The organism is Arthrobacter sp. UYCu723, assembly GCF_054059215.1.
The window spans coordinates 3056865-3113386 of record NZ_JBSSBW010000001.1 but is presented as its reverse complement, the minus strand read 5'-3'; the positions used below and the strand labels follow the sequence as shown (position 1 = coordinate 3113386).

Below are 56522 nucleotides of genomic sequence, written 5' to 3'. Positions count from 1 at the left end.
CACGTCCAGAGCTTCCAGGCGTCCAGGGCAGCCCCCTCCCCCGCAGCTCCCCCGGGCATGCGGGACCTCAAGCCCTCCCCGCCTGAGCGGACGGTCTACGACGCCAAGTTCGCCGAACAGCTGCCCGGCAGCGTGGTGCGCAAGGAGGGGGAACCACCCACCGGCGATCCGGCTGCCGATGAGGCCTATGACGGGCTGGGCCATACCCACCGGCTCTACGCCGAGGCGTTCGGCCGCAATTCCATTGACGGCAAGGGCCTCCACCTTGATGCCACGGTCCACTACGGCAACCTGTACGACAACGCATTCTGGGACGGCAGGCAGATGGTTTTCGGCGACGGTGACGGCCAGGTCTTCCAGCGGTTCACGAAGTCGCTGAGCGTGATCGGCCACGAACTCGCCCACGGCGTGACCCAGTATTCGGCCGGGCTGGCTTACCGGAACCAGGCGGGCGCCCTGAACGAATCGATGTCCGATGTCTTCGGAGCACTCGTTGAGCAGTATGTGAAGAAGCAGTCGACGGCTGAGGCCAGCTGGCTGATCGGTGAGGGTCTGTTCACGGACCAGGTCCAGGGCGCGGCCTTGCGTTCCATGAAGGCTCCGGGTACGGCGTACGACGACGACGTGCTCGGCAAGGACCCGCAGCCGGACTCGATGGACGGCTACGTTCAGGCGAGGGCCGACAACGGCGGCGTGCACATCAATTCGGGCATCCCCAACCGCGCGTTCTGCCTGACGGCCACGGAGCTGGGCGGCAACGCCTGGGACGCGCCCGCCCAGATCTGGTACGAGACGCTGACGGGAGGGACGCTGGCCGCGAATGCAACGTTTGGCGCCTTCGCGAGGGCCACCGCGGCGTCCGCCAGGGAACTCTTTGGAGCAGAATCCGCAGAGCATGACGCCGTGCTGTCTGCGTGGGAAACTGTGAAGGTAAAGCTCTCCGGAATCAGACGATGAAGCCAGTCTCAAGAAGATCCGAGTCGCATGAAAATCACCGTCCAGCGCAGCGGCGGCATTGCCGGAATGAAGCGGACCTGGTCGGTGCTGGCCACGCCCCCGGATGACAAGGACTTCTGGCAGCCGCTCGTTGAGGCCTGCCCCTGGGACGAAGCCCCGAAGACCGCCGGGGCAGCCGCCGGCGCTCAGCCGGACCGTTTCCTGTACAGCATCCGTGCGGGCCAGCGACAGGCCACTTTGCCGGAGCAGGCCGTCACGGGTCCGTGGCGGGAACTCGTGGACCACGCCCGGGCGGCGGCGGAGTCAATACCCGACGAGTCAATACCCGAAGATCCGGGCGGCAGGACGCCGCCGGGCGGCCTCCCGCCGTCGGAGGGCTTGTCGGGACCGCTCCGCTAGACGGCTTGCCTAGACCGCTGCAGCCAGTTGGCCCCGGAAAGTTCGCCGGTACGACTGCGGACTCGTGTCAAGCACCTTGGTGAAATGGTGGCGAAGCAGCACCGAGTGGCCGAACCCGGCTTCCCGTGCGACCTCGTCGATGTTGAGTTCCGTGGTCTCGAGCAGTTCCTGGGCGCGCAGAACCCGCTGCGAGTTGAGCCAGGCAGCAGGGGTCGCACCGGTCTCGGAACGGAAGCGCCGGGCAAACGTGCGGGGCGACATATGGACCCGGGCTGCCAGTTCATTGACGGAATGCTCCTCCTCCAGGTGGCGCACCATCCACTGCAGCAGTTCCTCCATCGGTTCGGAGCCGCAGGCAGGAATCGGCCGGTCGATGAACTGGGCCTGACCGCCGTCGCGGTGCGGCGGAACCACCATGTCGCGGGCGATACCCGCCGCCACGTTAGCCCCGAATTCAACCCGGATCAGATGCAGGCAGGCGTCGATGCCCGCTGCCGTGCCGGCGCTCGTGATGATCCGGCCGTCCTCGACGTAGAGGACGTTTTCGTCCACCAGCGCGGCGGGATACCGGCTGGCGAGTTCCTGGGAATAGTGCCAGTGCGTCGTGCAGCGCCGGCCGTCCAGCAGGCCTGCCCGGGCCAGGGCAAAAGCACCGGAGCAGATGGACATGACCCACGCACCGCGGGCGTGCGCCGCCCGCAGTGCGTCCAGGACGGATTCGGGTAGGTCCTCGTCCCGGCCGTAGGGACTCATGATGACGAGGTCGGCATCCGCCGCGGCCTCCAGCCCGAGCCCGACGTGCATCGACAGCCCGGACTTCATCGGGACATCGCCCGGGTCCGGGGTGCAGACCCGGAAGTCGAAGGCAGGAACACCGTTTCCGCGCGCTGAACGGTCTATGCCGAAGACCTCGAACGCGGTCCCGAACTCGAAGACCGAGAAGTTGGGGACCACTATCATTGCCACTGATTTGATCATGCTTCCATTGTGGCAGAAATTATACCTTTTTGGGCATTTCTGCCACTTCTTTTGCTCCCCCGACCGGAGAACCATGGAGGAATGGAACTCATCGGAATTGCCCTCATCATCCTGATCATCGTCGGCCTTGCCGCCACCGCCTCGGTCCTGCGCAACGACGGCCGGAGCCACACCCCGCCCGTCCGCTCGGAGGACGCCTGGTCCGCCCTGGACCTCCCCAGCACCAGCTACACGCTGCGGATCTTCTGAGGCCCGCGTCCCGGAGTCGGATCCGGCCAAATCCCGTAGTCGCCAACAGTTGCCCGGCCCCCAGGGACCGGGCAACGTCACGTTCCCGGCAGTGGCCGAAGGGGCAGTGGGCAGCAGGCCCCCCGCGCAGGAGCCGTCCCGGGCAGCAAGCCCAGTAGACTGTCTCCAGCCATGACACTGCATATTTCCTACCCCGCCGAGCTGCCGGTTTCCGAGCGCCGCGATGACCTGATGGCCGCCATCGCGGCCAACCAGGTGACCATCATTGCCGGCGAGACCGGTTCCGGTAAGACCACGCAGATTCCCAAGATGTGCCTGGAGCTGGGCCTCGGCGAGGACGGCCTGATCGGCCACACCCAGCCGCGGCGGCTTGCCGCCCGGACCGTGGCCAAGCGCATCGCAGAGGAACTCGGCGTCGAGATCGGCCAGGAAGTCGGCTTCCAGGTCCGCTTTACCGGCGAGGTCAGCCGCAACACCAAGGTCAAGCTGATGACGGACGGCATCCTGCTGGCCGAGATCCGGCGCGACAAGCTGCTGCGCAAGTACAACGCCATCATCATCGATGAAGCCCACGAGCGCAGCCTCAACATCGACTTCATCCTGGGCTACCTCAAGCGGATCCTGCCGCAGCGTCCGGACCTGAAGATCATCATCACCTCCGCCACTATCGATCCGCAGCGGTTCGCCAGGCACTTCGGCAGCGAGGAAGAACCGTCGCCGATCCTCGAGGTCACCGGACGCACCTACCCCGTCGAGATCCGCTACCGCCCGCTCTCCCAGCCGCCTGGCGGCTCCGCGGCCGGCGATGAGGGAATCCCCGCTTCCGACGACGAGCTCGAGGAGGACCGCGACCCGCTGGACGCGGTGTGCGACGCCGTCGACGAACTCGCGCTGGAAGCCCCCGGCGACATCCTCATCTTCTTCTCCGGCGAACGGGAGATCCGCGACGCCGCCGAGGCGCTCAACGCACGGATCCAGACGAACCGCCGGCTGGCCGGTGCGGAGATACTGCCCCTTTTTGCGCGGCTGAGCCTGCAGGAACAGCACAAGGTCTTCCATCCCGGGAGCAAGCGTCGGATCGTGCTGGCCACCAACGTCGCCGAAACCTCGCTGACCGTCCCGGGCATCAAATACGTCATCGACACCGGCACCGCCCGCATCTCGCGCTACTCGCACCGCACCAAGGTCCAGCGCCTGCCGATCGAGCGGGTCTCCCAGGCCTCGGCCAACCAGCGGTCCGGCCGCTGCGGCCGCGTGTCCGACGGCATCGCCATCCGGCTCTACTCGCAGGACGACTTCGAGTCCCGGCCGCCGTTCACAGACCCCGAGATCCTGCGCACCAACCTCGCCGCCGTCATCCTGCAGATGACCGCCATGGGCGTGGCCCGCGGACCCAAGGATGTGGAAAACTTCCCGTTTGTGGAACCGCCGGATTCGCGGGCCATCAACGACGGCGTCACCCTGCTCCGTGAACTCGGCGCCCTGAGCGCGGCGCGCCCACAGGAGCAGACCGGCGACGGCGACGGCCGCCCCGACGGCGGCAGACCGGGCCGCCGCCCGTCCGGCGCTGCTGCCGGAAGCAACGGCGGGCTGACCGCCGTCGGGCAGCAGCTTGCCCAGCTGCCGGTGGACCCGAGGCTGGGCCGGATGATCGTGGAATCCGGCAAGCGCGGCTGCGTCCGCGAGGTCATGATCCTGGCGGCGGCGCTGACGATCCAGGACCCGAGGGAACGACCGTCAGATAAGCAGCAGCTCGCCGCGGAAAAGCACGCGCGCTTCCGGGACGAGAACTCGGACTTCACCGGCTTCCTGAACCTCTGGAACTACATTCAGGAGAAGCAGCAGGAGCTCTCCTCCACCGCGTTCCGCCGGCTGTGCCGCAACGAGTTCATCAACTACCTCCGCGTCCGGGAATGGCAGGACCTGTTCGCCCAGCTGCGCCAGCTCGCCCGGCCGCTCGGCATCAGCCTGGACAACAAGCGGCTGGCGGACCCGGTGGGCAACCACGAGAGCATCCACATCAGCATGCTCTCGGGCCTCCTGAGCCACATCGGCATCCTCGACGAACGCAAGCGCGAGTACACCGGCGCCCGGGGCAGCCGCTTCGCGATCTTCCCCGGTTCGGCGCTGTTCAAGAAGAACCCGACCTTCGTCATGGCGGCCGAACTCGTGGAGACGAGCAGGCTGTGGGCCCGGGTGGTGGCGAAGTTTGATCCTCTGTGGGTAGAGCAGGTGGCGCCGGACCTGGTCAAGCGCAGCTACAGCGAACCGCACTGGTCCAAGAAGATGGGCTCGGTGATGGCCCACGAGAAGGTCACGCTGTATGGCGTGCCGATCATCCCGAGCCGGCGCATCAACTATGGAAAGGTGGATCCGGAGCTCAGCCGTGAGCTCTTCATCCGGCACGCCCTCGTCGAAGGCGACTGGCAGACCCACCACAAGTTCTTCCACCGCAACCGGGCCCTCCTCCACGAGGTGGAGGAGCTCGAGTCACGCATGCGGCGCCGGGACATCCTGGTAGACGACGAAACCCTGTTCGAGTTCTACGACGCCCGGATCGGCAAGGAGGTCGTCTCCGAACGGCACTTCGACAAGTGGTGGAAGGAAGCGCGGCAGCAGGATCCCGCACTGCTCGATTTCGACCAAGCGCTGCTGATCAGCGAGGACGCCGATGCGCTCGACGATTCCGCCTACCCGAAGACCTTGCTGCACAAGGGCTTCGAGCTTCCACTGAGTTATGAGTTCCACCCTGTGGCCCCCGGCTCGCCGCCTCATCCGTCCGACGGCGTCACCGCCGAGATCCCCGTGCTCTTCCTCAACCAGCTCGACGACGCCGCCTTCCGCTGGCTCATTCCAGGCCAGCGGGTGGAACTGGTCACGGCCCTGATCAAGTCATTGCCCAAGCAGGTACGCAAGAACTTCGTTCCGGCACCCGACGTCGCACGCCAGGCCGTGGCGGCTCTGGAAGCCGACTTCGATCCGGCCACGGACGAGCTGGAGGCCTCGCTGGAACTGGTCCTGCGCCGGATCCGCGGGCAGGTCATCCCGCCGAATTCCTGGAACTGGGACGCCGTGCCGCCGCACCTGCGGGTCAGCTTCCGCGTCGTCGACTCGCAGGGCAAGGTGCTGGACGAGGCCAAGGACCTCCCCGCGCTGCAGGAACGCCTGGCCCCGGCAACCCGCCGGGCGATCGCCGAATCCCTGGGCGCCACGCCGCGCACGACGGCGCCGAAATCAGGTGGCAGGGCCGGCGGGCAGGGTGCCGGTCAGGGTGCCGGTCAGGGTGCCGGGATGGGCACCGCACCTGCCGCGGGCGCGGCCTCGACTTCCGCGGCCTCGACCGGTTTCACTCAGCAGTCCGGCTTCACTGAGGAGTCCGGCCTTACCGAGTGGTCCGTCGGGACGGTGCAGCGCCAGGTCCAGGGCACCGTGAAGGGGCATACCGTCACCGGCTATCCGGCGCTGGTGGACGAAGGCCGTTCCGTGGCCGTGCGGCTCTTCCAGACCAGTTCCGAACAGGAACAGGCCATGCGCGGCGGCGTCATCCGCCTGCTCGCACTCAAGGTGCCGCCGCCGGACCGCTACGTCCTGGAGCATCTGAACAACACCGAGAAGCTGACCTTCAGCCAGAACCCGCACGGTTCCGTCTCGGCCCTGATCGCGGACTGCGCGCTTGCCGCCGTCGACAAGCTCACCCCCGCCGAGCTGCCCTGGGACGAGGCCTCGTTCAAAGCCCTGTACGAAAAGGTCCGCGCCGAGCTGATCGACACCGTCTTCACTGTCACCGCCGTCGTCGAACGCATCCTGGCGAGCACCCGGCGGATTGAAAAGCAGCTCAAGGGCACCACGAGCCTGGCCCTGATCAGCGCCCTCAATGACATCAAGAGCCAACTGGAGCAGCTGGTGTACCCCGGCTTTGTGGCACGCACGGGCTACGCCCGGCTGAGCCAGTTGCCGCGGTACCTCGCTGCGATCGAGAAGCGCCTCGAGAAGCTCCCCACTAATGTCCCGCGGGATGCGCAGCACATGACGGCGATCCAGGCTTTAGAGGACGACTACGACGACGCCGTGTCGGCGCTGCTCCCCGGCCGCCGGGCCGGGGCCGAGTTAACCCAGGTCCGCTGGATGATCGAGGAGCTCAGGGTGAGCCTGTTCGCCGTCGAACTCGGAACGGCGTATTCGGTCTCGGAAAAGCGGATCCGGGCGGTGCTGAACAAGGTGCTGGCGCCGGCCTGACGCCGGCCTGATTAGGGCCTGGCTCAGGCGGCCGGAACGTGCTCCGCGTAGCCCGCCTTCCGCAGGCCTTCGCGGAGTTTCTCCGCGTTGGCGTCCAGTTTCACGGGCTCGGGGTGCTGGTCCGCCGAGCCGAAGTCGAAGTCAGCCATCGAGTTGGACGGCCAGACGTGCACGTGCAGGTGGTTGATTTCGTAGCCTGCCACAATCAGCCCGGCCCGGGCCGCATCAAAGATGTCGACCTGGACGGCGCCGATCTTGCGGGCCACCTCCATGACCCGCCCGAGCAGTTCCGGGGAAGCGTCCGTCCAGCGGTCCACTTCCTCGGTGGGTACTACGAGCGTGTGGCCGTCGGCGAGCGGGCCCGCTGTCAGGAAGGCCACCACATTGTCCTCGCGCCAGACGAAGCGGCCGGGGATCTCGCCGTTGATGATTCTGGTGAAGAGAGTGCTCATACATCCGCCCTTTCCGAAGGTGACCCCAGGGTGCTGGCGTCCAAAACCAAACGGTACTTCACGTCGCCGGCCACCATGCGGTCATAGGCCTCGTTGAGCTGGTCCGCCCGGACCACTTCAACCTCGGACACCACGCCGTGTTCGGCGCAGAAGTCCAGCATCTCTTGGGTCTCGGCGATGCCGCCGATCAGCGAGCCGGCGTAGGCGATCCGGCGCGCGATCAGGGCCCCGGGGTTGACCGGCGGCATGTCCTCCGAGGGGAGTCCGAGCTGGAACAGGGCCCCGTCCAGGCGCAGGGTGCGGAAGTACGGGTTGAGGTCGTGGGGCGCGGCGACGGTGTCGATGATGACGTCGATGCTCCGGTTCGCGGCTTTCATCGCGGCCTCGTCGCGGGAGAGGATGACGTCGTCGGCACCGAGCTCGCGGGCCGCGGCGAATTTGGTCTCGGAGGCGGTGAACACCTTCACTTCGGCGCCCATCGCCTTGGCGAGCTTCACGGCCATGTGTCCCAGGCCGCCCAGGCCGACGACGCCGACGACGTCGCCCTCCTCGACCTCGAAGTGGCGCAGCGGCGAGAAGGTGGTGATGCCCGCGCAGAGCAGCGGCGCCGCGGCGGCGGGGTCGAGGCTTTCCGGGACCCGCAACACGTAGCGGCGGTCCACCACGATGGAGCTGGCGTAACCGCCCTGCGTGACGGTGTCCCCGTTGCGGTGGTCCTTCGCGCCGTAGGTCCCGACCATGCCGTTCTCGCAATATTGCTCCAGGCCGTCCAGGCAGCTGCCGCATTCGCGGCAGGAATCGACCATGCAGCCGACGCCCACGCGCTCACCGGGGGTGAAGTCGTCGACGGCGGAGCCCACCCGGGCGACCCGGCCCACGATTTCGTGGCCAGGCACGAGCGGGTAGTTCTGGGCACCCCATTCTCCACGGGTGGCATGGACGTCAGAGTGGCACAATCCGCAGAAATCGATGGCAATCTCGACGTCGTCTTCCTTCGGCGCGCGCCGGGCAACGGTCAAGGGGACGAGTCCGCTGTCGCTGGCGGTGGCGCCGTAAGCGGCTGCCCGGCGGGGCGCGTCAATGGCCTCGGACGGCGTGTCGAGAGTCGGGAGCGGCTGGGCAAAGGGCGGCGGTACGGGGCGTCCGGGAGTCATGTCTCGACGCTACCCCCGCGCGCCGGAACATGGCCAATCCCGAGCGCCCTTGGCGGACCGCGTTACCCACTCTTGGGCCGCTCCGTGGCCGATCCGATCCTTCCGGAATCCATACTCCGCCGCGACCACTCGTGTCAGGTGCTTCGGCGGTCCACATCGAAGGGCGTGAGGCCTGTTAATGTCACAGGTCACTGGAAGACTAATCCCATGGACGGCAATCGGGAGCCCGAAGTGGCTCGCAGCGCGGCAGCAGGAGGTGGAACTGTCACCGACGTGCTCCGTTCCCTGGGAGCCGTCCGCCTCTGCCACGCCGACGACGACGGCGGGGCCGGGCTGATCGACCAGCTCCGGCAGCTGGAGGATCTGAAGTCCGCCGCGGCCGCGCTGCAGGCCCGGATCACGGTCGCCTTCGCTGCCGCCCAGCGCCGCACCCGGCGCGCGCAGGGCGTTCCGGCGGCGGAGCTCGGCGCCGGGGTCGCGGCGCAGATCGCCCTGGCCCGGCGCGAATCCCCCGCCCGCGGCGGACGGCTCCTGGGCCTGGCGAAAGCCCTCGTCACCGAAATGCCGCACACCCTCACCGCCCTGCACACCGGCCAGCTCAACGAATGGCGCGCCACCCTCCTCGTGAAGGAAACCGCCTGCCTGTCCGCCGCGGACCGCTGCGCCGTCGACGGCCAGCTCGCCGCCGACACCGGCGCCTTCGCCGGCGCCGGCGACCGGGAGATCATCGCCGCCGCCCGGACCGCCGCCCACCGGCTGGACCCCCGCTCCGTCACCCAACGCGCCAGCCACGCCGCCACTGAACGGCACGTCAGCCTCCGCCCCGCACCGGACACCATGTGTTACCTCACCGCCCTGCTCCCCGTCGCCGAGGGCGTCGCCGCGTACGCGGCGCTGAGCCGCCACGCCGATTCGTTGCGCGCCGCCGGGGATCCGAGGGGCCGGGGCCAGCTCATGGCCGACGGCCTCGTCGAACGCCTCACCGGCACCCCCGGCGGGATCACCGGGATCGAGATCCAGCTCATCATGACCGACCGCACCCTCCTCCAGTCCGACTCCGAACCCGCCCGCCTCCCCGGCTACGGCATCGTCCCCGCCGGCTGGGCCCGGAACCTGATCAACGACACACGTGCCCAAAACGCTGCCGCCGGGGACGGCGGCACGCGGGACAGCGCAGGCGGAGGCCCGGCCGGTGACGGCGCAGGCGGAGGTCCGGCCGGTGACGGCACGAGGTCCGGCCGTCGCCGCGGGGACGGCACAGGCGGCGACAAAGAAATGGACATCTGGCTCCGCCGGCTCTACACCGCACCGGCAACCGGCAGCCTCATCGCGATGGACTCCCGCGCCCGGCTCTTCCCCGCCGGACTCCGCCGCTACATCCAGGCCCGCGACGACACCTGCCGCACCCCCTACTGCGACGCCCCGATACGCCACCTGGACCACATCATCCCCTGGCATCAAGGCGGCCCCACCACCAACATCAACGGCGCCGGAACCTGCGAAGCCTGCAACCACACCAAGGAAAAGCCCGGCTGGAAAGCCCAGCCACGACCCGGGCCCGCCGGCACGAACGAACTCAGACACAGACACGGCCTCGAACTCACCACCCCCACCGGCCACAGCTACCACTCCACCGCACCACCTCTGCCGGGCACGGCCATGACCCGGGACCCGGGCGGACCTCCGGACACGGCGGACCCCGCCGATGGACGCCACAGGAGGGAACTCAGACACCGCGCGAAAGCACAAAAACGGCCGCGCCCCGTGAGGCAGCCAGCCGCATAGCCGTTATCGCATAGCCGTTATGCCGAGTCCGCGGCAGTGCCGTCGGCATAGGGCGCCGGACCGGTCACGACGTCGTTCGAGGGATTGTTGGACCATTCGGAGAAGGAGCCCGGGTACAGGGCGGCCGGGAAACCGGCAATTTCCAGCGCCGCGATTTCGTGGGCCGCCGTCACCCCCGAACCGCAGTAGACCGCGGTGGAGACGTCCCGTGTCACACCGAGGCTGGTAAAGCGTTCGCGCAACCATTCGGCCGGCAGGAACCGGCCGTCCGCGCCGAGGTTGCCGGTGGTGGGCGCGCTCACGGCTCCCGGGATGTGGCCTGCGCGCGGGTCCACGGGTTCGATTTCCCCGCGGTACCGTTCCCCCGCCCGGGCGTCGAGCAGCAAGCCCTGCTGGCCCCAACTGGCCGCCCGCCCCGCGTCGATCGCGGGCATGGCACCGGCGGCCAGGACGACGTCGCCGGGCTCCGCTTGCCATTCGCCGCGTTCGACGTCGAATCCGGCGGCACGCCAGGCGGCCAGTCCGCCGTCGAGCAGGTAAACGTCCGCGAAACCCGCGTTCCGGAGCATCCACCAGAGCCTGGCGGCAGCCATGTTTCCGCTGTCGTCGTAGGCAACGACGACATCTCCACTGCGGACGCCCCAGGAGCGGACGGATGCCTGGAATTGCTCCAGGGAAGGGAGCGGGTGGCGGCCGCGGCTTGGATCCGCGGGGCCGGCCAGTTCGGTGGCGAGGTCCACGAAGACGGCGCCGGGGAGGTGCTCCGCCAGGTAATGTTCCCGGCCGTGCGGGTCACCGAGCGCCCAGCGCACATCCAGCAATACAGTGCGTCGGCCGGCATCCAGCCGGCCCTTCAGCGAATCTACATCCATGAGGGTCTGCATCCGCCAACTCTATCCGTGCGCGTCATCGTTGGCGCGCGGCCGCCGCGGGTAGGCTGGTGCGGTGATGAGAGAGCGCGCAAACGACCGGGCCTGGGCCGATGAAGCCATCCGCAGAATCAATGCCGAGAACAACCGCTCCGCCGACACCCACCTCTATTCCGTCCCGCTCCCGGAACATTGGGGAGTGCAGCTGTATCTCAAGGACGAGTCCACGCACCGTACCGGCAGCCTCAAGCACCGGCTGGCGCGCTCCCTGTTCCTTTTCGGCCTGGTCAACGGCTGGATCGCGGAAGGAACCACGATCGTGGAAGCGTCCAGCGGCAGTACGGCCGTCTCGGAAGCGTATTTTGCCCAGCTGCTGGGGCTGCCGTTCATCGCCGTGATGACCCGGACCACCAGCCGGGAAAAGATTGCCCTGATCGAGCAGTTCGGCGGGTCCTGCCTGCTGGTGGATCACGCGTCGGAGGTCTACGAGGCGGCCGCCGAACTGGCCAGGAGCAGCAACGGCCACTACATGGACCAGTTCACCTACGCCGAGCGGGCCACGGACTGGCGGGGGAACAACAACATCGCCGAGTCGATCTTCGGCCAACTCGCCTTGGAAGAGCACCCGATCCCGCGCTGGATTGTCGTGGGCGCCGGGACCGGAGGAACGAGCGCCACGATCGGCCGGTACCTCCGCTATCACCGCCACGATGCGGAGCTGGCGGTCGTGGACCCGGAGAACTCGGCGTTCTATCCCGCGTGGCTGGCCGGCGGCGATGTCGGCGCCGGTGCAGCCGGCGTCGCCGGGCTCCCGTCGCGGATCGAGGGCATCGGCCGGCCCCGGATGGAACCAAGCTTTGTCCCCACAGTGATCGACCACATGATCCAGGTCCCGGACGCAGCGTCGGTGGCGGCGATGCGTCACCTTCGGCATTTCGCCGGGTTGCACGCGGGCCCGTCCACCGGCACGAACCTCTGGGGCGTGTGGCAGCTCATCGCCGGGATGATCGCCCAAGGACGGCGCGGCAGCGTTGTGTCCTTGATGTGCGACGGCGGTGACCGCTATGCCGGCAACTATTACAACCCGGACTGGCTGCAGGCCCAGGGACTGGACCCCGAACCGTACGAGGCCGCCGTCCGCGAGTTCTTCGCGAGCGGGGTCTGGCCGGCCTAGACTTCCCCAAGGGGCCTCCGTGCGGGTTAGACCTCCACCGTGTCCCCGCTGGAGAGGTGGCGATATTCGGTGCCGTACTTGGCGCCGATCCGCGTCACGTGCCCCTCAACGAGGCCCAGCCCGTTCGGGTTGAGCAGGGCGTCGTGGATCGGGAACGCCTTGGGTGCCCGGACGCCGATCACGAAGTCCACCACCTCGCCCACCTTGTTCCACGGCGCGTGGATCGGCACGAGCAGGGTGCGGACGTCCACGCCGTCCGGTATCGCGAAGGAGTCCCCCGGGTGGTAGACGTTGGAATCCACCAGATAGCCCACATTCGCCACCACCGGAATCTGGGGATGGATCAGGGCGTGCTGGCCGCCGAAACTCCGGATGGCGAAGCCTGCGGCGTCAAACTCCTCGCCGGGGGCCACGGCATGGATCCGATCCGCAGCGCTGTCCGCCTTGCCGCGCAACTGCCCCGCGACCCCCGCCGGCGCGAAGAGCTGCAGCGAGTCGCTGCCCACCAGGGCGGCAACGACGGCGTCGACGTCGACGTGGTCCGCGTGCTCGTGCGTGATCAGCACGGCGTCCGCACCGGCCAGCGCCTGCTCCGTCTCCGAGAACGTCCCCGGGTCGAGCACCAGCACCTTGCCGTCCTTCTCGAGGCGGACACATGCGTGCGTGAATTTCGTCAGCTTCATCGGGCCAGCCTAGGGATCGGTCGTCGCGGTGTCCACGCCCCCGGCTGGTAATCTTGGACATTGCCAGCACTCCAAACGAAACCGACAGTGAAACGAGTTCCACAATGTCCCAGGGCGCCACAGCCGACGGCAACCGGACACCGGCCCCCGCTCCCGCCGCGGGTAAGGAACAGCGTGTCACCAAGCAGCGCCTCGCGGTCAGCGCCGCCCTGGACGAACTGGCAGACTTTGTCAGCACCCAGGAGCTGTACCGCATCCTGCAGGAGCGGGGCACCTCGGTTTCCCTTGCCACGTCGTACCGGATCCTGCAGTCCCTTGCCGATGACGGTCTGGTAGACGTCCTTCGGAGCGCCGATGGCGAGGCGGTCTACCGGCGCTGCGCTGTCACCGGCCACCACCACCACCTGCTCTGCCGCAATTGCGGGAAGGCCGTCGAGGTCGAGGCACCCGCGGTGGAAGCCTGGGCCGCGCGGATCGCCAAAGAGCACGGCTTCACCGCTGTGGAACACACCGTGGAGATCTTCGGGCTATGCCCGGAGTGCACGGCCCGGCAGTCCGGGATATAGCCAAGGTCTTACCGGCGGCGCGGCAACTCAGTCCCTGCTGAACCGGATGTGGCCAGCACCGACGCGGTCAACGGCGGGCCAGGTCCGGCGGGACAGGTCCGTCGGGACAGAACACCGCAGCGAAACGTGCGCACCGCTCACCATGCCTTGACATGGCGCCCTAGAGTGGTGCCATCACGCAGTGGTTTCCCGTACCGGGATTGGAGATTTCATGACAGCAATAGCCCGCCTGGCCGCAGTTTCCGTCGATTGTGCAGACCCCGCCGTGCTGGCGGACTTCTACCGACGGCTGCTCGATGCGGAAGTGTTCTTCGAGTCTGACGATTTCGTTGCACTCAAAGGTGCGGGAGTGATGCTGACATTGCAGCGCGTGCAGAACTACCGTCCGCCTGAATGGCCCGGGGACGTTTCACCCAAGCAGCTCCATCTTGAGTTTGCTGTTGACGATCTTGACGCTGCTGAACAGCAGGTTATTTCGCTCGGCGCCCGTCGCGCTGGCGTCCAGCCCTCGCCGGACCGCTGGAGGGTCCTGCTTGATCCGGCTGGGCACCCTTTCTGCCTGATGCACCCGATTCCCGGCGCCTGACCCCGTTCGGCGCCTGACCCCGTTCGGCGCCTGACCCCGTTCACTGTCTCAGGCCGCCGGGACCGGTGCGCCCCGCAGCACCCGCCCGTTCATTCCACGCTTGGCCCGGATGCCGCCGATGGCACGGCAGACCACGTAGATCAGGAACGACAGCGTGGTGACATAGGGGCTGATGGGGAGCCGGCCGCCGAGGGCCAGCATGATGCCGCCCACCGTCGCCGTCACGGCGAACACCACGCTGAGGAGCACCACCAGCCGGGGCGATGACGTCACCCGCAAGGCCGCAGCCGCAGGCGTGATCAGCAGCGCCAGGACCAGCAGCGCGCCGACAATCTGGATGGATAGCGCCACGCTGAAGCCCAACAGCAGCATGAATCCGAGGGCGAGGGCCCGGACCGGCACGCCCCGGGCCGCGGCGACGTCGGGATCGACACTTGCAAAGGTCAGCGGCCGCCAGATGGCGATCAGGGCCAGCATCACGACGACGGCGGCGACGGCCAGCACCTGCAGCTGGACGGTCCCGACAGACACGATCTGCCCGGTGAGCAGGCCGAACTTGTTGGCGGCGCGGCCTTCATACAGCGAAAGGAACAGGATGCCCAGGCCCAGGCCGAAGGGCATGAGCACGCCGATGGTCGAATTCTTGTCCCGGGCGCGGACCCCCATCAGGCCCAGCAGCAGGGCCGCCACCACCGACCCCAGCAAGGAACCGAGCACGACGTCCATGCCGATCAGCAGGGCGAAGGCCGCACCGGCAAAGGAGAGCTCGGAGATGCCGTGTACCGCGAACGCCAGGTCCCGCTTCATCACGAAGGTCCCGACCAGGCCGCCCAACAGTCCCAGGACAGCCCCGGCCCAGATCGAATTCTGGACCAGCGCGAGTAGTTCGCCGTAGTTCTCGAAATTGAAGATGGAATTGAGTATGTTCTCGAGGTCCATTAGCCGACCTCCCCTGCAACCGCGTGCGCATCCTCGTGGTGGTGCGTGGTGGCATCCGGAACGCCCACCACGACCATCCGGCCGTTGGCGTGGATGACTTCGACATGGCTGCCGTAAAGATCGGACAGGACCTCGGTGGTCATCACTTCCTCCGGCCTGCCCACGCGGAAGCGTCCGCCGGCCAGGTAAAGCACCGTGTCGACGTAGTCCACGATGGGGTTGATCTCATGCGTTACGAACACCACGGCGCTTTTCTGCTCGCGGCACTGGTTGTTGATCAGGCCGCTGACCGCCTGCTGGTGCTGCAGGTCGAGGGACAGCAAGGGCTCATCGCAGAGCAGTACTTTCGGGTCCGTGGCGAGGGCCTGGGCCACCCGCAGCCGCTGCTGCTCGCCGCCGGAGAGCTGCCCCACCGGCGCCTTGGCATAGTCTTCGGCACCCACGAGCTCGAGCAGCCGGTCGATCTTCCGGTCCGCCCGGGCAGCACCGAGGCGCACTCCCCAGCGGTGGCCGTCGACGCCGAGGCCGACGAGGTCGCGGGCACGCAACGGGGTGTCCGCATCAAACGATTTCTGCTGCGGGATGTAGCCGATCCGCCGGCTGCCGCGTTCGACGGGGCGGCCGTCGAGTATGGCCGTTCCGGAGCTGAGCTCCTGCAGTCCGAGGAGCACCTTGAGGAAGGTCGTTTTGCCGCTCCCATTGGGGCCGAGGACGGCGAAGAATTCACCGTGGTTGATGTCCAGGTCCAGGTTCTCCCAGAGGGTCCGTTGGCCGAACGTGAGGGACGCACCGCGGAGGCTCACTACGGGTGTCAACTTGGATTTCCTCGATTTCTGCGTGACTCGTTCTGCTCACGCTGTCCCGATAATCTTAGGCCCCGGCTTCCGGGCCCGGTCATTCCGACGGCGATGGTGGCCCGGGCTGTCCTCAGGACAGCGGCTTGCCGATGGCGTCCACGTTGTCCGCCATCCACTGCAGGTACGTCTTGCCGTCCGGCAGCGTCTCACTGAAGTTCAGCACCGGAACGCCCGACGCCGCAGCGGCATCCTTCAGCGCCACCGTTTGCGGGCCCTCGGTCTGCAGGTTGTAGGCCAGCAGCCTGACGCCGCCGGAGCGGACAAGGTCGACGGCGGACTTCAGCACGGCGGGCGGAACGTCCGAACCGGATTCAATGGCCGACATGTACTCGGCGGGGGTCTTGTTTTCCAGTCCGGCCGCCTCCAGCAGATACAACGGCACGGGCTCAGTGACGGCAACCGCCCCCGGGCCCGACGCCGCCTTGATCGTGGCCAGCTTGGCTTCAAGGCCGGCGAGCGAGTCCTTGAAGGCGGCCGCGTTGGTACGGAAGGTCCCGGCAGAGGACGGTTCCAGCTCGCCGAGCTTGGCGGCGACGGCGTCGGCGAGCCGTGCCATGGCCGGCAGGCTGTACCAGACGTGCTCGTTGAAGCCGGCGTGGTCGTGGCCGTCCGCGCTGGCGGTGCCTCCGCTGCCGGCGTCGGCGCTCTCCAGCCCGGAAAGCTCGACGGCGTTCAGCACGTTGGCCTGGTCCAGCCCGGTATCGTCCGCCAGCTTATGGATGAAATCGTCGTAGCCGCCGCCGTTCTCCACGACCAGTTCGGCCTTGGAAACCGCCAGCTTGTCCTGGGTGGTCGCCTCGTAGGAGTGCGGGTCCTGGCTGGTGCGGGTGATGACGGAGTTGACGCGCACCTTGTCGCCGCCGATGGTGCTGACGATGTCGCCGTACACGCTCGTGGACGCGACGACCTCAACGACCCCCTCCCCGGCGGTCCCCCGGGTGCTCCCCGCCGTCGGACTGCAGGCCGTCAGCATCACGCTGAGGCCGGCAACGGCGGTAACTATGGCACGGGCAGCAGGACGACGCACGGGGAACCTCGGATCAGTTATTGAGAATCAGGAGCATTAGCAACAGCCACGAGTCTATCCCTAAATGGGAATCATTCCCATTTAGGGTAATAGCACGCCGCTGCCTAGTCCTGGCCGAGCCGCCGGTAACCGGTGGCCTGGGTGGCGTCCCGGATCTCGCCGACGAGCTGCTCAATGACGTCCTCGAGGAACAGGACGCCCTGAGTGTGCCCGTCCGGCCCGATCACACGGGCGAGGTGCGAGCCCGTCCGCTGCATGACGGACATGGCCTTCTCGATCTCATCGTCCATTGAGAGGTTCGCCAGGGAACGGATGCGACTTTCGGCGATCGGCTGGTGATAGGCCGCGTCGGGGATGGACAGCACGTCCTTGATGTGGAGGTAGCCCGAAAGCATGCCGTCGTCATCGAGCATCGGAAATCGGGAGAAACCCGTCCGGCTCACAGCCTTCTCGAACTCCACCGGCGTGGTGTTTGCCTTCAGCATCACGAGCTTGTCGAGTGGGACCATCACGCGGGACGCGGTGTGTTCCGAGAACTCCAGCGCACCGGTGATCAGCCCGGCGTCGTCATCCACCAGGCCATGACGGGTGGATTCCTGCACAATCGACTGGACTTCCTCCAGGGTGAAGGAGGAGGTGACCTCGTCCTTCGGCTCGATCCGCATGAGCTTGAGGATGTGGTTCGCGGACCAGTTCAGGGACACGATCACCGGCCTCACCGCCCGGGCGATGAACATCAGCGGCGGCGCGAGAAGCAGGGCCGCCTTGTCCGCGACGGAAACCGAGATGTTCTTCGGGACCATTTCGCCGAAGGTGACGTGCAGGAAAGTGACGGCCAGCAGCGCGATGGCAAAGGCCACGACGTCGGCGATTTCCACCGGGATGCCCACCGCCCCGAGCGGCACGGCCATCAGGTGGTGGATTGCCGGTTCCGCAACCTGCAGGATCAGCAGGGAGCAGACCGTGATGCCCAGCTGGGCGCAGGCCAGCATCAGGGAGACGTTTTCCATCGCCCGCAGGGTGGTCTGCGCGCGCTTGGACCCGGCCTCGGCCAGCGGCTCGATCTGGCTCCGCCGGGCGGACATGACCGCAAATTCCGCCGCCACGAAGAAGGCGTTGCCGACCAGCAGGACGACGAGCCAGAGAATTCCTACCCAGTCGCTCATGCGGCACCGACCTGGCCGGACTTCTGGTTCTCGCCATGGTCCTCGCCGTGGTCTTCGCCGTGGTCCTCGCCATGCTCCTGGCCGTGGGCGCGGGCGGGCTTGAAGCAGATCCGGTCGATCCTGCGCCCGTCCATGCGGGTCACGCTCAGCGTCCCGCCGCCGACCTCGACGGCGTCCCCCACGGACGCGATGCGGCCCAGCTGGCTCATGACGTACCCTCCCACCGTTTCGTAGGCAGCTTCGTCGGGCACGGTCAGGCCCGGGATCTGTTCGGAGAGTTCATCGGGACGCAGCAGTCCCGGGAAGTACCAGTCCCCCGAGGCGCTCTGCAACAGCCCCGGACGGACCTTGTCATGTTCATCGGCCACTTCCCCGACGATTTCCTCCACGAGATCCTCGAGCGTGGCAATGCCGGCGGTTCCGCCGTATTCGTCGAGGACCACGGCCAGCTGGAGGTTGCCTTCGCGCAGTTCCGCCAGCAGGGCATCGAGATGGATGGTTTCCGGCACCCGGAGCACATCGGTCATGATGGCGCCGGCCTCCAGGTTGGCGCGCCGGTCAGACGGCACGGCGATGGCCTTCTTGATATGCACAACGCCACGGATGTCATCGGAGGAGTCCCCGATAACAGGGAAGCGCGAGTAGCCCGTGCGCCGGGCGGCTTCCACGATGTCCGAGACCGGCTGGTCGGCGTCGATCGTTTCGACGCGGATGCGGGGCGTCATCACGTCCGCCGCCGTCCGGCCCGAAAACTTCAGCGTCCTCGCGATGAAGTTGGCGGTCCCTGCGTCAAGGGTTCCCATCGCCGCGGAGCGTCGGACAAGGGATGCCAGTTCGGCCGGAGTTCGGGCGCCGGAGATTTCCTCCTTGGCCTCAAGTCCGAAGACGTTGAGGACCTTGTTGGAGAAGCCGTTGAGCACCACGATGGCGGGTTTGAAGATGGCTGTGAAGACCAGCTGGGGTCGGGCGAGGGCCTTTCCGATCGGAAATGACAGCGCAATGGCCATGTTCTTCGGCACCAGTTCGCCGATCAGCATGGAGAGCAGGGTGGTCAGAGTCATCGCGACCACCAGCGAGATGGAGATGGCCGCGGCTTCGGGGACCCCGACGGCGGCCAGCGGCACTTCGAGCAGCTTGCCGACGGATGGCTGCATGACGAATCCGGTCAGCAGCGTGGTCATGGTGATGCCCAGTTGGCAGCTGGAGAGCTGCGTGGACAGGGACTTGAGGCATTTGAGCAGCGGTGCGGCAGCAGGATCCCCGTTTTCCACGGCCCGCTGGACGGTGGACTGGTCGAGGGCGACCAGGGAGAATTCAACGGCTACGAAGAAGCCCGTGCCGAGGATGAGCAGCAGGCCTACTGCCAGAAGGAACCATTCCATTTAGCGGCCTGCTTCCGGAGCAGCGGCACAGTGTGGGTGCTCGTGGAATCGGCCCGGCGGAGGATGGTCGGCATGAGCCGACCCTGTTTCCTGGAAGGCTCCGGATGGGTGTGGGGCCGGAGAATGATGGGCGCGTGAACGGGGTTTGCCGGCTCTGCGGGTGGACTGCGCGGTAACGTTTTCCGTTCTCCGCTGACAGCCCCCAGGCCGGCACCTAGATTTACTGTCCATGAGAAGTTCAGTCTACAGGAGCGGCTGCCGCCGGCCGTCACGTGACGGCCGGCGGCCGCTTCAGCCGGCAGTGCACATCACCAGCTTTGCGGAACCGGACGGCCCTCCTCGTAGCCCGCAGCGGACTGGATCCCGGCGACGGCGCGTTCCCGGAAGGCGGCCAGATCTGCCGCGCCGGCGTAGCTCATGGAGCTGCGGAGCCCTGCGGTGATCATGTCGAGCAGGTCCTCGACGCCGGGGCGGGCGGGGTCCACGTACATGCGCGAGGTGGAGATGCCCTCCTCGAACAGGGCCTTGCGGTCCTTTTCGAAGGCACCCTCGCGCTGGTTGCGGTTCTGGACGGCCCGGGCCGAGGCCATGCCGAAGCTTTCCTTGAACTGCCTGCCGCCGGCATCCAGCTGCAGGTCCCCCGGGCTCTCGTGCGTGCCGGCGAACCAGGAGCCGATCATGACCTGGCTGGCCCCGGCCGCCAGGGCCAGGGCGACGTCGCGCGGGTAGCGGACGCCGCCGTCGGCCCAGACCCGGCCGCCGGCCGCGCGGGCGGCGGCGGAACATTCCAGCACGGCGGAGAACTGCGGACGGCCCACCGCCGTCATCATCCGGGTGGTGCACATGGCGCCGGGTCCGACGCCGACCTTGACGATGTCTGCCCCGGCCTCGATGAGCTCCCGGGTCGCGTCGGCGGTGACCACGTTGCCCGCCACCACCGGAACGCCGGGATTGAGGCCCTTGACCGCGGCCAGCGCGTCGAACATTTTCTGCTGGTGGCCGTGCGCAGTGTCGAGCACCAGGACGTTGACTCCGGCGGCGAGGAGCTCCGCCGCCCGTCCGGCGACGTCACCGTTGATCCCGACGGCGGCGGCCACCTTAAGCCTCCCGGAGTCATCCAGCGAGGGCCGGTACAGGGTGGAGCGCAGGGCTCCCTGCCGGGTCAGCACTCCGCTCAGGACACCGCCCTGCTGCACCGGCGCGTAGTCGGTGCCGGCGGCGTCCATCGCGTCAAAAGCGCGGCGGAGTGCCGCTTCCGGTCCGGAGCCACTCCCGCCGTCGAAGGCGCCTTCGAACAGCGCCGCGTCCAGCACGAGCGGCTGGTGCCGGACCACAGAGGCCAGCGACGCGAAACGGTCCTGGCCCTCGCAGTCCGCCGCGCGGATCACGCCGGCCACGGCGCCGGCCTCGTCCACGACGGTCACGGCGCCGTGCGGCCGCTTGCCCATCAGGTGCAGCGCGTCGATGACCGTGTCAGCGGGCGAGAGCGTGACGGGCGTCTCGAGGACCGCATGACGGGTCTTGATCCAGGCGGTGACGTCCCGGATCACCTCGAGCGGCACGTCCTGCGGCAGGACGGCGAGTCCGCCGCGGCGTGCCATGGTTTCCGCCATCCGTTTGCCGGTCACCGCCGTCATATTCGCGGCCACGAGAGGAATCACCGAGCCCGTTCCGTCGTCTGCGGCCAGGTCCACGTCCAGCCGCGAGGTGATATCGGAACGGGAGGGCACCAGGAAGATGTCCGAATACGTCAGGTCGGTGGTGGGCTCAGTCAGAAATCGCACGCTTCTCCTTGGTAGGCACTCTCAGTGCTTAGGGTTCTTCTTGCGATTCTAGGCGAGCCTTCGCCTGCCTGCGTAGTGGCTCCGGATGCTGCCCTGGGAGGCGACTTCGCGAACGTTCCCGATGACTTCATGATTTGAGTCGACCTTATTGGCGGTTTGGGAAGAATCGTCACTAGACTGGCAGGGGTCTGGGTTCACTGGACGCGGAGACTGGTTCAATCGTCGTGCTGATGCACCGTGGAAGCCAGTGGGAATCAAACTCATGGAAGAGGCGTATTTCAAGTGCCAGAGCAGCCTAGCCACCGTCTACCAGAGGAATTTGGCGGAAACGAGTGGCTCGTTGACGAACTGTACGAGCGTTACCAGCAGGACAAGAACACGGTTGATGCCAAGTGGTGGCCGCTGTTCGAATCCTTCGACGCCGGCGACGGTTCCTCCACCAACGGGACCTCGGGTGCAGCGCCTGTTGCGCACCCGGCCACTCGCGAACTTCCTCTTGTAGCTCCTGCTGCCGCATCGCCGGCGGTACCTGCGCCGGCAGCCCCGGCTCCGGCCGCTGCTCCTGCTCCGGCCCAGGCCGCTGCTCCCGCCGCCGCCCAGAGGTCCCCGGCCACTGTCGCCCGGGACGGCGCCAAGACCACTAAGACCACTGAGGCCGGCGCCGGCACCCAGCCGATCCCGGCCCAGCTGCCCAAGAACATCAAGGCCCCGACCGCACCGGAAGAGGACGTCGTCTCCGTCCTCCGCGGCCCGGCCAAGGCCATCGCCACCAACATGATCACCAGCCTGGAAGTTCCGACCGCCACGAGCGTCCGGGCGATTCCGGCGAAGCTGCTGATCGACAACCGCGTGGTCATCAACTCCAACCTCGCCCGCGCCCGTGGCGGCAAGGTCTCCTTCACGCACCTGATCGGCTACGCCGTCATCCGTGCCCTGTCCCAGTTCCCCTCGATGAACGTCTACTACGACGAGGTCGACGGCAAGCCGGTAGCTGTCCAGCCCGCGCACGTGAACTTCGGCATCGCCATCGACATGCCGAAGCCGGACGGCACCCGCCTGCTCATGGTGCCCAACATCAAGAAGGCGGAGACGCTTAACTTCTCCGAGTTCTGGCACACCTACGAGGACCTGATCAAGCGTGCCCGCGCCGGCAAGCTGACCGCGGACGACCACTCGGGCACCACGGTCTCACTGACCAACCCGGGTGGAATCGGCACCGTGCACTCTGTGCCGCGACTGTCCAAGGGCCAGGCCGCCATCATCGGCGTCGGTGCACTGGATTACCCGGCGGAGTTCCAGGGCGCCAGCGAGAAGATCATCGCGCAGAACGCCATCAGCAAGGTCCTCACGCTGACCTCCACCTATGACCACCGCGTCATCCAGGGTGCCGGCAGCGGCGAGTTCCTCAAGCTCGTGCACCAGCTCCTGCTGGGTGCCCAGAACTTCTACGACGACATCTTCGAATCCCTGCGCATCCCGTACGAGCCCGTGCGCTGGAGCCCGGACCTGCAGGTGGACCCGGCGGACGAAATCAACAAGGTCGCCCGGATCCAGCAGCTGATCCACGCCTACCGCGTCCGCGGCCACCTCATGGCGGACACCGATCCGCTCGAGTACGTCCAGCGCAAGCACCCGGACCTCGACGTCCTGACCTACGGCCTGACCCTGTGGGACCTGGACCGCGAATGGCCCACCGGCGGCTTCGGCGGCAAGCCGATGCTCAAGTTCCGTGACATCCTCGGCGTCCTCCGCGACGCCTACTGCCGCACTGCGGGCATCGAGTACATGCACATCCAGGAACCGGCCGAGCGCAAGTGGTTCCAGGACCAGATCGAGCACAAGTACTCCAAGCCGAGCCGCGACGAGCAGCTGCGCATCGTCTCCAAGCTCAACGCCGCCGAGGCCTTCGAGACCTTCCTGCAGACGAAGTTCGTCGGGCAGAAGCGCTTCTCGCTCGAGGGCGGCGAATCCCTGATTCCGCTGCTGGACGCCATCATCTCCGATGCGGCCGACGACCAACTCGACGAAGTGGCGATCGGCATGGCCCACCGCGGCCGGCTCAACGTGCTCACCAACATCGCCGGCAAGACCTACGCCCAGGTCTTCCGCGAATTCGAAGGCACCCAGGATCCGCGCTCCGTGCAGGGCTCCGGTGACGTGAAGTACCACCTCGGCACCGAGGGCACCTTCAGCTCGGACAACGGCAAGGAGACGAAGGTCTACCTCGCCGCCAACCCGTCCCACCTCGAAGCTGTGGACTCCGTCCTCGAAGGCATTGTCCGCGCCAAGCAGGACCGCCTGGACCAGGGCGAGGCCTTCCCTGTGCTGCCGATCATGGTGCACGGCGACGCCGCCTTCGCAGGCCAGGGCGTGGTGGCGGAAACGCTCAACCTCTCCCAGCTGCGCGGCTACCGCACCGGCGGCACCATCCACATCGTGGTCAACAACCAGGTCGGCTTCACCACCGCCCCGTCGTCGTCGCGCTCCTCCACCTACTCCACGGACGTCGCCAAGATGATCCAGGCACCGGTGTTCCACGTGAACGGCGATGACCCGGAGGCCGTGGTCCGGATCGGCCAGCTCGCCTACGAGTTCCGCCAGCGCTTCCACAAGGATGTTGTCATCGACATGGTCTGCTACCGGCGCCGCGGGCACAACGAGGGCGACGACCCCTCGATGACGCAGCCGCTGATGTACAACCTGATCGAAGCCAAGCGTTCGGTGCGCAAGCTCTACACCGAATCCCTGATCGGCCGCGGTGACATCACCGAGGAAGAAGCCGAGCAGCTGCTGCGCGACTACCAGGAACGCCTGGAGCGCGTCTTCGCGGAAACCCACGCTGCCCAGACCTCCCCGATTCCGATCATCACGGCCGATTCCGCTGCGGTCTCGGACCTCGAGCGACCGATGGCCCAGCAGGCGGACACCGGGACCAACGCCCCGGCCTCAACCGCGATTTCCGCCGAGACGCTGGCCCGCATCGGCAAAGCCCACACCGAGATTCCCGGGGGCTTCACCGTCCACGCCAAACTCAAGCAGCTGCTGGAGAAGCGTGAGCAGATGTCCCGCGAGGGCGGCATTGACTGGGGCTTCGGCGAGATCGCGGCCTTCGGCTCGCTCATCATGGAAGGCGTCCCCGTCCGGCTCGCCGGCCAGGACTCGCGCCGCGGCACCTTCGTCCAGCGGCACGCAGTCTTCCATGACCGTGCCAACGGTGACGAGTGGCTGCCCCTGGCCCACCTGTCGGACAGCCAGGCCAAGCTCTGGATCTACGACTCGCTGCTTTCGGAATACGCCGCGATGGGCTTCGAATACGGGTACTCGGTGGAACGACCGGACGCCCTCGTGCTCTGGGAGGCTCAGTTTGGCGACTTCGTCAATGGTGCGCAGACCATCATCGACGAGTTCATCTCCTCGGCCGAACAGAAGTGGGGCCAGCGCTCCTCTCTCGTACTGATGCTGCCGCACGGCTACGAAGGCCAGGGGCCTGACCACTCCTCCGCCCGGATCGAACGCTTCCTGCTGATGTGCGCCGAAGAGAACATGATCGTGGCCAACCCCACGACGTCGGCCTCGCACTTCCACCTGTTGCGCCGCCAGGCGTACAGCCGGCCGCGCAAGCCGCTCATCATCTTCACCCCGAAGCAGCTGCTCCGCCTCAAGGCCGCAGCGTCTTCGGTGGAGGACTTCACCACGGGTTCCTTCCGGACGGTCATCCCCGAGCACGAGCAGCTGCAGGCGGACGCCGTCGAGCGGGTGCTGCTCGTCTCCGGCCGCCTGTACTACGATCTGCTGTCCACCCGGCAGAAGACCGAGGACACGACGACGGCGATCGTCCGGGTCGAGCAGCTCTACCCGCTGCCCGCCGCCGAGATCGCCGCGGAGCTGGCCAAGTACCCGAACGCCGAAGTTGTCTGGGCACAGGACGAGCCGGCCAACCAGGGTCCGTGGCCGTTCATCGGGCTCAACCTGCCGGACGCCCTCGACCGCCAGGTGCGCCTCGTGTCCCGTCCTGCCTCGGCTTCCACCGCGGCGGGGTCGATGAAGCGTCACTCGGCCGAGCAGGACGCCCTGCTCAAGCAGGCATTCGCACGTAAGTAGGGTCATTGCTTGCCCGGCCGGAGATGGAAACACGCAACTCCGGCCGGGCAGCTTTGTTTAACCGTCTGTGTTTAATTGACGCCGTCTAAATGACGCTGATCAGTTGACGCTTTGGACTGAAGAGGTAGTCGTGGAAGATCGAAAGCTGCGGATCGCAGCCGTTGGCGATGAACTGCTGGCCGGGCTCGGTGATCCCCGCGCGCTGGGCTGGCTGGGCCGTGTGCTGGCCCGCACGCCGCAGGACGGCCTGGTCATGGAAAGCTACTCCCTGCCGTGCCCGCAGGAAGGCACCGAAGGGCTGGCCGCGCGCTGGCTCGAGGAGGCCGGCCGCCGCTTCAGCGCCCACCACGAGAACCGCCTGGTGATCGGGCTCTCCGGCCGCGACATTGAATTCGGGCTCTCCACGGCCCGCAGCCGGCTGAACCTGGCGAACATCCTGGACTCAGCCTCGCAGAACAAAATCGAGGTCTTCGTCGTCGGGCCGCCGCCCACGCTCGATCCGACGCAGAACCGCCGGCTGGGCGATCTGAACACCGCGTTCGCCGATGTCACCACGCGCCGCAAACACCTGTATGTGGACACCTTCTCGCCGCTCTTGAACCACGAACAGTGGCGCCAGGACCTTGCCGCCAACGGCGGCACCCCCGGCCAGGCCGGCTACGGGCTGATGGCGTGGCTCGTGCTGCACCGCGGCTGGTTCCAATGGCTGGGCATGGACGCGCCGGAGTAGACCAGCGCCGCCCCTCCTCCCCTCCAGGCAATCTTGCGATATATCTTGACCGTGACGAAGAGGCGATATAGCGTGGCATCCATAGACACGATATATCGTAAACGCCTCGCACGGCCCATTCCCGGAGGAACCATGGAAGAGAACACCTGGACCGTCACCGGCCCGCAGACCATCGACGTCGACGGCGTCAGCTCGCTCAAGCTCGGCATCGTCCGGGGGCGCTTCGACATCGTGACGCACGACGAGGACGTCGCCCGGCTCGAGGTATCCGAAATCTCCGGGGATCCGCTCTCCGTCACCCTGGTCAACGGCCGGCTGGAGGTTCGGCACCAGCTGCACGGCCCGCAAGGCTGGTTCAAGAACCTCATGGGCACCGTCAACAACAACAGCAGCAATTCCGTGGTCATCAGCATCGCCCTGCCGGCCGGCGTCGAGGTCGAGGCGGGCACCGTCAGCGGCGACGGCATGGTGTCCGGGATCAGCGGCCATACCCGTCTGAACACCGTCTCCGGCTCCGTCCTCGCCGACGGCACCTCCGGGAACCTGTCCGTCAATACGGTCAGCGGCGAGGTCATCGCGCGCAACCACCACGGTGTGCTGACCGCCAAGAGCGTCTCCGGCGAAGTCACGGCCTCCGGCGAGTTCAGCAACATCCGCGCCAACACCGTCAGCGGCGATCTCAGCTTCGATCTGCACGGTTTCACCCAGGACTTCGGCGCCAACTCCGTCTCGGGCGACGTCACCATCCGGCTCCCCCACGACGTCGGCGTGGACATCGTCGCGAAGTCCGCCAGCGGTGCCGTCATCATTGACGAGCAGAAGTACACGCAACCCGGCGGCACCGTGCAGACCATCGCCGGCCCCGACACCCACCTCATGCTGGTCCGGACCAACTCAGTCTCCGGAAAGACCTCGATCTTCCACGGCCAGCCGACCACGGATCCCGAAACGGGCCTCTGATGCCTCCCGTCTTCGCCCACGGCGCGTTGCGGCTGTATCTGCTGGCGCTGCTTGAGTCGGGCCCCAAACACGGCTACGAACTCATCAAGGCCCTCAGCGAACGCTTCGGCGGGACCTACTCCCCCAGCGCCGGGACCATCTACCCCCGGCTCGGCAAACTCGAGGAGGAAGGGCTCGTGGCCACTCAGCCAGAGGGCCGCAGGACCAACTACTCCATCACCCCCGCCGGGCTCGTGGAACTCAACAGCCGCCGGGACGAACTCGCCGGCGTCGAGAACGACATCTCTGCCTCGGTCCGCCGGCTCGCCGACAATCTGCGGCAGGACATCCGCGTCAACATGCGGGGGCTCAGGGCGGACCTGGCCGCGACGGCAGAAGCCGCACGTTCCACCGCCCGCTCTGCGGGACCAGCATCCCGGGCCGCGGCAGGCCCGCGCTACTCCCAGGAGGGCGACCGCCGGCTGAGGGAAGCGGAGATGCTGGTCCAGGCCTTCCGCGACGACATCCGGGTAGAGCTGCGCCGCCACGGCAGCCGCAACCCCGTCACTCCTGTCACCCTGGAGACAGTCAGGACCGTGCTGGACCAGGCACGGATCTCCATCCGCAATTCGCTGGACAGTTGAGCGGCAGTCTGCGGCCGGTTCGCAGCTCGTGTCCCGATGTGGGAGACTTGAGGGCAGCTCTTTTGAGTACCAATATTAAGGAGGCCAGCTATGAGCAAGCGTGCACGTAAACGTCGTGACCGTAAGCGTGGCGGCGCGAACCACGGCAAGCGCCCCAACGCCTAAGCAAAGCTTGGAATGACAGCTTTAGACAAATGACCCCGGAAACCTGACGGTTTCCGGGGTCATTTGTCTGTAGGCCATTCCTGGCCCCTCCAGTGGATCCGGCCTGGCGGCGGCGAGGGCTCAGGCTTCGACCGGGCGGATCGAATGGATCCGGTCGAGAATCGAGTTCTTGAGGTTCTCGGGGGCAGCTTCGGTGCATGAACGCTTCACCATCACGCGGATGACACATTCGAGGTCGTACTGCTCAAAGCATTCCGGACACCCGTCCAGATGGTCCTTGATCTCAGCGATGTCATCGTGCGTGAGCGCCCCATCCAGATACTCGTAGATACGTTGCATCCGGGCGTCGTCGCAATCGCCCAGTCCCTGGCAGTCGCTCATTTCCTGTTCTCCTGTTTGTTGCTTCCGGCCGCTGCGGTGGGTTGTGCGGCCTTGAATCCCCGCTCGGATGCGTAGTCGGCGAGCATATCCCGCAGCATCTTCCGGCCGCGGTGCAGCCGGGACATGACGGTCCCGATCGGGGTGTTCATGATGTCTGAAATTTCCTTGTACGCGAAGCCCTCCACATCGGCGAAGTAGACGGCCAGCCGGAACTCCTCCGGGATAGCCTGCAGGGCGCGTTTGACGTCCGAATCCGGCAGGTGGTCCAGGGCCTCTGCCTCAGCCGAACGCAACCCCGACGACGTATGCGACTCGGCACGTGCCAGCTGCCAGTCCTCGATGGTGTCCGAATTCGACTGCAACGGCTCACGCTGCCGTTTGCGGTACAGGTTGATGTACGTGTTGGTGAGGATGCGGTACAGCCACGCCTTGAGGTTGGTTCCCGGCTTGTACTGGTGGAAGGCCGAGAACGCCTTCGTGTAGGCCTCCTGGACCAGGTCCTCGGCGTCCGCGGGGTTCCGCGCCATCCTCATGGCCGCGGAATACAGCTGGTCCACGTATTGCATCGCATCGCGTTCAAAACGGACCCGGCGCTGTTCCACTGTTTCGGTCGAGGTATCCAGCGGCTGCCCGTCCACCAGCGTCTCCTGGGCAGGATCGGGAGATGCGCCAGCCGGGCTGGCTACAGGGGACTTGTTGGGCGTGGCGTCGTTTCCGGCAACCTCGTGCATGGCCGCAACGGCCGGATCCATGGTGCTCATTGCCTTCAAGTCTACTGTCACCTTCCTGAGGCCACCCGAAACCGTGCCCGGGGCCTCAACCCAGCGGACCGGCCGGGCCCTGGTCCAAGGATTCCCCGGGCCTGCCTCCACCTCTACGCTCTCCTTCACCAGCAACAAATTTCCGCCTCCTTTACCTTCCCGGCCCGCGGCCGACGCGCCAGTGTCACAGCACCGCCGTTACGGCATTGCCGTCATGGCACCGCGACCACGCTTCTGCAGTGCATTACTTCTGCACTGCACTGCTGTCTTCGAGCCCGCAAATGTCTTCGAGCCGCAAACCGGGCCGATGTGGGTCTTAATCCGGCCACAGTAAGCGGCTGGAACCTGCAATTGACAACCACGTGCAACAGGCAAATATTCCGCAAAAGTGCAAGACTAGAACCGGTTCTCCCGCTTCATATCCGCGGTTCGTCCATCCAGGAGGAAATTCATGTCCCTTGTCCGTTTTCTCGCCCGGCCCATGCTCGCCTCCAGTTTCGTCCTCGCAGGCATGGACAAGCTGAAGAATGCGGATGACACTGCGACACAGCTCTCTCCCCTCTTGCGCCGCGCGGCTGAATCGCTGCCGTTCCAGACCAATGAGAAAGTCCTTGCCCGCGTCATCGGCGGCACTCAGGTCGGCGCCGGGGTTTGCCTCGCCCTGGGCAAATCGTCTCGTCTCGCAGCCACGGTGCTGGCCGTCATCTCGGCGCTCAACGGCTATGTTGAATGGCGCAGCGCGGACATCACCTCCAAGGCGGGCCGCGACGCACGCCGCAAGCAGCTGCTCAAGAACGTCTCGCTGACCGGAGGCGTCCTGCTGGCCTCCGTCGACACGAACGGAAAGCCCAGCCTGGCCTGGCGCGCCGAGCACCTCGCTGCGGACGCCAGGAAGAACGCCGGACACCTCGCCACCGACGTCAAGAAGACCACGGGCAAGCAGCTCAAGAAGGCCGACAAGGCCGTACGCAAAGCCATTGACCACACCGTCGGAGCATAAGAAGGCAATGACAGGCGCCACCCCCACAGCAGCCGCCACCCCCGTTCCGGCAGACTGCGCTCCGCACTGGCGGGCGCCGTTTGCCGAGCGGCCCGTCGACGCGACGGTTACCGTTCCGGGGTCCAAGTCCCTGACGAACAGATACCTCGTGCTGGCCGCCCTCGCCGACGGACCCTCGCGCTTGCGCGCCCCGCTGCACTCGCGGGACTCGGCGCTGATGATCGGGGCGCTCCGCCAGCTCGGCGCCACGATCACGGAGGTCCCGGGCGACGGCACCTTCGGCCCCGACCTGGAAATCCTGCCGATCGGCCTGGACGCCGCTGCGGAACGGACCGGGATCGACTGCGGCCTGGCGGGCACTGTCATGCGCTTCGTCCCGCCGGTGGCAGCGTTGCGCCGCGGAGCCACCCTGTTCGACGGCGACCCGCACGCCCGCAAGCGGCCGATGGGAACCATCATCGAGGCGCTGGCCGGCCTTGGCGTCGAGGTCCGCTCGCCCGACGGCGGTCCGGCGTCCGCGCTGCCGTTCACCGTCCAGGGTACCGGCGAGGTGCGCGGCGGCCACCTCGCCATCGACGCCAGCGCCTCTTCACAGTTCGTTTCCGCCCTGCTGCTCGCCGGCGCCAGGTTCAGCGAGGGGCTGCATCTGGAACACGCGAGCGTGGACCACCCCGGCGCCCCCGTCCCGAGCCTGGACCACATCAACATGACCGTCGCCGTCCTCCGCGGAGTCGGTGTGGCTGTCGACGATTCCCGTCCCAACCACTGGATCGTGTCCCCCGGGGCCATCAGCGCCTTTGATCTCAGGATCGAACAGGACCTGTCCAACGCCGGGCCCTTCCTCGCTGCCGCCCTGGCCACCCGCGGGACGGTCCGGATCCCCAACTGGCCCGCCGAGACCACCCAGGTGGGTGACCTCTGGCGCAGCATCCTTTCCACGATGGGCGCGACCGTCACGCTGGAGGAAGGCACCCTGACCGTGACCGGCGGCGAGGAGATCAAGGGCGGCGATTTCGACGAAACCAGCGAACTCGCCCCCACCGTGGCAGCACTCTGTGCCCTGGCCACCGGCCCTTCGCGGCTGAGCGGCATCGCCCACCTCCGGGGGCACGAAACGGACCGGCTGGCCGCGCTCATGGCCGAGATCAACCGCCTGGGCGGCGACGCCGAGGAGACCAGCGACGGCCTCATCATCCGGCCCGCTGCCCTGCACGGCGGCGTGGTCCGCAGCTATGCGGACCACCGCATGGCCACTGCGGGCGCCATCCTGGGCCTGGCCGTGCCGGGCATCGAGGTCGAGGACATCGCGACCACGGCCAAGACCATGCCGGACTTCCCGCAGCTGTGGACAGCCATGCTGGCACAGGGCCCTGGGGCAGAAGCCGCGGTTGGCCCGGCCGCAGAAAAGGACGCCCCCCGTGGCCCGCAGCACTGATTCCTGGGACGAATCGGACGTCCGGATCCGTCCCAACAAGAAGGGCACGCGACCGCGCACCAAGGACCGGCCCAGCCATGACGAAGCCGTCACAGGCCGGATCATCACCGTCGACCGCGGACGCTACACTGCCGTCGTCGGCGAAGGCACCGGGCACGAACGCAAGATCATCGCCGCCCGCGCCCGGGAACTGCGCCGCAACCCCGTGGTGGCCGGCGACTTCGTCTCGCTCGTGGGGGATGTCACCGGCGAACCGGACACCCTGGCCCGGCTGGTCAGGATCCAGGACCGCAAGACCCTGCTGCGGCGCAGCGCCGACGACACGGACCCGATCGAGCGTGCCGTCGTCGCCAACGCAGACCAGCTCGTGATCGTGGTGGCCGCCGCCAACCCGGAGCCGCGGACCGGGTTCATCGACCGCGCCCTGGTGGCCGCGTACGACGCCGGCATTGAGCCGCTGCTGCTCGTCACCAAAGCCGACGTCAAGGATCCTGCCGAGCTCCTCTCCAACTACCAGCACCTGGATTTCCCGGTCATCATCAGCAAGACGGCGGATTCGGCCGCCTCCGGCATCGATGCCCGCTCGGATGACGGACTGTCCGCCCGGCTGGACAAGGACGCGGTGTCACAGCTGCGCGCGTACCTCGACGGGAAGGTCACGGTCATGCTGGGCCATTCCGGCGTCGGGAAGTCCACCATGGTCAACGCCCTGACCGGTGCCGAGCGCGCCACCGGCGGTGTCAACGCCGTCACCGGGCGCGGCCGCCACACCTCCTCCTCCGCGCTGGCGCTCAAGGTCAACGATGCCCCGGCGGGCAGCTGGATCATCGACACGCCGGGCATCCGGTCCTTCGGCCTGGCCCATGTGGATCCGGACCGGATCCTGCGTTCCTTCCCGGACCTCGAACCCGGCACCGACAACTGTGAGCGGGGCTGCAAGCATGACTCCAGCGCCGTCAACTGCGGCGTGGATGCGTGGGTGGCTGCGGGCCATGCGGGGCCATCCGGCCCGGCGAGGCTGTCCTCGCTGCGCCGGCTGCTGGGCACGGACCCACGGATGGAAGCGCAGGACGTCAAGGAACTCGGCACCGTTTCCTAGTTTTGTGCAGGGCACGCCCGGTCCACCTCCTGTGGCCCGGCAACGTGGCCTCCCGGCGAGCCGCCCCCTTTGGCGGTAGTTTGGAACCATGAGTCAACCCGCTTCGAGCTATAACGATGACCTGCGCCTTGCCCATGTACTGGCAGACTCCGTAGATTCCCAGACCATGAGCCGCTTCAAGGCGCTGGACCTTCGGATCGAAACGAAGCCTGACCTGACGCCGGTGACGGATGCGGACAAGTCCGCAGAGGAAGCGATCCGCGGCCAACTGTCCCGCTCCCGCCCGCGCGATGCCGTCCTGGGCGAGGAATTCGGCAGCTCCGGCCACGGGTCCCGGCGCTGGATCATCGACCCGATCGACGGGACCAAGAACTTCGTCCGCGGTGTCCCCGTCTGGGCCACCCTGATCGCCCTCGTTGACGAGGGCGAGCCCGTCGTCGGCGTCGTCAGTGCACCGGCACTGGGCAAGCGCTGGTGGGCGGCCAAGGGTGCCGGCGCCTACATGGGCCGCTCGCTCGCCGCAGCCACCCGGCTGCGGGTCTCCAACGTCTCCCAGCTCTCGGACGCCTCGCTGTCCTACTCAAGCCTGGGCGGCTGGAAGGAACGCGGAAACCTCGACGAGTTCCTGGGCCTCACCGAGGAAGTATGGCGGACCCGCGCCTACGGTGACTTCTGGTCCTATTGCCTGGTGGCCGAGGGCGCCGTCGACATCGCCTGCGAGCCCGAACTGAACCTGTACGATATGGCGGCCCTGGTCCCGATCGTCACGGAAGCCGGCGGCCGCTTCACCTCCCTCGAGGGTGAGGACGGGCCGTTCGGTGGCAACGCCCTGGCCACGAACTCGATCCTGCACTCGGAGGTCCTCAAGCGCCTCAACCCGGGCCTCGACGACCTGCTGTAAGGTCCCGCGCTCAAGATATCCCGAAGGTCGATGCATCACTCTGGCCACGGCAGCGGGCCTGAGTGCCTGTCGCGACGCGGCCTGGACCTTTTCTGGGAGGAGAACAGCCATGTCCGGAACACATCCAACGGCGGATCCCGCATCCGGGGACTCCGGATCGGGGCCGGTGCTACTGGCGCTCATTGCGAGGTACCGGGATCTGGACCACGATTCGGCTGCGCGGCTGCATGCTGTCTCCACCGAGCTAGCCCCGGACCTCCTCGCCAGCAGTCCCGCCGTTTCCGGATCGCTGGTCTTGTCCACCTGCAACCGCTTCGAAATCTATTGCGAAGTCCCCTCGGCCCGGGACGTTGAGTCCGCGCGGTCCGATGCGCTGGCCGCCCTCTGCCGCTGCTCCGGCCTGCCGGCCGCCCTGCTCACGTCGCATTTCGAGTACGTCCAGGGCGCGTCGGTCCCCGCGCACCTCTTCGCGGTGGCGGCAGGACTGGATTCCGTTGTGGTCGGTGAGCGCCAGGTGTCCGGCCAGGTCCGCCGCGCCCTCGCCGACGCCCAGCTGGCGGGTACGGCCGGCGGACGGTTGAGTCGGCTGTTTCAAGCGGCCTCCCGCGTTTCCAAGGCGGTAGGGGCGCGGACAGCCCTCAGCGCCGCCGGACGATCCATCGCCACCGTCGCCCTGGATCTGGCAGCCATAGGATCCAGCCAGGGAAGCCTGGCCGGGGCATCCGTGGTCCTGGTAGGCACGGGTGCCTACGCCGCGCACGTGGCGGAACTCCTGAGAAGCAGGCAATGCATCAGTGTTGCCGTCTACTCCCACTCCGGGCGGGCCGCTGCATTTGCGGCCGCCCGGGGCGGAACGCCGCTGACAGAGCGGGAGCTGCCCGCCGCCGCCGCCGCGGCAGATGTCATCATCGGCAGCAGCGGCACCGGGGCTCGCATTGGCGCCGCCAGCTTGGCGCGCTGGAGGCAGGACGCAGCCCGTCCGCTTACCGTCATTGACTTGGCTCCCAGCCACGATTTCGACCCGCACGTGGCGGACCTGCCGGGCGTCGAACTGATCACGCTGGGATCCGTGCAGCTTGCCGCTCCCCCAGCGGACGCCGAAGCACTTCGCCTCGCCCATGCCCTGGTCAGGCAGGCTGCCCGGCAATTCGAGGAGCAGGAAGCGATCCGCGCCGTCGACGCCGCCGTCGTTGCCCTGCGCCGGTACATCCAGGACGTCCTCGACGCCGAAATGGAGCGGGTCAGACGGCAACACGGCGGTGGCGCCCCGGCTGAGGACGTGAACATCGCCCTGCGCCGCATCGTCCGGCGGCTGCTCCATACCCCGACCGTCCGGGCCAGGGAGCTGGCCACCGCCGGCCGCCAGGCCGACTACACGGCAGCCCTGGAGGCCTTGTTCGGCCTTGATGTCCAGCTCAGCAGCGCAGCCAGCGCCGCGCCGTAGGCCGCGACGCACCAAAGGCACCAGCCACTGCGGTGCGTAACAAAGCGCTTCACATTCCTGCCCTGCCTTTTCCGCGGCGGCCGGGATGTCCTAGGCTCGAAGCAGGTCACGAGTGCCAGCGCTAAACCCCGGTTTGCTGGCCGGCAACCCTCCATTCGCGGTGGGGTGCCCCGGGTGACGACCTGGCCGGTCCGGAACGGACGCGGCAAGCGCGGATCCCCGGTGCTTGGGGTCCTTTTTCGAGCGAGGTCCCATGACGACTGCCACTTTTCCCGCCACCTTTCCTGCCACTTTTCCTGCCTCCGGCGGGGTCCGCCCCGCCTCCGCAGCGGCGCTCCCCGACCGCTTCGCCGTCGCCGGCAGGCCGCTCGCCGCGGTCACCGGGGCGGAGATCCAGGCCCCGCTGATCCAGGGCGGACACGTCCGCTACGCCAACCTGGACTACGGAGCCTCCGCCCCCGCACTGTCCGTGGTGTCGGCCTACTTGAACGAGATCCTGCCGTTCTACGCCAGCGTCCACCGCGGCGCCGGCTACGCCTCCCAGATCAGCACCTCCGTGTACGAAAACGCCCGCACCATCGTTCGCGAGTTTGTTGGCGGCCGCCCGGGCGACTCCGTGATCTTCACCCGCAACACCACCGACTCGCTGAACCTGCTGGCCGGCTGCCTGCCGGTCAGCGACGGCAGGCACACCGGGGAGGTTCTCTACCTCGATATCGAGCACCACGCCAACCTGCTGCCCTGGCAGACCGTGCCGCACCGCAGCGTCGTGGCCGCCCCCACCCTTGCCGCGACCCTGGACAAGCTGCGCGAACAGCTGGCGCAAGGCGGCATCAGCCTGCTCGCCGTCACCGGCGCCTCCAACGTCACCGGCGAGATCCTGCCCATCCGCACCCTGGCCTCCCTTGCCCACGAGTACGGCGCCCGGATCGTCGTCGATGCCGCCCAGCTCGCCCCGCACCGGCGCATCGACATCACCGCGGACGACGTCGACTACCTCGCCTTCTCCGGCCACAAGCTCTACGCGCCGTTCGGTTCCGGCGTGCTGGTGGGGCGCCCGGACTGGCTCGACGCCGGCACCCCGCACCTGGCCGGCGGCGGAGCCGTCAGCGACGCCAGGCTGGACACGGTCAGCTGGACCACAGGCCCGGCCCGGCACGAGGGCGGCTCCCCCAATGTGTTGGGCGCGGCAACACTGGCCCGGGCCACCCAGGTGATTGCCGCCCTGGACCAGACGCAGTGGTACGCCCACGAGGACACCATCCGCTCCTTCGTCGTCGAGGGTCTCCAGCAGATCGACGGCGTGACGGTCCACCGGATCTTCGCGGACACGGACCCTGAAGGCGACGGGCAGGGCGCCGGCATGATCGGCGTCGTCAATTTTTCCGTCGAAGGCTACGACGCCGGCCTCGTTGCCGCCTACCTTTCCGCCGAACACGGCATCGGACTGCGTGACGGCCGGTTCTGCGCCCACCCGCTGCTCAAGCGGCTCGGCCTGCCCTCGGGCTCGCTGCGGGCCAGCTTCGGCCTCGGCTCGCGGCTCGAGGATGCGCAGCGGCTGCTCGCCGGTATCCAGGAGCTGCGGCGGACCGGCCTCGGCTGGGACTACGTGGTGGATGCCGGCCGCTGGGTGCCGTCCAACGACGCCCGCAGCTACCCTCACTGGGCACCGAACACGCCGGGGACCGCCGGCGCCGCGCCGTGCGCGGTGGCGGAGTAGGCCTCCGCGGTAACCCCACGTGCGGTAAATTCGAAGGGTACCAACCGGACCTGCCCGAAGGAGATCGCACGTGGCACGCGGCGGCCCCACCCTACACAGCGGCCCCAAACTGCAGGAGGACCGCCGCCAGGAACTCGGGCAGAGCTTCCGGGACGGCGGAGCCCACTATGAGCGGGTCCGGCCGGGATATCCCGGCGAGTCGGCCGACTGGCTGATCCCGGCCGGCGCGAGGGACGCCGCGGACATCGGCGCCGGAACCGGTAAGTTCACGGCCCTCCTGGCTGAACGCGGGCTGCACACCGTAGCGGTCGATCCTTCCGCCGATATGCTCGAACAGCTCCGGCGGACACTGCCCGGCGTGGCCGCCATCGAGGGCACCGCCGAAGACACCGGGCTGGCTCCGGCAGCCTACGATCTTGTCACGATCGCCCAAGCCTGGCACTGGTGCGATCCGTTCCGAGCCAGCACCGAGATCGCCAGGATCCTGCGCCCGCACGGCGTCCTGGGGCTGATCTGGAACCAGTTGGACACCTCCGTTCCCTGGGTCCACCGGCTCACGCGGATCATGCATGCCGGCGATGTGCACAAGCCCCACTTCAAACCGCTCCTCGGGCCCGAGTTCACCGGACTCGAGAGCCACCTGACCCGCTGGGAGGATCCGGTGACCACAGCGGACATTATAGAACTGGCAAAATCCCGGAGCTACTACCTTGCCGCGGGCGAGGCCACCAGGGCCAAGGTGCTCGCCAACCTGGACTGGTACCTGCACGAGCATCTGGGCCATGCCCCCGGCGAGGTGCTTCCGCTCCCCTACCTGACCCAGAGCTGGTGGGCCGTCCGGGCCTGAGGATGTCCGGCCACGTTGCAGGCAGTGACCGCGGGGGTTTATGGTTTCGGTATGCCTAACAATCAGTTGTAGGCAGTCACAACTTTGGAACCGGCCCGCACCATCCGCCGGAACCGACCGTCGCGTCAATGTTGACGCCCCGAGCAATGGGAGCCCGCAGTGCTGGAAGTAACTGGACACCAACCGCCGGCGGCGGGAGCGCCCAACCGGCGGACACCGGGAGCGCGCAGGGCACTGATCGGATTGCTGGGTCCTGCCTTCGTGGCCTCCATCGCCTACGTGGACCCGGGCAACGTCGCCGCCAATCTCACGGCCGGGGCGCAGTACGGCTACCTCCTGGTCTGGGTCCTCGTCGCAGCCAACGTCATGGCCGTGCTGGTCCAGTACCAGTCCGCAAAACTCGGCATCGTGACCGGCAAGAGCCTCCCGGAGATCCTCGGCGAACGACTCAAGCCGTTCTGGCGGCGTGCCTTCTGGGTCCAGGCCGAAATCGTGGCCGCAGCCACCGACCTCGCGGAGGTCGTGGGCGGAGCGATCGCCCTGTACCTGCTCTTCGGGCTGCCCCTGCCCCTCGGCGCCGTGATCGTCGGCGGCGTGTCGATGCTCCTGCTCGCGGTACAGGCCAAGAACAAACAACGGCCGTTTGAATTCGTCATCATCTTCCTGCTGGGCATCATCACCATCGGATTCCTGGCCGGCCTGTTCATCAGCCCGCCCAGCCCCGGCGGCGTCCTGGCCGGGCTCGTGCCGGGCTTCCAGGGCCCGGACACGGTCCTGCTGGCCGCCAGCATGCTTGGCGCGACAGTGATGCCGCACGCCATCTACGTCCACTCCGCCCTCTCCCGGGACCGGCACCGTCCGAATCCGCACCTGCATGTTCCGTTGCCCGCGATGGCCAGGCTCGTCAAGGCCACCCGGTGGGACGTCGTGGCGGCGCTCGCCATCGCCGGCATCGTGAACATCGGCATGCTGCTGCTGGCGGCGTCAACGCTGGGCGGAGAGGACGGGACGGACACCATTGAGGGGGCGCACGCCGCGATCACCGCCAACCTGGGCCCCGTCGTCGGCGTCATCTTCGCCGTGGGCCTGCTCGCCTCGGGCCTGGCCTCCACCTCGGTGGGCTGCTACGCCGGCGGAACCATCATGCAGGGCCTGCTCAAGATCCGCATCCCGCTGATGACCCGCCGCGTCATTACGCTGATCCCGGCCGTCGTGCTTCTGTCCGTGGGCTTCGACCCCACGTGGGGCCTCGTCCTCAGCCAGGTTGTGCTGAGTTTCGGCATTCCCTTCGTCCTGGTCCCGCTGGTGGTCCTGACCAGCAACAAGGCGCTCATGGGCCGCTTCGCGGACGGTATCCCGCTCCGGATTGCCGCCATCATCAGCGTGGTCCTCGTCGTCGCCCTGAACCTGGTCCTGCTGTGGCTTACGTTCTCCGGGGCTGCCTGACGGTAGGCTTGTGGCTGTGAAGACCAGCCCGCCATCCTCCTCCATTGAGGACTACGTCAAGGTCATCTACTCCTTCACGGAGTGGCAGGACAAGCCCATCACCTCCACACAGCTGGCCCAGCGGCTCGGGGTCGCCAACTCCTCGGTCTCCGAAATGGTCCGCAAGCTCAAGGACCAGGGCCTGGTGGATCACCAGCCGTACAGCGCGATCACGCTGACGGCCGACGGCGTCCGGCTGGCACTTTTGATGGTCCGGCGTCACCGGCTGATCGAAACCTTCCTCGTCCAGGAGCTCGGCTACCGCTGGGACGAGGTACACGACGAAGCCGAGCTGCTGGAGCACGCGGTCTCGGACACCTTCATCGAGAGGATGGCGGCCAAGCTGGGCAACCCGGTCCGGGACCCGCACGGCGATCCGATCCCGGCCGTCGACGGCTCCGTGCTGATGCCCCCGGCCCACCGGATGAGCGATCTCGACGACGGCCACAGCGGCCGGATCATCCGGATCAGCGATGAAAACCCCGAGTTGCTCCGCTACCTTGCCGCCGAGGAAATCGACCTTGACGCCGCCGTCGAAGTCATCGGCCGGAGGCCTTTCGGCGGCGCTCTCGTCGTCCGCGTCGGCTCCGGCGCCAGCGGGCGCGAGGTCGACCTCGCCGAGGAAGTAGCCTCGGCGCTGTGGGTTCACAGCGAGGCGGCCCACGCAGGCTGCCGTATCGCAGGACGCTGAATGCCGGGCACGCTGAAGCAGGCCAGGGCAGGGAAACGCCCGGGCCTACCGGGCTGGCGGGCGTGGGCGGCCGTGGCGGCCGGCGGGTTGCTTGGAACGGAGCTGCGCTACGCGGCTGGCATTGCCTTTCCGGAGGCGGCAGACGCGGTGCCGTGGACCACCCTGGCGATCAACGTCGTCGGCAGTTTTGTTCTCGCCACCCTCACCACCATCTGGATCGCTCGGCCGAAGACGGCCTTCTGGCTGCGGGCCGGTCTCGGCCCCGGGCTGCTGGGTTCCTTCACCACCTTCTCAGCGGTCGTCTTCTCGGTGGACCAGCAGCTCCGCGGCGGCTTCCACGGAACCTGGCTGGCCTATCTGGGGCTTTCCGTGGTGCTCGGGCTCGGGGCCGCCGCCGCCGGCTGGAAGTCCGGCAAGGCGCTGTCCGACCTGAGGGGAAGGGTCTCATGATCGCCGGGCTGCTCGTGGGCGTCTTCGGGGTGGCCGGCGCCCTGCTGCGGTTCGCCGTTGACTCCTGGTTTGCGCACCGCCCGGGGCCCCACCCGCACTGGCCCTGGGCAACCTTGACGGTGAACATCGTCGGATCCTTCATCATCGGCCTGTCCATCGGCGTGACGGACCGGCTTGGCCTGGGACCCGAATGGCATACCGGGCTCGCGACGGGCTTGGCCGGGGGCCTCACCACCTTCAGCTCCTGGACCACCGCCACGGTGCGGCTTGTCAGCGAGACGCGCTACCGCGCCGCCACCCTCAATGTGGCCGCCAATCTGCTGGCCGGCCTGGCTGCCGCGGCGCTCGGCCTCAGCCTGGCCGGCTAGACGCGTCCGGCGCCTGCTTAGCCCCCGGCGGCCGGTTCCGGATGCCGACGGCGGAGGACACCGCCCCCACGACGAACAGCGCCGCGGTGACCGCCGAGGTGTTGTGCAGGCCCGACGTCGTGACGGCCGGTCCCGTGATCACCCCCGCGAAGGCGATTGCGACCAGGCCTGCGATACGGGCGACGGCGTTATTAACGGCCGAGCCGATGCCGGCTTCTTCGGGATCCACCGCTCCGAGGATGGCCGAGGTGAGCGGTGCGACGGTGACGGCCAGGCCCAGACCGAAGACGAGCAAGCCCGGCAGGACCTGGCCGACGTAGTTCAGCGGCAGGCCGATCGTGAGCAGCAGCAGGAATCCGGAGGCGCACAGCAATGGTCCCACGGTCATGAACCAGCGGGGACCGAAGCGGCCGGCGAGGGCTCCGGCCCGGGAGGAGAGCAGCAACAGGATGAGCGTGGAGGGCAGCAGGGCGAAGCCGGCCGCGGTGGCACCCAGCCCGGCCACCTGCTGCAGGAACAGGCCCAGCACGAAGAAGCCAAGCGACAGGGCGCCGTAGATCGCCGTCGTCGCGATGTTGCCCCAGCCGAAGTTGCGGATGGCGAAAAGCCGCAGCGGCATCATCGGGGCCGGAGTCCGCGCCTCATGGATCAGGAATGCGGTCAGGCCTGCGGCTCCGGCGGCCAGCGGCAACCAGACCTGGGGAGAGCCCCAGCCCATGCTGCCGCGGGCAATGAGGGCATAGACGGTACCACCAAGCCCTACGACCGCCAGGATGGTCCCGATGACGTCGATCCGGCCGCCGGGAGTGCGCGCGAGGTCCAGTTCCCGCAGTTTGAGCAGGACCGGCCAGACGGCAATTGCCGGAACCACGTTGAGGAAGAAAATGATCCGCCACGTCCACAGGTCGACGGAGAGGCCGCCGAGCAGGGGCGCCGCGACGATCGCCCCGGACGTCCACGCCGACCATCGGCCGATCGCCAGGGACTGCGCCGGGCCGCTGAAAACGCTCACGATCAGCGCGAGCGAACTCGGCACGAGCAGTGCCCCGGCGACACCCTGCAGACCGCGGGTAAGGATCAGCGACTCCCCGCTCCAGGCGAGGCCGCAGAGCACGGAGGTGGCGGTGAAACCGGCGAGGCCCCATTGCAGGACCCGGACCCGGCCGAACAGGTCCGAGAGGGATCCCGCCACCAGGATCAGCGCGCCGAGGGTCAGGAGGTACGCGTCCACCACCCATTGCTGGACCACGAGGCCGCCGCCCAGCTCCCGCCCGATCGCCGGGAGGGCAAGATTGACCACCGAGCCGTCCAAGAAGGCGATGAAGGAGGCGATGAAGGAGGCGAACAGTACGCGTTTTTCCAGGACGGACATGGCTGCGGCGGGCGTTCCGGACATGGCTGCTGCCTTCCTCACTGCCTCCCGCGGCAAGGCGGCACCGGGTTTGTGATGAGCCTAACATCGCGGCGCCCGGGCCGCCTGCAGGGCCTGCTGCCGCCCTGCCATCACGTATCGTTGATGGATGGTTACCCGTCGTGTTGCAGCCCAGATCCTCGATATTCCGCTGGAAATGGCTCACCGTCACGGTATCCCCCCACGTCTCTCCGATGCGGAGCTCGGCGAGCTCCTCGACAATCCCCCGGCATGGCTGGTCCAGTCCAGGGCGAACCGGACGGGCAAGCGCCCGGTCTGGGTCCAGTTGACATGTGCGGTCTGCGGGTTCTCCGAAGCGGCCCGGCCGAAGAAGTGGTGGCCGGAGTTCACCTATGTCATCTGCGCCGATCACGCGTCGTATGAGATCCCGCCGCTCGGTGAGGGGCTGGTCCGCAGCGAGTATGAGGGAGTCGGCAGCCGGTTCGTCGGCATCGTGGACGTCGCGGTGCCGGAGGCGTAACTTAAGAAGCACGGGGCCACGCGGGCCCCTCCGCCTCAGGGAGGGCGCAATGCCTGACAAAACGCCGCACCAGCACCAGGCCAAGAAGCCGGTGAAAACCATCAAGGAAAAACGGGCCGAGAAGAAGACCAAGAACATCGCGGAAACCCACGCGGACCCGGTAGCGCACATCAAGAAACGCTGAGCGGGAACGCTCGGGAACACGGAGCGAAAGCTCGGGAAACCAAAAGGGCCGGAAGCATGAGCTTCCGGCCTTTTTATACGGGGTGGAGCACCGTTTCCGGCGCTCACATGTGGAGATGGGGGGAATTGAACCCCCGTCCGATGTCGTGTTGTCAGGGCTTCTCCGGGCGCAGTTTGCGTCGGACTTTCTCGGCCCCGGCCACGCTGCAAACAGCTGGCTGATCCGGGCCCAGTCATCTAAGAGTCCCGTTCACCCCGATGACGGAGGTAAACAGCAGTGGCTATCTAAATGACGCCAGGATCCGGGGCAATAGCAACCTCGGGCTGACGGACTGTCTTACTGCTTAGGCAGCAAGAGCGAAGTCAGTGCGTTTTGATTCGGCACTTATTGGTTTGCAGACAGCGTTTACGAGATAATTCTGCATCCTCGGCCCGCTTCACCTGTCGCGACTAACATCGTCGAAACCGATCATCCCCGTATTTTTTTATCAAACCGGTCAGATCTGCAGCTGAACCGCTTCGCGGATTCCGCTCGATTCCTTCCCGGACTATCTAGCATAACGCACGCCCCCGCAGAATGATTCCCGCTAGCGGCGGTTCCGTTCGCGCATCACCCGCAGGGCCTCGCGCTTGTCCTGCTGCTCGCGCAGCGTCTGGCGCTTGTCGTATTCCTTCTTGCCGCGGGCCACGCCGATTTCCACCTTCGCGCGTCCGTCCAGGAAGTACAGCTGGAGCGGCACGATCGTGAAGCCTGACTCACGGATCTTGTGCGAGATCTTGGTGAGCTCGTCGCGGTGCAGCAGCAGCTTCCGCCGCCGGCGGGCCGCATGGTTGGTCCAGCTCCCCTGGTGGTACTCCGGGATGTGGATACCCTCCATCCACAACTCGTCGTTATAGAAGGTGCAGAAGCCGTCAACCATGGACGCGTGGCCCTCGCGAAGGGACTTCACCTCCGTGCCCATGAGCGCGATCCCGGCCTCGTAGGTGTCGAGGATGTGGTAGTCGTGCCGGGCCTTGCGGTTGGTGGCCACTACCTTACGGCCACTTTCTTTCGGCACGGTAGAACTCCTTGAATCGTGTGTTGGCTGGCTGCGCGCCAGGGGTCCGGGGGTCCGCAGCCACACCGACGCGGATTTCTTCCAGTTTACGGCAGAGCCGCTGCTCGGCCGCGAGGCTTCGCTCCGGGCGGATCAGAGCAGGTTCATCGGATCAACGGCCCGGCCGTTGAGCCAGGTCTCGAAGTGTGAATGGCAGCCGGTGGAGTTTCCGGTGGTTCCGGAATAGGCGATCAGCTGCCCCTGGCTGACCTGCTGCCCGCGGGACACAACGACACTGGTGTTGTGATAAAAAATCGTGGTCAGCGAGTTGCCCTGGACGACGCCGTGCGAGATTTTCACATTGTTGCCGCCGCCGTCGTTGGTCCAGCCGGCGGAGAAAACGGTACCCGCCGCCGGTGCGTAGACCGGGGTGCCGCAGGCGGCGCCGAAGTCGATGCCGGTGTGCATATAGCCACCCTGGCCGTAGAAGTCGATGGTGCCCGGCGGCGTCGCACGCCAGCCGAAGCCGGAGGTGATCGGGACGCCGTTGAAGGGACTCCGCAGGCCGAACGCCGACGGCGACCCCTGCGCCGGAGGGACGTACGGCTGGACTGCCTGGCCCCGGGCGCGGGCGGCTGCCGCGGCAGCTTCGGCAATGCGCCGCTGCTCGGCTTCCCAGGCCTCGCGCAGCTTCCGGTCGCGCTCGGCGATTTCCGCGGCGACGGCGTCCTGCTGGGCCTTGACCTGAGCCAGCTGGGTCTGGATGCCCGGCTTAGCCGCCTGCAGTTCGGCGTCGAGCCGGGTGGTGTCCGCGATGAGCTTGTCCACCTGGGCCTTCTTGGCCTCGGCCTCGTCGCGGGCCGCCTTTTCCCGCGCCAACGCTGCGTCTGCCTTGGCCTTGAGGTCCTTGATTTCGGCTTCCACCGCTTCGAGGCGGGCCTGGGCGTTGGTGTTCGTGGCGCTCTGCTGGGTGAGCTTGTCCATCGCCGCGTTCTGGCTGCGCATCGCCTGGTCGGCGAGGTCGATCGTGTCCGTCAGGCTGCCGTTGTTCGAGCCGAAGAACAGCGAGAGGTTGGAGGGGACGCCGCCGGACTTGTAAGCCTGGGTTGCGATCTGCCCGATCAGCTTCTTGGTGTCCGCGATCTTTTGCTTGTCGGTCTCCAGCTGCTGCGTGATCTTGGCTTTGTTCTGCTGCGCGAGATCTACCCGGGCCGCCAGGGCCTCGACCTCCTTGACGGCGCCGGCCACCCGGCCCTGGGCCTCGAGCAGTGCCTGCTGCGCCCCGGGAAGCTGACCCTGGTAGAGGACCAGGTCCCCCGCGGCCTGGGCAATGCGGGCATCCACGAATTCGAGGGAGTGCTGGACCCGGGCCGCCTCGTCCCGGAGCGCGGCCTGCTGGTCTTCAAGCTCGTCTGCGAACGCAACCGGGGTCGAGGTGCCCAGGCTGGCCGCGAGCACCAGCGCCAGTGCGGCGCTGATCACGCGGCTGCGCTGTCCGGCCAGGCGCTGTCCGGCCTGGCGCTGTCCGGCCTGGCTGAACGGCCGTGCCCGTCGATCCGTCGGTGTCATGTGCCATCCCTTTTCGTTGCGCAAACTAGACCCTCAGATATCGGCGGAGGGTCAGCAGTGAGGAAATTCCGGCCAGGAGAACGCCCATCCCGATCAGGGCCGGGGCCAGGATCAGGGTCTGCCCGGGTGAGATGAAGGCCGTGTCCGGGTATTGCCGGGACAGATAGTCGCCGAGGAAGAAGTAGGCCACCGCCCAGAGCGTGCCCGAGGCCAGGGCGGCGCCGATCACGGCCGCAATCACGCCCTCCAGGATGAACGGCAGCTGGATGACCATCTTGGAGGCGCCGACGAGGCGCATGATCCCGGTTTCGCGGCGGCGGCTGAACGCGGACAGCCGGATGGTGGTCGCGATCAGCAGGATCGCGCAGACAATCATCACGCCGGCGATGCCGACCGCGACGAGCGAGGCGGCGTTCATCGCGGAGAACAGCCGCTCGAGCAGCTGGCGCTGGTCGATCACGGTCTCCACGCCGGCCTGCGAGGAAAAGGTCTCGCTGATGATCTGGTACTTCTCCGGGTCCTTCATGTTGATCCGGAACGACGCCGGCAGCTGGTCCGGCGTCACGGAGTCAACGATCGGGGAGTTCGAGAACTGTTCCTTGAAGTGTCTGTAGGCGTCGTCCTTGGACTCGAACTGGAAGTCGTTGACGTACTGGGCCACCGCGGGTGACTGCAGGAGCGCGCGCAGGTTCTCCTGCTGCTCGGCGGTGGCGGGGCCGGTGGCGCAGCCGGCCGCCGTCGAACCGTCACTGCACAGGAAGATGGCCACCTGGACTTTGTCGTACCAGTACCCCTTCATCTGGTTGATCTGCAGCTGCAGCATGCCGGCGGCACCGACGAAGGTCAGGGACACAAAGGTCACCAGGATGACAGAGACCACCATGGACAGGTTGCGGCGCAGTCCGCTGCCGATCTCGGCGAGAACGAAAGCAAGCCTCACAGCTGGCCCTCCCCTGCGGCACGGGCGGCAGCGCGTGAGTCGGCGCGTACCTCGCTGCGGGTGGAGGAGGCTGATCCGGCAGCGGGCTCGGGGTCCCTGCCGCTGGCGTCCCTGAGCCGGCGCGACTGTCCCACGACCGGGATCATCGAGGTGTACAGGGCCCTGGCCTCATCGCGGATCACGACGCCGTTCTTCAGCTCGACGACGCGCTTGCGCATCTCGTTGACGATGTCGTCGTCGTGCGTGGCCATCACGACGGTGGTCCCGTTCTGGTTGATCTTGTCCAGCACGCCCATGATGCCCATGGAGGTGGTGGGGTCGAGGTTTCCGGTCGGCTCGTCGGCCAGCAGGATCCCGGGGCGGTTGACGACGGCGCGCGCGATCGCCACGCGTTGCTGCTCGCCGCCGGAAAGTTCGTGCGGCAGGCGGTTCTCCTTGCCCTCCAGACCGACGGTCTTCAGGACCTCGGGCACGGTGTCCCGGATGACGCTGCGGCTCTTGCCGATGACCTGCATTGCGAAAGCGACGTTGGCGAACACCGTCTTCTGCGGCAGTAGCCGGAAGTCCTGGAACACGACGCCGATCCCGCGGCGCAGCCGGGGAACCCTCCAGCTGGAAATCTTCGCCACGTTCTGGCCCGCGACATAGACGGCGCCGGAGGAGGCGTGGTCCTCCTTGAGGACCAGCCGGAGGAAGGTCGACTTGCCGGAGCCCGAGGCGCCGACCAGGAAGGCAAATTCGCCACGGTCGACCTCAAGGTTGATCGAATCCAGCGCGGGGCGCGCCTTCTGGTCATAGACCTTGGTGACATTTTCGAATCGGATCATGGCCCTAAGTACCCTGCAGGGCGTGGCTCATGGCCAGTCCTGCTGCCGGTGCGCGGGCTTTCGTTGGGGGAAGGTAAAGCTCCGGCTTCTCGACTATACGCACGGGTAACTGCCGTTGATCTGGAGCTGCGGGGTGTGTCGCGCGATTGCGGCCGTCAGCGCGCCGTGCGGGCAGGCTCGGTCCGCCAGGCCTGGCGCCGGCGCTGGCCTACTTCTCGGCGTTCCGGTTGTCGGTCCGCCAGCGGATGCCCGCGTCGATGAAGTCGTCGATCTCGCCGTCGAACACCGCGGAGGTGTTGCCCACCTCGTGTTCGGTGCGGAGGTCCTTGACCATCTGGTACGGGTTGAGCACGTAGGAGCGCATCTGGTCACCCCAGGAGGCCTTCACATCGCCGGCGAAGGCCTTCTTTTCGGCGTCCTCCTGCTCCTTCTTGAGCAGCAGGAGGCGGGACTGCAGCACCCGGAGGGCAGCGGCACGGTTCTGCAGCTGGGATTTCTCGTTCTGCATGGACACCACGGTGCCGGTGGGGATGTGGGTCAGGCGCACGGCCGAGTCGGTGGTGTTGACCGACTGGCCGCCCGGGCCGGAGGAGCGGAACACGTCGACGCGGATTTCGTTGTCCGGGATGTCGATGGAGTCCGTCTGTTCAATCAGCGGGATCACTTCGACGGCGGCGAAGGAGGTCTGGCGGCGGCCCTGGTTGTCGAATGGGCTGATCCGAACCAGGCGGTGGGTGCCGGCCTCGACGCTCAGCGTGCCGTAGGCGTAGGGTGCTTTGACTTCGAAGGTGGCGGATTTCAGCCCGGCCTCTTCGGCGTAGGAGGTGTCCATGATGGTCGTCGGGTAGCCGTGGCGTTCGGCCCAGCGCAAGTACATCCGCATCAGCATCTCGGCGAAGTCGGCGGCGTCCACGCCGCCGGCGCCGGCGCGGATGGTGACCACGGCTTCGCGTTCATCGAATTCGCCGGACAGCAGCGTCACGACCTCGAGTTCCTTCAGCGTCTTCCGGATCGACTCCAGCTCCGTGGCGGCTTCCCCCATGGAGGCGGCGTCATCCTCGTCCTGGCCAAGCTCCACGAGGACTTCGAGGTCGTCGATCCGCGAGGTGAGCGAATCCAGGCGTGCCAGTTCGGACTGGCGGTGCGAGAGCCGGGAGGTGATCACCTGGGCGGCGGCGGGATCGTCCCACAGATTGGGTTCACCCGCCCGTTCGCTCAGTTCGGCGATGTCTTCCTTCAGCGCCTCGACATTCGAAACGTTTTCGATGGAGGCGTAGGTGGCGCGCAGCGCGCGGATTTCTGCGGGAAAATCAATGTTAGCCATGGTTTTTTAACCCTACGCTATCCGTGCTGGCCGGTCCGCCCGTTCTCCCGGCGGTGCACTCCGGCGGACTTGCCTGGTTATCAGCGGGTGAGCCGCGAGCGCGCCGTCGAACTCGCCTCGACTCTGATGCCGTCCGGGACCAGGAAATTGACCACCGGAGGGTGCACAGCGACGCTCAGGGTCACAACGGCGGTGGAACCGTCCGGGCTGCCGGTTTCGGGAGCCACGGCGAGGCCGCTGAACCGGGAGAAGGCACCGTTGCGCTCCAGGTAGTCGACGGCGGCGCCCCTGACCCTTCCTCCGTCCAGCACGGCGGTGGGCGTTCCGGTGAAATTCTCGAGCTGCCCCAGAGTGAAGCTGTCGGCCGCCGCCACCGAGGCGCCGTCGGCCAGCGAGAGCAGCTTCTTGTGCTCGATGTAGACGCTGGACACGGCCACCACGACGGTCGCGACGAGCAGGGCGAGCAGGACGTAGCCGATGATCAGCACCGTCATCTGGCCGCCTTCCCCGTGCATTGCACGCAGCCTTCTGCGCCGACCGCTGTGCCGCCTGTCGTGTCTCCAGTCGCTGGGGCCCGGCCCGATCATGCGGCTCACCGGAAGCGTCCGACCAGCTGGGTCGCCGAGGCGCTGAGCCGGCTCGCGTTGAGGTGGAGGGCATCACTGAACGGAACAAACGGCAGCGGCACGGTGAGATTGACGGTGACGGTGACGGTCACGGCGGAGCCGGCAGCCATACAGTCAGCCGGCTGGCAGCTCGTGTCCAGGCTCGCGTTTCCGGCCTCCTGCCCGTGGTCGGCGAGCGCCAGCAGGACGGCCTGCTCCGCGGCGGCCCTCCCGCTCACCGCATCCGGCTGGGAAACGAAGACCTTGGCGGCCTGGTCCGCGGCCCCGACGACGGCGAAAGAGCCTCCCTGGATCTGCCCTACGGTGATGACGAAGTAAACGAGCGGGACCATCAGCAGCAGGGACAGGAAGATGAATTCCACCACCGCGCTCCCCTGTTCGGAGCCATCAGCTCCGCTGGACTCCTGGCAGTCAGGACTGGATAGCCGCATGCCCCCGCACCTCCAGGAGTTCCCGCGGCCCGATCAGACCGATCACCGGCAGCGGGGCACGGACGATCACCTCCAGCGTACGGATGCCCTGATAGGTGGTTTCACTCGTGGTCACGTCTCTGGCAAAGTCAGGGTTGAGGGCCACGCCGATCAGCTGGGCCGTCCGGTCCCGGGCATCGCCGGAATTGCGGTCCGCGAGCGTGCCGTATCTCGCACCGGAGGCGGCCGCGTCGATCAAGGTGTTCCGGACGTGGAGGACCAGGGTGAGCTGGATGATGGCCAGAAAGAACAGCGTCAGCAGGCCGCCGACCAGGACGAAGTCCACCACGGCCGCGCCCCGGTCCGCTTCCTTGTCCGTTTCCCGGCCCGCGTGCAGACCTCGGCCCCAGCATTCGCCGGGTGCACCCACCGGTTACTGCCCGACCTTGTCCATCGCCTGGTTGAACAGTCCCTCGAGCGCCGGCCCCGCGATCGCCAGCAGGGCAGCGACAAGAACGGCCGACATCAGGGTGATCATCACCCACCCCGGCACGTCCCCGCGTTCAGGGTGGTCCTGGGCCGGCCGCCGTTCCAGCGCGGCCCGTGCCGATGGCCGCCGAAGCAGCGTACTCAAGGCGAAGATCGACATCGCTATGCGGATACCAATGAGATTCACTGTGTCCCCTTTGTACTGGTGGTTGGAGCCTTGTCTACGCCTTGGTCCTTTTCTTTTCCTGTTGGACCAGTTCTTTCCTGGCCTGGTTGTCTTCCTGCTGGCCTGGTTGTCTTCCTGCTGGCCTAGAGTCCGAGACTGATGGCAGCCAGACCCGGGAAAACCGCAAATACGACTGTGAGCGGCAAAACCCCGAAAACGAGCGGCACCATCATCCCGATTTCCTTCTTTCCGGCTGATTCCATCAGTTCGCGTTTCGCCGTGTCCCTGACATCCTGCGCCTGGGCCCTCAGCACGTCGGCCAGTGGCGTCCCGCGTTCGACGGCCACGATCATTCCGTCCACGAACCGGATCAGCGGGCCCAGGTCCGTCCTTGACGAGAACCCCTGCAGCGCGTCGACCAGGGGCGTCCCAGCCCTGGTCTCGGCGAGAACGCGGGTGAATTCCTTCGACAATTCGCCGCGGGCGCTTCGGCAGACCCGGTCCAGCGCGCCCGTGGCACTCTCGCCTGCACTGACAGCGAGCGCCATGAGTTCCGCGATGCTGGGGAATTCCGCCATCATGCGGGACTCCCGCCTCTTGATGTGCGCCGACAGCGCGTAGTCCCGAAGCAGGTAACCGCCGCTGGCGCCGGCCAGTACGACCACCGCGGCAATCGTGGGACTGAACCGTCCGGCGGCGCCTAAGAGCATCACCGCGCCGACGGCCAGTACCAGGCCCCCGGCGCCCCACAGGAGTTGCTCGGCCCGGAAATCGATCGGCGACTTGGAGCTCCCCGACCGGGCCAACCGGCGCGTCAAGGCCGAGGTACCGGGGTTGATTTTGCCCAGAGTGGCGATTGCGTCCCGCAGCACCGGCCGGAGAATGCGCTCCAGCGGACCAAACGGGGTCACGTCCCGGGCTGCTGTGCGCAGCAGTCGCGATTCAAGGTTGTGGGACTTCAGCTGCGGCCCGATTCGCTCGGCAAAGCTGATGGGTCTCATGAAGGGCAGCCGCACGAGCAGGAGCCAGAGTCCGCCGCCGAGGACCACACCGCACACGGTGGCACTGGCCATGAGCCCGCTCAACGCAGGACCCTTTCATCTTCCGGGAGGGCTCCGATGCGCAACATGATGGCGTAAGAGACCAGGGAGGTCGCGAGGCCGCCCAGCAGGACGCCCGCTCCGATCGGCGTGTTGTAGGCCGCTACAGCTTCGGGTCTGCTTGCCAACAGGACGAGGACGATCCACGGTGCGGCGACCGCGAGGCGTGCCGCATTGACGGTCCAGGATTGCCGGGCCTCCAGTTCGCTGCGGGTCCGGGCACTCTCCCTCAGGAACTCGGCAAGGGTGCCCAGGAGGCGGCCCAAGTCCGACCCGCCCACTTCCCGGGTCAGCCGGAGCGCCTCGACAATTCTGTCGGCCACAGGGTCGGCCAGACGATCCTTCAACCTGGTCAGGGACGGATCGAACCGGCCTCCCGAACGGTAGTCGGAACCGAAGTCGCGGAACACCTGACGGAGCTCCAGCGGACCGTTGTCCCCGAGCTGGATGAGGGCCTCGGGCAGCGAGAGGCCGGCCCGAATGGCGGATCGCAGGTGGTCGACGACGTCGGGCCAGAGCTGGCGGAGGACGGCGGCGCGTTTCCGGGCGCGCCACCTCACGACGGCCATCGGCAACCAGGCGCCGAACAATCCGAAGCAGCCCGAGATCGGCCAGGACCTGGTCAGTGCGAAGAACACGACGGTCGTAAAGGCCCCGACGCCGAGGCAGCTTGCCAACAAACCCGGTCCGCTGACCTTCTCTATGCCCGCAGTCCGCAGCAGGTCCTCCAGTCTGCGGCTTCGCGGCGCGCGCTGGGCAGCTTGCGGCTGCTCCCAGGCGGACCACCAGATCAGCAGAAGTCCGGCCCCTGCGAGCACCCCGAGCAGCGGGGCCATCAGCGTGGCTCCAGCAGCGCAGCGACGTCATACCCGGAGCGGGCGAATTTCTCCGCAGCGGGCATTGAATTGGCCTTTGGTTGAAGCTGTCCGTCGATCATGGCAAAGACCATGGAAGATTCGATGATGCCGTTTTCGACTCTGCGTCCGAGCGAAAGGATTTCCGTGACCTGCCGGCGCCCGTTGGCGTACCGGCTGCAGTGGACCACCAAGTCGATGCAGGAGGCGACAGTGGGAACGACGAAGGCGCTGGAGATATTCTCCCCGGCCAGCAACGGGAGGGTACACAGCTTCGTCACGGCGTCATGGGCCGAATTCGAGTGAATCGAGCACATTCCCGGCAGCCCGGAATTCAAGGCGATCAGCATGTCGAGGCTTTCGGCCTCCCTGACTTCGCCGACGACCAGCCGGTCCGGCCGCATTCGCAGTGCTTCCTTGACGAGCCGGCGCAGAGGGATCTCGCCCTCTCCTTCCAGATTCGCTTGCCGGCACTGGAGGCCCACCACGTCACGCAGCGGAAACTGCAGTTCGAAGATTTCCTCCACGGTGATGACACGCTCCCGGGTGCCGATGCCGGCTGCGAGGCAGTTGAGCATTGTGGTCTTGCCTGCCTGGGTCGCACCGGACACCAGGATGTTGAGGCCGCTGGCCACAGCTGCCCCCAGGAACCGCGCAGCCTGCGGGGTGAGTGTTCCCAGCTCCACAAGGTGTTCGAGCCTGCTGGCCTTAACGACGAACTTCCGGATGTTGATGGCCCAATGCCGCCGGGTGATGTCCGGAATCACAACATGGAGCCGCGATCCATCGGGAAGGGCGGCATCAACGAACGGAGAGGACATGTCGAGGCGCCGCCCCGAGCTCTTCAGCATCCGCTCGACCAGATCCCGGACCTGCTGGTCGGAAAGTGAGATGGAGGTGAGCTCCGATTCGCCGTTGCGGGCCACATAGACCTCATGCGGCGCGTTGATCCAGATCTCCTCGATCCCGGGGTCGTCCAGCAGCGGCTGCAATGCGCCGAAGCCGGCCACGGCGTCGAAGACGAATCGTCTGGCCGGCTCCAAGGGTCCGATCGGAGGCAACGGCGCCAGGAGGGCCCGCTCGTCGTAGTCAGTGACGGCTGCCTCGACGAGTCGCCGGACTTCTCCGGCCTGCCGCAGCGGGTCCAGCCCGCGGCGTCGGATCAGCTCGCGGACTTCATCCTCAACAATGCGCACAGCCTCCACTTGGCCCCCGATATATGACTGCCGCCCTTCCGCCGAGGCAGGGCAATTGGGTTAAAGCTATGGGAGGGTGATCGGCGGGACAATAGCGCACCAGGCGGTATGTGGATAACTGCCAAGATTTCGACATGACAACTTTCCCGTGGGCAACACCAGAAACACTGGTTTCACAAATCCACCGATGTTAGGGTGGGCGCGATAACAAACCATCTCTGGCCCCGGACAGCCTTTTCGCAGTTCAACCGGGCACGAGACCTACGTGACGCGGCTCGGACAGCGTGTCATTGCTCCGGAGCGGAATATGAAGCGGACCCTACTTGCCCCAGCCAGTCAGTGCGGCCGCCGAATCGGGGCCACCATCCTCGCCGTCGCACTCCTGGCCGGTCCAGGTTTGGCCCAGCCGGCGGGCGCCGTCGAGCCGTCGCCCACCGTGTCGCCGGCTCCCGCCGCCACCATGGCTGCTACTGCCCCGCCTGCTCCGACGGCCACCGCCGGGCCCACGGCCGCCAAGACAGCGGCTCCGACTCCATCCGCTTCCCGGGGCACAACCCAGGCGGCGGCGCCAGCCTCGCCCGGGCCCTCCACCGCCAGCCCTGCCCCGGATACCGGTGCACTCAAGGACCGGGCGGCGATGGCCGCGGCAATCGGTCCCGGCGGCGCAGAGATGGGCCAGCGCTCTGCCCGGGTCACCTCGTCCTCCCAGGCCCTCAAGAGGTCCACCCAGTCCGCGGCGATCGGAACGCTCACGACGCAGGGCACGTGGTCGCCGTCGTTCGGGATCACGGGGCTGGACGTGAGCGGCCACCAGCCGAGCGTCAACTGGCAGCAGCAGTGGAATATGGGCGCCCGGTTCGCCTACGTCAAGGCCAGCGAGGGCAATTACTACGCCAGCGAGACCTTTGGCTCCCAGTACGAGGGTTCCCGAAACGTGGGAATGATCCGCGGCGCCTATCACTTTGCGATCCCGAACTGGTCGTCCGGTGCCGACCAGGCCCGGTACTTCGTCCAGAACGGCGGCGGATGGAGTGCGGATGGCTACACGCTCCCGCCAGTGCTTGACTTTGAGTTCAATCCTTATGCCGGCAGAACGATCAACGGCTTCTACTTCGGCAATACGTGCTACGGCATGTCACCCGCGCAGCTGACGTCCTGGGTGCGCGACTTCGGGAACACCATGTTGTCGCTGACCGGGCGACTTCCCGTTATCTACACCAACACCTCCTGGTGGAACCAGTGCACCGGCAACGCTTCCGGTTTCGGGAACTACCCCTTGTGGGTTGCCGCCTACCCGAGCGCCCCCACGAACAATGCGGGTGCCATTCCCTCGAGTTGGAGCAACTACAGCATCTGGCAGTACAGCAGCACGGGGCCGTTCGCGGGTGACTCGAACGTCTGGAACGGCACGTTCTCCCAACTGTCCACGTTTGCCGCCAAGGCAAGTGCGGCCCCCCCTGCGCCGCCACTGCCGCTTTCGTCCACGTACAAGGCCTCGTGGGTCGGGGATTCCGACGGTGACGGCAAACCGGACCTGGTCACGCAGCATTCGGACGGTTCTCTGTGGTTCTATGCCGGGACAGGCGGCGGCGGATACCGGACCGGCCGCGTCATCGGCAGCGGATGGAACATCTACGACAGGCTCGTGGGCGTCGGCGACTCCAACCGCGACGGCAAACCCGACATGGTGGCCCGCCGGCCCGACGGCAGCCTCTGGTTCTACGCCGGCGACGGAAAGGGAAACTACCAATCCGCCCGCCAGATCGGCACCGGCTGGAACGTCTTTGACCAACTGGTCGGGGCCCGCGATGCCAACGGCGACGGAATCCCGGACCTGGTGGCACGAGATTCGGTCGGCGGACTCTGGACCTACGCCGGCGATGGCAGCGGCGGCTACCGAACCGGCTCGAAAATCGGTACGGGCTGGGGCATCTACAACCTGATCGTCGGTTCCGGCGATTTCGATTCCGACAGCATCCCCGACGTCCTGGCCCGACACTCCAACGGCAGCCTCTGGTTTTACCCGGGTGACGGCAACGGCGGCTACCGGTCCGGCCGCCAAATCGGTACCGGCTGGTCCATCTACGACCAGATCCTCGGGGCCGGAGACAACAACGGCGACGGAAAGGCTGACCTCCTTGGGCGCCGCTCCGACGGCAGCCTGTGGTTCTACGCCGGCGACGGCATGCGCACCGACGGATACAACCTCGCTCAAAAGATCGGCACTGGCTGGAACATCTTCACCCGCGTCACCGGGGTGGGGGATTCCGACGGTGACGGCAAACCGGACCTGGTCACGCAGCATTCGGACGGTTCTCTGTGGTTCTATGCCGGGACAGGCGGCGGCGGATACCGGACCGGTCGCGTCATCGGCAGCGGATGGAACATCTACGACAGGCTCGTGGGCGTCGGCGACTCCAACCGCGACGGCAAACCCGACATGGTGGCCCGCCGGCCCGACGGCAGCCTCTGGTTCTACGCCGGCGACGGAAAGGGAAACTACCAATCCGCCCGCCAGATCGGCACCGGCTGGAACGTCTTTGACCAACTGGTCGGGGCCCGCGATGCCAACGGCGACGGAATCCCGGACCTGGTGGCACGAGATTCGGTCGGCGGACTCTGGACCTACGCCGGCGATGGCAGCGGCGGCTACCGAACCGGCTCGAAAATCGGTACGGGCTGGGGCATCTACAACCTGATCGTCGGTTCCGGCGATTTCGATTCCGACAGCATCCCCGACGTCCTGGCCCGACACTCCAACGGCAGCCTCTGGTTTTACCCGGGTGACGGCAACGGCGGCTACCGGTCCGGCCGCCAAATCGGTACCGGCTGGTCCATCTACGACCAGATCCTCGGGGCCGGAGACAACAACGGCGACGGAAAGGCTGACCTCCTTGGGCGCCGCTCCGACGGCAGCCTGTGGTTCTACGCCGGCGACGGCATGCGCACCGACGGATACAAGGGCAGCAAAGCCGCGGGGGGCCTGTAACCCCTCGAAGTCCTGCGGAGGCAACACGCGGCTACGCCAGGCTGCGACTGACAACACGGTCCAGGCCGGGGAAATAGGAGCTGTCAGGCGGAAATTTCTTCGGAGTCACTCGGCGCACTGCTGCCGGACCGGAAAATCCAGTGCTTATAGAGGAGAAAGTTCCACGCCGTGATCAGAGCAGTGGAAGCAATCTTCCCGATCTGATAGCCGAGCCCCATCCACTCAGCAAAATTGACGATGAAGTCAACGGCCGCGGTGTTAAAGGCAACGAGCAAGCAATACTTGAGCAAACTGACGCTTCGACCATTTTGCGCGCGGAAAGTAAAGACTCGTTGAAGGACGAAGTTGAAGACGAGACTCGTCAGGAACGCGATCGGAGTGGCCAACCACAGCTCAACACCGAAGACCTCGTGAAGCAGCGTGAGAAGGCCGAAATCTATGGCGAAGGATAAACCGCCGACGATCAAGAACCTGGCCACCTCATTGTTTAGCACGACTTTTGAATGCCTTCTGAGC

At 67.0% G+C, this 56522-nt stretch carries 54 protein-coding genes, 1 other RNA gene and 1 riboswitch (1 of these 56 only partly in view); of the genes, 27 read left to right on the top strand and 28 right to left on the bottom strand.

Annotated features, from left to right (window positions below; translation table 11 throughout):
- Together ACVWZ8_RS14635 and ACVWZ8_RS14630 are read left to right on the top strand one after the other, a co-directional pair.
- On the top strand, positions 1–957 hold the 3' portion of the coding sequence (locus ACVWZ8_RS14635) for a M4 family metallopeptidase (protein ID WP_426978618.1). It extends 102 nt beyond the left edge of the window; only the last 957 of its 1059 coding nucleotides appear in the window; its start codon lies beyond the left edge, outside the window; its stop codon occupies positions 955–957.
- Positions 958–984: 27 nt separating this feature from the next.
- Positions 985–1356, top strand: a complete 372-nt coding sequence (locus ACVWZ8_RS14630) for a protealysin inhibitor emfourin (RefSeq protein WP_456505021.1) — start codon at positions 985–987, stop codon at positions 1354–1356.
- Between the two features lie 9 nt (positions 1357–1365).
- Here ACVWZ8_RS14630 and ACVWZ8_RS14625 read toward each other — a convergent pair whose 3' ends face one another.
- A complete protein-coding gene (locus ACVWZ8_RS14625) occupies positions 1366–2334 on the bottom strand; it encodes a GlxA family transcriptional regulator (RefSeq protein ID WP_456505020.1) in 969 nt (322 codons plus the stop codon).
- Between the two features lie 81 nt (positions 2335–2415).
- Here ACVWZ8_RS14625 and ACVWZ8_RS14620 point away from each other — a divergent pair, with 81 nt between their 5' ends.
- Positions 2416–2583: a hypothetical protein gene (locus tag ACVWZ8_RS14620; RefSeq protein WP_456505019.1), complete on the top strand. Its 168-nt coding sequence runs from the start codon at positions 2416–2418 to the stop codon at positions 2581–2583.
- Between the two features lie 171 nt (positions 2584–2754).
- On the top strand, positions 2755–6819 hold the full coding sequence (gene hrpA / locus ACVWZ8_RS14615) for an ATP-dependent RNA helicase HrpA (protein ID WP_456505018.1): 4065 nt from the start codon (positions 2755–2757) through the stop codon (positions 6817–6819).
- A 23-nt stretch (positions 6820–6842) separates the two neighbouring features.
- Here the strand turns inward: hrpA and ACVWZ8_RS14610 are convergent, their stop codons facing one another.
- Complete coding sequence (locus ACVWZ8_RS14610) at positions 6843–7271, bottom strand: HIT family protein (protein ID WP_456505017.1); 429 nt, start codon at positions 7269–7271, stop codon at positions 6843–6845.
- Positions 7268–8425, bottom strand: coding sequence for an NAD(P)-dependent alcohol dehydrogenase (locus ACVWZ8_RS14605; protein WP_456505016.1), 1158 nt, complete (start codon positions 8423–8425; stop codon positions 7268–7270). The genes ACVWZ8_RS14610 and ACVWZ8_RS14605 overlap by 4 nt, the downstream gene beginning before the upstream one ends.
- 207 nt (positions 8426–8632) lie before the next feature.
- Between ACVWZ8_RS14605 and ACVWZ8_RS14600 the strand changes: the two genes are divergently transcribed.
- Positions 8633–10210, top strand: coding sequence for a DUF222 domain-containing protein (locus tag ACVWZ8_RS14600; protein ID WP_456505015.1), 1578 nt, complete (start codon positions 8633–8635; stop codon positions 10208–10210).
- Positions 10211–10227: 17 nt separating this feature from the next.
- On the opposite strand, the gene ACVWZ8_RS14595 is transcribed toward ACVWZ8_RS14600, so the two are convergent.
- On the bottom strand, positions 10228–11094 hold the full coding sequence (locus ACVWZ8_RS14595) for a sulfurtransferase (RefSeq protein ID WP_456505014.1): 867 nt from the start codon (positions 11092–11094) through the stop codon (positions 10228–10230).
- Between the two features lie 64 nt (positions 11095–11158).
- Between ACVWZ8_RS14595 and ACVWZ8_RS14590 the strand changes: the two genes are divergently transcribed.
- Positions 11159–12253: a PLP-dependent cysteine synthase family protein gene (locus tag ACVWZ8_RS14590; protein WP_456505013.1), complete on the top strand. Its 1095-nt coding sequence runs from the start codon at positions 11159–11161 to the stop codon at positions 12251–12253.
- A 26-nt stretch (positions 12254–12279) separates the two neighbouring features.
- Here the strand turns inward: ACVWZ8_RS14590 and ACVWZ8_RS14585 are convergent, their stop codons facing one another.
- On the bottom strand, positions 12280–12936 hold the full coding sequence (locus ACVWZ8_RS14585) for an MBL fold metallo-hydrolase (RefSeq protein ID WP_456505012.1): 657 nt from the start codon (positions 12934–12936) through the stop codon (positions 12280–12282).
- 104 nt (positions 12937–13040) lie between these two features.
- On the opposite strand from ACVWZ8_RS14585, the gene ACVWZ8_RS14580 reads away from it, so the two are divergent.
- Together ACVWZ8_RS14580 and ACVWZ8_RS14575 are read left to right on the top strand one after the other, a co-directional pair.
- Positions 13041–13502 carry a Fur family transcriptional regulator gene (locus tag ACVWZ8_RS14580; RefSeq protein ID WP_426978629.1) on the top strand — a complete coding sequence of 154 codons (462 nt, stop codon included), beginning with the start codon at positions 13041–13043 and terminating at the stop codon, positions 13500–13502.
- 181 nt (positions 13503–13683) lie between these two features.
- Positions 13684–14088 (top strand): VOC family protein, encoded by a 405-nt coding sequence (locus tag ACVWZ8_RS14575; RefSeq protein ID WP_456505011.1) that lies wholly within the window; start codon positions 13684–13686, stop codon positions 14086–14088.
- Positions 14089–14136: 48 nt separating this feature from the next.
- On the opposite strand, the gene ACVWZ8_RS14570 is transcribed toward ACVWZ8_RS14575, so the two are convergent.
- The 6 genes from ACVWZ8_RS14570 to guaB1 all read right to left on the bottom strand — a co-directional run bounded on the left by ACVWZ8_RS14570 (position 14137) and on the right by guaB1 (position 21243).
- Positions 14137–15027, bottom strand: coding sequence for a metal ABC transporter permease (locus ACVWZ8_RS14570; RefSeq protein ID WP_456505010.1), 891 nt, complete (start codon positions 15025–15027; stop codon positions 14137–14139).
- On the bottom strand, positions 15027–15842 hold the full coding sequence (locus ACVWZ8_RS14565) for a metal ABC transporter ATP-binding protein (RefSeq protein ID WP_456505009.1): 816 nt from the start codon (positions 15840–15842) through the stop codon (positions 15027–15029). Before ACVWZ8_RS14565 ends, ACVWZ8_RS14570 begins: the two co-directional genes overlap by 1 nt.
- A gap of 112 nt (positions 15843–15954) precedes the next feature.
- On the bottom strand, positions 15955–16911 hold the full coding sequence (locus ACVWZ8_RS14560) for a metal ABC transporter solute-binding protein, Zn/Mn family (protein ID WP_456505008.1): 957 nt from the start codon (positions 16909–16911) through the stop codon (positions 15955–15957).
- Positions 16912–17015: 104 nt separating this feature from the next.
- Positions 17016–18077 carry a hemolysin family protein gene (locus ACVWZ8_RS14555; RefSeq protein ID WP_456505007.1) on the bottom strand — a complete coding sequence of 354 codons (1062 nt, stop codon included), beginning with the start codon at positions 18075–18077 and terminating at the stop codon, positions 17016–17018.
- Positions 18074–19459, bottom strand: coding sequence for a hemolysin family protein (locus ACVWZ8_RS14550; protein ID WP_456505006.1), 1386 nt, complete (start codon positions 19457–19459; stop codon positions 18074–18076). The genes ACVWZ8_RS14555 and ACVWZ8_RS14550 overlap by 4 nt, the downstream gene beginning before the upstream one ends.
- Before the next feature lie 308 nt (positions 19460–19767).
- The gene (gene guaB1 / locus ACVWZ8_RS14545; protein WP_456505005.1) at positions 19768–21243 is read right to left on the bottom strand and encodes a GMP reductase; all 1476 of its coding nucleotides are present in this window, start codon (positions 21241–21243) and stop codon (positions 19768–19770) included.
- A 282-nt stretch (positions 21244–21525) separates the two neighbouring features.
- Here guaB1 and ACVWZ8_RS14540 point away from each other — a divergent pair, with 282 nt between their 5' ends.
- From ACVWZ8_RS14540 to ACVWZ8_RS14520, 5 genes are all read left to right on the top strand, one after another.
- On the top strand, positions 21526–25344 hold the full coding sequence (locus ACVWZ8_RS14540) for a multifunctional oxoglutarate decarboxylase/oxoglutarate dehydrogenase thiamine pyrophosphate-binding subunit/dihydrolipoyllysine-residue succinyltransferase subunit (RefSeq protein ID WP_456505004.1): 3819 nt from the start codon (positions 21526–21528) through the stop codon (positions 25342–25344).
- A gap of 130 nt (positions 25345–25474) precedes the next feature.
- Positions 25475–26074: a GDSL-type esterase/lipase family protein gene (locus tag ACVWZ8_RS14535; RefSeq protein WP_426978639.1), complete on the top strand. Its 600-nt coding sequence runs from the start codon at positions 25475–25477 to the stop codon at positions 26072–26074.
- A 132-nt stretch (positions 26075–26206) separates the two neighbouring features.
- Positions 26207–27034, top strand: a complete 828-nt coding sequence (locus ACVWZ8_RS14530) for a DUF4097 family beta strand repeat-containing protein (RefSeq protein ID WP_426978640.1) — start codon at positions 26207–26209, stop codon at positions 27032–27034.
- Positions 27034–27657 (top strand): PadR family transcriptional regulator, encoded by a 624-nt coding sequence (locus ACVWZ8_RS14525; RefSeq protein WP_456505003.1) that lies wholly within the window; start codon positions 27034–27036, stop codon positions 27655–27657. Before ACVWZ8_RS14530 ends, ACVWZ8_RS14525 begins: the two co-directional genes overlap by 1 nt.
- Positions 27658–27747: 90 nt before the next feature.
- Positions 27748–27822: a 50S ribosomal protein bL37 gene (locus ACVWZ8_RS14520; protein WP_104061284.1), complete on the top strand. Its 75-nt coding sequence runs from the start codon at positions 27748–27750 to the stop codon at positions 27820–27822.
- 120 nt (positions 27823–27942) lie between these two features.
- Here the strand turns inward: ACVWZ8_RS14520 and rsrA are convergent, their stop codons facing one another.
- Together rsrA and ACVWZ8_RS14510 are read right to left on the bottom strand one after the other, a co-directional pair.
- A complete protein-coding gene (gene rsrA / locus ACVWZ8_RS14515; protein ID WP_426978642.1) occupies positions 27943–28203 on the bottom strand; it encodes a mycothiol system anti-sigma-R factor in 261 nt (86 codons plus the stop codon).
- Complete coding sequence (locus ACVWZ8_RS14510) at positions 28200–28985, bottom strand: sigma-70 family RNA polymerase sigma factor (protein ID WP_456505002.1); 786 nt, start codon at positions 28983–28985, stop codon at positions 28200–28202. The genes rsrA and ACVWZ8_RS14510 overlap by 4 nt, the downstream gene beginning before the upstream one ends.
- 430 nt (positions 28986–29415) lie before the next feature.
- On the opposite strand from ACVWZ8_RS14510, the gene ACVWZ8_RS14505 reads away from it, so the two are divergent.
- The 11 genes from ACVWZ8_RS14505 (at position 29416) to ACVWZ8_RS14455 (ending at position 40404) form a co-directional block, all read left to right on the top strand.
- The gene (locus tag ACVWZ8_RS14505) at positions 29416–29964 is read left to right on the top strand and encodes a DoxX family protein (RefSeq protein ID WP_426978644.1); all 549 of its coding nucleotides are present in this window, start codon (positions 29416–29418) and stop codon (positions 29962–29964) included.
- Between the two features lie 7 nt (positions 29965–29971).
- Entirely contained in the window at positions 29972–31399 is a 1428-nt protein-coding gene (gene aroA / locus ACVWZ8_RS14500) for a 3-phosphoshikimate 1-carboxyvinyltransferase (protein ID WP_456505001.1), read from the top strand.
- A complete protein-coding gene (rsgA, locus tag ACVWZ8_RS14495) occupies positions 31383–32498 on the top strand; it encodes a ribosome small subunit-dependent GTPase A (protein ID WP_426978648.1) in 1116 nt (371 codons plus the stop codon). Before aroA ends, rsgA begins: the two co-directional genes overlap by 17 nt.
- Positions 32499–32586: 88 nt before the next feature.
- A complete protein-coding gene (gene hisN / locus ACVWZ8_RS14490; protein ID WP_354187453.1) occupies positions 32587–33399 on the top strand; it encodes a histidinol-phosphatase in 813 nt (270 codons plus the stop codon).
- Between the two features lie 109 nt (positions 33400–33508).
- Positions 33509–34843 carry a glutamyl-tRNA reductase gene (locus ACVWZ8_RS14485; protein ID WP_426978649.1) on the top strand — a complete coding sequence of 445 codons (1335 nt, stop codon included), beginning with the start codon at positions 33509–33511 and terminating at the stop codon, positions 34841–34843.
- A gap of 104 nt (positions 34844–34947) precedes the next feature.
- Positions 34948–35061: riboswitch (SAM riboswitch) on the top strand.
- Positions 35062–35096: 35 nt separating this feature from the next.
- Positions 35097–36563 carry an aminotransferase class V-fold PLP-dependent enzyme gene (locus ACVWZ8_RS14480; protein WP_426978651.1) on the top strand — a complete coding sequence of 489 codons (1467 nt, stop codon included), beginning with the start codon at positions 35097–35099 and terminating at the stop codon, positions 36561–36563.
- 70 nt (positions 36564–36633) lie between these two features.
- Positions 36634–37410, top strand: coding sequence for a class I SAM-dependent methyltransferase (locus ACVWZ8_RS14475; RefSeq protein WP_426978653.1), 777 nt, complete (start codon positions 36634–36636; stop codon positions 37408–37410).
- Positions 37411–37569: 159 nt separating this feature from the next.
- Complete coding sequence (locus tag ACVWZ8_RS14470) at positions 37570–38856, top strand: Nramp family divalent metal transporter (protein WP_426978655.1); 1287 nt, start codon at positions 37570–37572, stop codon at positions 38854–38856.
- Between the two features lie 16 nt (positions 38857–38872).
- On the top strand, positions 38873–39586 hold the full coding sequence (locus ACVWZ8_RS14465) for a metal-dependent transcriptional regulator (RefSeq protein ID WP_456505000.1): 714 nt from the start codon (positions 38873–38875) through the stop codon (positions 39584–39586).
- Complete coding sequence (locus ACVWZ8_RS14460) at positions 39587–40036, top strand: fluoride efflux transporter FluC (protein ID WP_456504999.1); 450 nt, start codon at positions 39587–39589, stop codon at positions 40034–40036.
- Entirely contained in the window at positions 40033–40404 is a 372-nt protein-coding gene (locus tag ACVWZ8_RS14455; protein ID WP_456504998.1) for a fluoride efflux transporter FluC, read from the top strand. Before ACVWZ8_RS14460 ends, ACVWZ8_RS14455 begins: the two co-directional genes overlap by 4 nt.
- Here the strand turns inward: ACVWZ8_RS14455 and ACVWZ8_RS14450 are convergent.
- Positions 40388–41800 carry an MFS transporter gene (locus tag ACVWZ8_RS14450; RefSeq protein ID WP_456504997.1) on the bottom strand — a complete coding sequence of 471 codons (1413 nt, stop codon included), beginning with the start codon at positions 41798–41800 and terminating at the stop codon, positions 40388–40390. The genes ACVWZ8_RS14455 and ACVWZ8_RS14450 overlap by 17 nt on opposite strands.
- A 124-nt stretch (positions 41801–41924) precedes the next feature.
- Between ACVWZ8_RS14450 and ACVWZ8_RS14445 the strand changes: the two genes are divergently transcribed.
- Complete coding sequence (locus ACVWZ8_RS14445) at positions 41925–42296, top strand: hypothetical protein (RefSeq protein WP_456504996.1); 372 nt, start codon at positions 41925–41927, stop codon at positions 42294–42296.
- A gap of 49 nt (positions 42297–42345) precedes the next feature.
- Complete coding sequence (locus tag ACVWZ8_RS14440; protein WP_354239496.1) at positions 42346–42480, top strand: hypothetical protein; 135 nt, start codon at positions 42346–42348, stop codon at positions 42478–42480.
- A 107-nt stretch (positions 42481–42587) separates the two neighbouring features.
- On the opposite strand, the gene ssrA is transcribed toward ACVWZ8_RS14440, so the two are convergent.
- The 13 genes from ssrA to ACVWZ8_RS14375 form a co-directional block, all read right to left on the bottom strand.
- Positions 42588–42956: a transfer-messenger RNA gene (ssrA, locus tag ACVWZ8_RS14435) on the bottom strand.
- A 110-nt stretch (positions 42957–43066) separates the two neighbouring features.
- On the bottom strand, positions 43067–43537 hold the full coding sequence (gene smpB / locus ACVWZ8_RS14430) for an SsrA-binding protein SmpB (protein ID WP_024367797.1): 471 nt from the start codon (positions 43535–43537) through the stop codon (positions 43067–43069).
- 132 nt (positions 43538–43669) lie between these two features.
- Positions 43670–45085 carry a peptidoglycan DD-metalloendopeptidase family protein gene (locus tag ACVWZ8_RS14425; RefSeq protein ID WP_456504995.1) on the bottom strand — a complete coding sequence of 472 codons (1416 nt, stop codon included), beginning with the start codon at positions 45083–45085 and terminating at the stop codon, positions 43670–43672.
- Between the two features lie 25 nt (positions 45086–45110).
- A complete protein-coding gene (gene ftsX, locus ACVWZ8_RS14420; protein ID WP_456504994.1) occupies positions 45111–46025 on the bottom strand; it encodes a permease-like cell division protein FtsX in 915 nt (304 codons plus the stop codon).
- Positions 46022–46852 (bottom strand): cell division ATP-binding protein FtsE, encoded by an 831-nt coding sequence (gene ftsE / locus ACVWZ8_RS14415; protein ID WP_426978667.1) that lies wholly within the window; start codon positions 46850–46852, stop codon positions 46022–46024. The genes ftsX and ftsE overlap by 4 nt, the downstream gene beginning before the upstream one ends.
- Positions 46853–47060: 208 nt before the next feature.
- Positions 47061–48176, bottom strand: coding sequence for a peptide chain release factor 2 (gene prfB, locus ACVWZ8_RS14410; RefSeq protein WP_456504993.1), 1116 nt, complete (start codon positions 48174–48176; stop codon positions 47061–47063).
- Between the two features lie 80 nt (positions 48177–48256).
- Positions 48257–48691, bottom strand: coding sequence for a pilus assembly protein TadG-related protein (locus ACVWZ8_RS14405; protein ID WP_426978671.1), 435 nt, complete (start codon positions 48689–48691; stop codon positions 48257–48259).
- Between the two features lie 77 nt (positions 48692–48768).
- Positions 48769–49233: a hypothetical protein gene (locus tag ACVWZ8_RS14400; protein ID WP_456504992.1), complete on the bottom strand. Its 465-nt coding sequence runs from the start codon at positions 49231–49233 to the stop codon at positions 48769–48771.
- Positions 49214–49609 (bottom strand): TadE family protein, encoded by a 396-nt coding sequence (locus ACVWZ8_RS14395; protein ID WP_456505956.1) that lies wholly within the window; start codon positions 49607–49609, stop codon positions 49214–49216. Before ACVWZ8_RS14395 ends, ACVWZ8_RS14400 begins: the two co-directional genes overlap by 20 nt.
- Positions 49610–49645: 36 nt before the next feature.
- Entirely contained in the window at positions 49646–49888 is a 243-nt protein-coding gene (locus tag ACVWZ8_RS14390; protein ID WP_456504991.1) for a hypothetical protein, read from the bottom strand.
- A gap of 122 nt (positions 49889–50010) precedes the next feature.
- Positions 50011–50952, bottom strand: a complete 942-nt coding sequence (locus tag ACVWZ8_RS14385) for a type II secretion system F family protein (RefSeq protein WP_456504990.1) — start codon at positions 50950–50952, stop codon at positions 50011–50013.
- Positions 50949–51803 (bottom strand): type II secretion system F family protein, encoded by an 855-nt coding sequence (locus ACVWZ8_RS14380; RefSeq protein ID WP_456504989.1) that lies wholly within the window; start codon positions 51801–51803, stop codon positions 50949–50951. The genes ACVWZ8_RS14385 and ACVWZ8_RS14380 overlap by 4 nt, the downstream gene beginning before the upstream one ends.
- Positions 51803–53026, bottom strand: a complete 1224-nt coding sequence (locus tag ACVWZ8_RS14375) for a CpaF family protein (RefSeq protein ID WP_426978679.1) — start codon at positions 53024–53026, stop codon at positions 51803–51805. Before ACVWZ8_RS14375 ends, ACVWZ8_RS14380 begins: the two co-directional genes overlap by 1 nt.
- Before the next feature lie 298 nt (positions 53027–53324).
- On the opposite strand from ACVWZ8_RS14375, the gene ACVWZ8_RS14370 reads away from it, so the two are divergent.
- Entirely contained in the window at positions 53325–56006 is a 2682-nt protein-coding gene (locus ACVWZ8_RS14370) for a GH25 family lysozyme (protein WP_456504988.1), read from the top strand.
- 83 nt (positions 56007–56089) lie between these two features.
- On the opposite strand, the gene ACVWZ8_RS14365 is transcribed toward ACVWZ8_RS14370, so the two are convergent.
- The gene (locus ACVWZ8_RS14365) at positions 56090–56500 is read right to left on the bottom strand and encodes a GtrA family protein (protein WP_426978684.1); all 411 of its coding nucleotides are present in this window, start codon (positions 56498–56500) and stop codon (positions 56090–56092) included.
- Between the last annotated feature and the right edge of the window lie 22 nt (positions 56501–56522).

Bases quoted from the DNA above. Each gene is read 5' to 3' on its own strand.
- ACVWZ8_RS14525 (WP_456505003.1), top strand. From the start codon at position 27,034: ATGCCTCCCGTCTTCGCCCACGGCGCGTTGCGGCTGTATCTGCTGGCG.
- ACVWZ8_RS14440 (WP_354239496.1), top strand. From the start codon at position 42,346: ATGCCTGACAAAACGCCGCACCAGCACCAGGCCAAGAAGCCGGTGAAA.
- ACVWZ8_RS14590 (WP_456505013.1), top strand. From the start codon at position 11,159: ATGAGAGAGCGCGCAAACGACCGGGCCTGGGCCGATGAAGCCATCCGC.
- ACVWZ8_RS14530 (WP_426978640.1), top strand. From the start codon at position 26,207: ATGGAAGAGAACACCTGGACCGTCACCGGCCCGCAGACCATCGACGTC.
- ACVWZ8_RS14445 (WP_456504996.1), top strand. From the start codon at position 41,925: ATGGTTACCCGTCGTGTTGCAGCCCAGATCCTCGATATTCCGCTGGAA.
- ACVWZ8_RS14485 (WP_426978649.1), top strand. From the start codon at position 33,509: ATGTCCGGAACACATCCAACGGCGGATCCCGCATCCGGGGACTCCGGA.
- ACVWZ8_RS14595 (WP_456505014.1), bottom strand. From the start codon at position 11,094: ATGCAGACCCTCATGGATGTAGATTCGCTGAAGGGCCGGCTGGATGCC.
- ACVWZ8_RS14460 (WP_456504999.1), top strand. From the start codon at position 39,587: ATGCCGGGCACGCTGAAGCAGGCCAGGGCAGGGAAACGCCCGGGCCTA.
- ACVWZ8_RS14620 (WP_456505019.1), top strand. From the start codon at position 2,416: ATGGAACTCATCGGAATTGCCCTCATCATCCTGATCATCGTCGGCCTT.
- aroA (WP_456505001.1), top strand. From the start codon at position 29,972: ATGACAGGCGCCACCCCCACAGCAGCCGCCACCCCCGTTCCGGCAGAC.
- ACVWZ8_RS14625 (WP_456505020.1), bottom strand. From the start codon at position 2,334: ATGATCAAATCAGTGGCAATGATAGTGGTCCCCAACTTCTCGGTCTTC.
- rsrA (WP_426978642.1), bottom strand. From the start codon at position 28,203: ATGAGCGACTGCCAGGGACTGGGCGATTGCGACGACGCCCGGATGCAA.
- ACVWZ8_RS14610 (WP_456505017.1), bottom strand. From the start codon at position 7,271: ATGAGCACTCTCTTCACCAGAATCATCAACGGCGAGATCCCCGGCCGC.
- ACVWZ8_RS14580 (WP_426978629.1), top strand. From the start codon at position 13,041: ATGTCCCAGGGCGCCACAGCCGACGGCAACCGGACACCGGCCCCCGCT.
- ACVWZ8_RS14570 (WP_456505010.1), bottom strand. From the start codon at position 15,027: ATGGACCTCGAGAACATACTCAATTCCATCTTCAATTTCGAGAACTAC.
- ACVWZ8_RS14605 (WP_456505016.1), bottom strand. From the start codon at position 8,425: ATGACTCCCGGACGCCCCGTACCGCCGCCCTTTGCCCAGCCGCTCCCG.
- ACVWZ8_RS14630 (WP_456505021.1), top strand. From the start codon at position 985: ATGAAAATCACCGTCCAGCGCAGCGGCGGCATTGCCGGAATGAAGCGG.
- ACVWZ8_RS14585 (WP_456505012.1), bottom strand. From the start codon at position 12,936: ATGAAGCTGACGAAATTCACGCACGCATGTGTCCGCCTCGAGAAGGAC.
- ACVWZ8_RS14450 (WP_456504997.1), bottom strand. From the start codon at position 41,800: ATGTCCGGAACGCCCGCCGCAGCCATGTCCGTCCTGGAAAAACGCGTA.
- ACVWZ8_RS14405 (WP_426978671.1), bottom strand. From the start codon at position 48,691: ATGCACGGGGAAGGCGGCCAGATGACGGTGCTGATCATCGGCTACGTC.
- ftsE (WP_426978667.1), bottom strand. From the start codon at position 46,852: ATGATCCGATTCGAAAATGTCACCAAGGTCTATGACCAGAAGGCGCGC.
- prfB (WP_456504993.1), bottom strand. From the start codon at position 48,176: ATGGCTAACATTGATTTTCCCGCAGAAATCCGCGCGCTGCGCGCCACC.
- ACVWZ8_RS14380 (WP_456504989.1), bottom strand. From the start codon at position 51,803: ATGGCCCCGCTGCTCGGGGTGCTCGCAGGGGCCGGACTTCTGCTGATC.
- ACVWZ8_RS14555 (WP_456505007.1), bottom strand. From the start codon at position 18,077: ATGAGCGACTGGGTAGGAATTCTCTGGCTCGTCGTCCTGCTGGTCGGC.
- ACVWZ8_RS14425 (WP_456504995.1), bottom strand. From the start codon at position 45,085: ATGACACCGACGGATCGACGGGCACGGCCGTTCAGCCAGGCCGGACAG.
- ACVWZ8_RS14455 (WP_456504998.1), top strand. From the start codon at position 40,033: ATGATCGCCGGGCTGCTCGTGGGCGTCTTCGGGGTGGCCGGCGCCCTG.
- ACVWZ8_RS14550 (WP_456505006.1), bottom strand. From the start codon at position 19,459: ATGGAATGGTTCCTTCTGGCAGTAGGCCTGCTGCTCATCCTCGGCACG.
- hisN (WP_354187453.1), top strand. From the start codon at position 32,587: ATGAGTCAACCCGCTTCGAGCTATAACGATGACCTGCGCCTTGCCCAT.
- hrpA (WP_456505018.1), top strand. From the start codon at position 2,755: ATGACACTGCATATTTCCTACCCCGCCGAGCTGCCGGTTTCCGAGCGC.
- ACVWZ8_RS14400 (WP_456504992.1), bottom strand. From the start codon at position 49,233: ATGCGGCTATCCAGTCCTGACTGCCAGGAGTCCAGCGGAGCTGATGGC.
- ACVWZ8_RS14600 (WP_456505015.1), top strand. From the start codon at position 8,633: ATGGACGGCAATCGGGAGCCCGAAGTGGCTCGCAGCGCGGCAGCAGGA.
- ACVWZ8_RS14370 (WP_456504988.1), top strand. From the start codon at position 53,325: ATGAAGCGGACCCTACTTGCCCCAGCCAGTCAGTGCGGCCGCCGAATC.
- ACVWZ8_RS14505 (WP_426978644.1), top strand. From the start codon at position 29,416: ATGTCCCTTGTCCGTTTTCTCGCCCGGCCCATGCTCGCCTCCAGTTTC.
- ACVWZ8_RS14480 (WP_426978651.1), top strand. From the start codon at position 35,097: ATGACGACTGCCACTTTTCCCGCCACCTTTCCTGCCACTTTTCCTGCC.